Source organism: Salinibacterium xinjiangense (genome assembly GCF_014645015.1).
GTDB lineage: Bacteria > Actinomycetota > Actinomycetes > Actinomycetales > Microbacteriaceae > Rhodoglobus > Rhodoglobus xinjiangensis.
The window spans coordinates 1,388,956-1,436,298 of the sequence record NZ_BMLC01000001.1; the positions used below are offsets into that span (position 1 = coordinate 1,388,956).

The 47,343-nt window shown below is 63.7% G+C and carries 49 protein-coding genes, 1 tRNA gene and 1 pseudogene (1 of these 51 only partly in view); 26 read left to right on the plus strand and 25 right to left on the minus strand.

What is annotated here, in order from left to right; genetic code table 11:
* The 3 genes from IEW81_RS06580 to IEW81_RS06590 form a co-directional block, all read right to left on the minus strand.
* Nucleotides 1-496 carry the 5' portion of a hypothetical protein gene (locus IEW81_RS06580; protein WP_179691775.1) on the minus strand. 197 nt of this gene lie to the left of the window's left edge, so 496 of the gene's 693 nt are visible here — the first part of the coding sequence; the start codon lies at nt 494-496; its stop codon lies off the left edge, out of view.
* A 398-nt stretch (nt 497-894) separates the two neighbouring features.
* Nucleotides 895-2,184 carry an adenylosuccinate synthase gene (locus tag IEW81_RS06585; RefSeq protein WP_097059898.1) on the minus strand — a complete coding sequence of 430 codons (1,290 nt, stop codon included), beginning with the start codon at nt 2,182-2,184 and terminating at the stop codon, nt 895-897.
* A 248-nt stretch (nt 2,185-2,432) separates the two neighbouring features.
* Nucleotides 2,433-3,077, minus strand: coding sequence for a TrmH family RNA methyltransferase (locus IEW81_RS06590; RefSeq protein ID WP_097059897.1), 645 nt, complete (start codon nt 3,075-3,077; stop codon nt 2,433-2,435).
* A 405-nt stretch (nt 3,078-3,482) separates the two neighbouring features.
* On the opposite strand from IEW81_RS06590, the gene IEW81_RS06595 reads away from it, so the two are divergent.
* From IEW81_RS06595 to IEW81_RS06650, 12 genes are all read left to right on the plus strand, one after another.
* Nucleotides 3,483-4,787 (plus strand): M20/M25/M40 family metallo-hydrolase, encoded by a 1,305-nt coding sequence (locus tag IEW81_RS06595; protein WP_097059895.1) that lies wholly within the window; start codon nt 3,483-3,485, stop codon nt 4,785-4,787.
* Nucleotides 4,784-5,581 (plus strand): FadR/GntR family transcriptional regulator, encoded by a 798-nt coding sequence (locus IEW81_RS06600; protein ID WP_097059894.1) that lies wholly within the window; start codon nt 4,784-4,786, stop codon nt 5,579-5,581. Before IEW81_RS06595 ends, IEW81_RS06600 begins: the two co-directional genes overlap by 4 nt.
* Nucleotides 5,581-6,540: an ABC transporter permease gene (locus IEW81_RS06605; protein ID WP_188732692.1), complete on the plus strand. Its 960-nt coding sequence runs from the start codon at nt 5,581-5,583 to the stop codon at nt 6,538-6,540. The genes IEW81_RS06600 and IEW81_RS06605 overlap by 1 nt, the downstream gene beginning before the upstream one ends.
* Complete coding sequence (locus IEW81_RS06610) at nt 6,537-7,400, plus strand: ABC transporter permease (RefSeq protein WP_097059892.1); 864 nt, start codon at nt 6,537-6,539, stop codon at nt 7,398-7,400. The genes IEW81_RS06605 and IEW81_RS06610 overlap by 4 nt, the downstream gene beginning before the upstream one ends.
* Nucleotides 7,397-8,350: an ABC transporter ATP-binding protein gene (locus IEW81_RS06615; RefSeq protein ID WP_218839979.1), complete on the plus strand. Its 954-nt coding sequence runs from the start codon at nt 7,397-7,399 to the stop codon at nt 8,348-8,350. The genes IEW81_RS06610 and IEW81_RS06615 overlap by 4 nt, the downstream gene beginning before the upstream one ends.
* Nucleotides 8,347-9,180, plus strand: a complete 834-nt coding sequence (locus IEW81_RS06620; RefSeq protein ID WP_097059891.1) for an ATP-binding cassette domain-containing protein — start codon at nt 8,347-8,349, stop codon at nt 9,178-9,180. Before IEW81_RS06615 ends, IEW81_RS06620 begins: the two co-directional genes overlap by 4 nt.
* 10 nt (nt 9,181-9,190) lie before the next feature.
* Nucleotides 9,191-9,991: an alpha/beta fold hydrolase gene (locus tag IEW81_RS06625; protein WP_179691774.1), complete on the plus strand. Its 801-nt coding sequence runs from the start codon at nt 9,191-9,193 to the stop codon at nt 9,989-9,991.
* Nucleotides 9,992-10,039: 48 nt separating this feature from the next.
* Nucleotides 10,040-11,614: an ABC transporter substrate-binding protein gene (locus IEW81_RS06630; protein ID WP_179691773.1), complete on the plus strand. Its 1,575-nt coding sequence runs from the start codon at nt 10,040-10,042 to the stop codon at nt 11,612-11,614.
* A gap of 61 nt (nt 11,615-11,675) precedes the next feature.
* Nucleotides 11,676-12,074, plus strand: a complete 399-nt coding sequence (locus tag IEW81_RS06635) for a DUF2256 and DUF3253 domain-containing protein (RefSeq protein WP_097059888.1) — start codon at nt 11,676-11,678, stop codon at nt 12,072-12,074.
* A 100-nt stretch (nt 12,075-12,174) separates the two neighbouring features.
* Nucleotides 12,175-13,542, plus strand: a complete 1,368-nt coding sequence (locus IEW81_RS06640; RefSeq protein ID WP_179691772.1) for an HNH endonuclease signature motif containing protein — start codon at nt 12,175-12,177, stop codon at nt 13,540-13,542.
* Nucleotides 13,543-13,571: 29 nt separating this feature from the next.
* Entirely contained in the window at nt 13,572-14,432 is an 861-nt protein-coding gene (locus IEW81_RS06645) for a DNA-methyltransferase (RefSeq protein WP_097059886.1), read from the plus strand.
* Nucleotides 14,433-14,489: 57 nt separating this feature from the next.
* Nucleotides 14,490-15,290, plus strand: coding sequence for an HAD-IIA family hydrolase (locus IEW81_RS06650; RefSeq protein ID WP_097059885.1), 801 nt, complete (start codon nt 14,490-14,492; stop codon nt 15,288-15,290).
* A 47-nt stretch (nt 15,291-15,337) separates the two neighbouring features.
* Here IEW81_RS06650 and IEW81_RS06655 read toward each other — a convergent pair whose 3' ends face one another.
* The 3 genes from IEW81_RS06655 to IEW81_RS06665 all read right to left on the minus strand — a co-directional run bounded on the left by IEW81_RS06655 (nt 15,338) and on the right by IEW81_RS06665 (nt 17,383).
* Entirely contained in the window at nt 15,338-16,282 is a 945-nt protein-coding gene (locus IEW81_RS06655; RefSeq protein WP_188732694.1) for a septum formation family protein, read from the minus strand.
* A gap of 341 nt (nt 16,283-16,623) precedes the next feature.
* Nucleotides 16,624-17,175, minus strand: a complete 552-nt coding sequence (pyrE, locus tag IEW81_RS06660) for an orotate phosphoribosyltransferase (protein WP_097059883.1) — start codon at nt 17,173-17,175, stop codon at nt 16,624-16,626.
* Between the two features lie 31 nt (nt 17,176-17,206).
* A complete protein-coding gene (locus IEW81_RS06665) occupies nt 17,207-17,383 on the minus strand; it encodes a hypothetical protein (RefSeq protein ID WP_179691770.1) in 177 nt (58 codons plus the stop codon).
* Between the two features lie 117 nt (nt 17,384-17,500).
* Between IEW81_RS06665 and IEW81_RS06670 the strand changes: the two genes are divergently transcribed.
* Nucleotides 17,501-18,337, plus strand: a complete 837-nt coding sequence (locus IEW81_RS06670) for an exodeoxyribonuclease III (RefSeq protein ID WP_097059882.1) — start codon at nt 17,501-17,503, stop codon at nt 18,335-18,337.
* A gap of 77 nt (nt 18,338-18,414) precedes the next feature.
* Complete coding sequence (locus tag IEW81_RS06675; protein WP_097059881.1) at nt 18,415-19,080, plus strand: GntR family transcriptional regulator; 666 nt, start codon at nt 18,415-18,417, stop codon at nt 19,078-19,080.
* A gap of 95 nt (nt 19,081-19,175) precedes the next feature.
* Here IEW81_RS06675 and IEW81_RS06680 read toward each other — a convergent pair whose 3' ends face one another.
* Nucleotides 19,176-20,225 (minus strand): zinc-dependent alcohol dehydrogenase family protein, encoded by a 1,050-nt coding sequence (locus tag IEW81_RS06680; RefSeq protein ID WP_097059880.1) that lies wholly within the window; start codon nt 20,223-20,225, stop codon nt 19,176-19,178.
* A 124-nt stretch (nt 20,226-20,349) separates the two neighbouring features.
* Here IEW81_RS06680 and IEW81_RS06685 point away from each other — a divergent pair, with 124 nt between their 5' ends.
* Entirely contained in the window at nt 20,350-20,937 is a 588-nt protein-coding gene (locus IEW81_RS06685; protein ID WP_097059879.1) for a nitroreductase family protein, read from the plus strand.
* A 516-nt stretch (nt 20,938-21,453) separates the two neighbouring features.
* On the plus strand, nt 21,454-22,431 hold the full coding sequence (locus IEW81_RS06690; RefSeq protein WP_097060370.1) for an aldo/keto reductase: 978 nt from the start codon (nt 21,454-21,456) through the stop codon (nt 22,429-22,431).
* Between the two features lie 222 nt (nt 22,432-22,653).
* Here IEW81_RS06690 and IEW81_RS06695 read toward each other — a convergent pair whose 3' ends face one another.
* Genes IEW81_RS06695 through dnaK form a run of 7 tightly spaced genes read right to left on the minus strand, consistent with a single transcriptional unit; the run spans nt 22,654 to nt 30,691 of the window.
* Entirely contained in the window at nt 22,654-24,807 is a 2,154-nt protein-coding gene (locus tag IEW81_RS06695) for an ATP-dependent Clp protease ATP-binding subunit (protein ID WP_097059878.1), read from the minus strand.
* 19 nt (nt 24,808-24,826) lie between these two features.
* The gene (locus IEW81_RS06700; protein WP_097059877.1) at nt 24,827-25,510 is read right to left on the minus strand and encodes a hypothetical protein; all 684 of its coding nucleotides are present in this window, start codon (nt 25,508-25,510) and stop codon (nt 24,827-24,829) included.
* A gap of 56 nt (nt 25,511-25,566) precedes the next feature.
* Entirely contained in the window at nt 25,567-26,679 is a 1,113-nt protein-coding gene (locus IEW81_RS06705) for a class I SAM-dependent methyltransferase (protein ID WP_097060369.1), read from the minus strand.
* Nucleotides 26,676-27,098 (minus strand): heat shock protein transcriptional repressor HspR, encoded by a 423-nt coding sequence (locus IEW81_RS06710; RefSeq protein WP_097059876.1) that lies wholly within the window; start codon nt 27,096-27,098, stop codon nt 26,676-26,678. The genes IEW81_RS06705 and IEW81_RS06710 overlap by 4 nt, the downstream gene beginning before the upstream one ends.
* A 14-nt stretch (nt 27,099-27,112) precedes the next feature.
* Nucleotides 27,113-28,117 (minus strand): DnaJ C-terminal domain-containing protein, encoded by a 1,005-nt coding sequence (locus IEW81_RS06715; RefSeq protein WP_097059875.1) that lies wholly within the window; start codon nt 28,115-28,117, stop codon nt 27,113-27,115.
* Between the two features lie 37 nt (nt 28,118-28,154).
* On the minus strand, nt 28,155-28,802 hold the full coding sequence (locus IEW81_RS06720; RefSeq protein WP_097059874.1) for a nucleotide exchange factor GrpE: 648 nt from the start codon (nt 28,800-28,802) through the stop codon (nt 28,155-28,157).
* A 2-nt stretch (nt 28,803-28,804) separates the two neighbouring features.
* A complete protein-coding gene (dnaK, locus tag IEW81_RS06725; RefSeq protein WP_097059873.1) occupies nt 28,805-30,691 on the minus strand; it encodes a molecular chaperone DnaK in 1,887 nt (628 codons plus the stop codon).
* 188 nt (nt 30,692-30,879) lie between these two features.
* Here dnaK and IEW81_RS06730 point away from each other — a divergent pair, with 188 nt between their 5' ends.
* The 3 genes from IEW81_RS06730 to IEW81_RS06740 all read left to right on the plus strand — a co-directional run bounded on the left by IEW81_RS06730 (nt 30,880) and on the right by IEW81_RS06740 (nt 33,790).
* On the plus strand, nt 30,880-32,274 hold the full coding sequence (locus tag IEW81_RS06730; RefSeq protein ID WP_097059872.1) for an MFS transporter: 1,395 nt from the start codon (nt 30,880-30,882) through the stop codon (nt 32,272-32,274).
* 55 nt (nt 32,275-32,329) lie between these two features.
* Nucleotides 32,330-33,118 carry an isocitrate lyase/PEP mutase family protein gene (locus IEW81_RS06735; protein WP_097060368.1) on the plus strand — a complete coding sequence of 263 codons (789 nt, stop codon included), beginning with the start codon at nt 32,330-32,332 and terminating at the stop codon, nt 33,116-33,118.
* 150 nt (nt 33,119-33,268) lie between these two features.
* Nucleotides 33,269-33,790, plus strand: coding sequence for a winged helix DNA-binding protein (locus tag IEW81_RS06740; RefSeq protein WP_097059871.1), 522 nt, complete (start codon nt 33,269-33,271; stop codon nt 33,788-33,790).
* 39 nt (nt 33,791-33,829) lie between these two features.
* On the opposite strand, the gene IEW81_RS06745 is transcribed toward IEW81_RS06740, so the two are convergent.
* The 6 genes from IEW81_RS06745 to IEW81_RS06770 are packed head-to-tail and all read right to left on the minus strand — an operon-like array spanning nt 33,830 to nt 38,979.
* Nucleotides 33,830-34,687 (minus strand): prenyltransferase, encoded by an 858-nt coding sequence (locus IEW81_RS06745; protein ID WP_097059870.1) that lies wholly within the window; start codon nt 34,685-34,687, stop codon nt 33,830-33,832.
* Nucleotides 34,680-35,039 (minus strand): lycopene cyclase domain-containing protein, encoded by a 360-nt coding sequence (locus tag IEW81_RS06750; protein WP_097059869.1) that lies wholly within the window; start codon nt 35,037-35,039, stop codon nt 34,680-34,682. Before IEW81_RS06750 ends, IEW81_RS06745 begins: the two co-directional genes overlap by 8 nt.
* The gene (locus IEW81_RS06755) at nt 35,036-35,362 is read right to left on the minus strand and encodes a lycopene cyclase domain-containing protein (protein WP_097059868.1); all 327 of its coding nucleotides are present in this window, start codon (nt 35,360-35,362) and stop codon (nt 35,036-35,038) included. The genes IEW81_RS06750 and IEW81_RS06755 overlap by 4 nt, the downstream gene beginning before the upstream one ends.
* Nucleotides 35,359-36,942: a phytoene desaturase family protein gene (gene crtI, locus IEW81_RS06760; RefSeq protein ID WP_179691769.1), complete on the minus strand. Its 1,584-nt coding sequence runs from the start codon at nt 36,940-36,942 to the stop codon at nt 35,359-35,361. The genes IEW81_RS06755 and crtI overlap by 4 nt, the downstream gene beginning before the upstream one ends.
* Nucleotides 36,939-37,859, minus strand: coding sequence for a phytoene/squalene synthase family protein (locus tag IEW81_RS06765; protein WP_308421890.1), 921 nt, complete (start codon nt 37,857-37,859; stop codon nt 36,939-36,941). Before IEW81_RS06765 ends, crtI begins: the two co-directional genes overlap by 4 nt.
* A gap of 49 nt (nt 37,860-37,908) precedes the next feature.
* Nucleotides 37,909-38,979, minus strand: a complete 1,071-nt coding sequence (locus IEW81_RS06770; protein WP_097059867.1) for a polyprenyl synthetase family protein — start codon at nt 38,977-38,979, stop codon at nt 37,909-37,911.
* 17 nt (nt 38,980-38,996) lie between these two features.
* Here IEW81_RS06770 and idi point away from each other — a divergent pair, with 17 nt between their 5' ends.
* Entirely contained in the window at nt 38,997-39,524 is a 528-nt protein-coding gene (gene idi, locus IEW81_RS06775) for an isopentenyl-diphosphate Delta-isomerase (protein WP_097059866.1), read from the plus strand.
* On the opposite strand, the gene dcd is transcribed toward idi, so the two are convergent.
* Nucleotides 39,521-40,126 carry a dCTP deaminase gene (gene dcd, locus IEW81_RS06780; RefSeq protein WP_097059865.1) on the minus strand — a complete coding sequence of 202 codons (606 nt, stop codon included), beginning with the start codon at nt 40,124-40,126 and terminating at the stop codon, nt 39,521-39,523. The genes idi and dcd overlap by 4 nt on opposite strands.
* 247 nt (nt 40,127-40,373) lie before the next feature.
* On the opposite strand from dcd, the gene IEW81_RS06785 reads away from it, so the two are divergent.
* The 4 genes from IEW81_RS06785 (at nt 40,374) to IEW81_RS06795 (ending at nt 41,799) form a co-directional block, all read left to right on the plus strand.
* Nucleotides 40,374-40,447: transfer RNA gene (locus IEW81_RS06785), tRNA-Gly, on the plus strand.
* A gap of 62 nt (nt 40,448-40,509) precedes the next feature.
* Nucleotides 40,510-41,229, plus strand: coding sequence for a hypothetical protein (locus IEW81_RS06790; protein WP_097059864.1), 720 nt, complete (start codon nt 40,510-40,512; stop codon nt 41,227-41,229).
* 13 nt (nt 41,230-41,242) lie between these two features.
* Nucleotides 41,243-41,398, plus strand: a complete 156-nt coding sequence (locus IEW81_RS14500) for a hypothetical protein (RefSeq protein ID WP_179691768.1) — start codon at nt 41,243-41,245, stop codon at nt 41,396-41,398.
* 140 nt (nt 41,399-41,538) lie between these two features.
* A complete protein-coding gene (locus IEW81_RS06795) occupies nt 41,539-41,799 on the plus strand; it encodes a hypothetical protein (protein WP_143544625.1) in 261 nt (86 codons plus the stop codon).
* Nucleotides 41,800-42,156: 357 nt separating this feature from the next.
* Here the strand turns inward: IEW81_RS06795 and IEW81_RS14775 are convergent, their stop codons facing one another.
* From IEW81_RS14775 to IEW81_RS06810, 3 genes are all read right to left on the minus strand, one after another.
* Nucleotides 42,157-42,690, minus strand: coding sequence for a putative immunity protein (locus IEW81_RS14775; RefSeq protein WP_097059862.1), 534 nt, complete (start codon nt 42,688-42,690; stop codon nt 42,157-42,159).
* Between the two features lie 3 nt (nt 42,691-42,693).
* The gene (locus tag IEW81_RS06805) at nt 42,694-42,906 is read right to left on the minus strand and encodes a hypothetical protein (protein WP_218839978.1); all 213 of its coding nucleotides are present in this window, start codon (nt 42,904-42,906) and stop codon (nt 42,694-42,696) included.
* A gap of 279 nt (nt 42,907-43,185) precedes the next feature.
* On the minus strand, nt 43,186-44,115 hold the full coding sequence (locus IEW81_RS06810; RefSeq protein WP_179691767.1) for a hypothetical protein: 930 nt from the start codon (nt 44,113-44,115) through the stop codon (nt 43,186-43,188).
* A gap of 748 nt (nt 44,116-44,863) precedes the next feature.
* On the opposite strand from IEW81_RS06810, the pseudogene IEW81_RS06815 reads away from it, so the two are divergent.
* Nucleotides 44,864-45,391 (plus strand): annotated as a pseudogene (locus IEW81_RS06815) (IS21 family transposase); the annotation flags it as partial.
* Nucleotides 45,392-45,595: 204 nt separating this feature from the next.
* On the opposite strand, the gene IEW81_RS06820 reads toward IEW81_RS06815, so the two are convergent.
* Nucleotides 45,596-46,105 carry a recombinase family protein gene (locus tag IEW81_RS06820; protein ID WP_229671263.1) on the minus strand — a complete coding sequence of 170 codons (510 nt, stop codon included), beginning with the start codon at nt 46,103-46,105 and terminating at the stop codon, nt 45,596-45,598.
* A gap of 437 nt (nt 46,106-46,542) precedes the next feature.
* On the opposite strand from IEW81_RS06820, the gene IEW81_RS06825 reads away from it, so the two are divergent.
* Nucleotides 46,543-47,085, plus strand: coding sequence for a hypothetical protein (locus IEW81_RS06825; protein ID WP_097059860.1), 543 nt, complete (start codon nt 46,543-46,545; stop codon nt 47,083-47,085).
* Nucleotides 47,086-47,343: the final 258 nt, after the last annotated feature.

Sequence of the window (47,343 nt, forward strand, 5' to 3'; positions counted from 1 at the left end):
TCGCGATGCGTTCGCGCAATATCGATGCCGTGTTCCCCCTGACCGCGGAATAGCGACCCACGGTGACCTTCACGGGCCCTGCCTGTCGGCTGTTCCTGGGTCGTGACGCCTGCCGCAACGAGATCGGGGTGCCCGTCGTCTCCTCGATGGCCGGGTCGAGCGTGGTCGCGGCGGGCAGCGCATCCATCCGCACATCCAGGGGCTCGTCCATCGACGCGGCACTCACCGGCTCAGCATTTACCGGTTCAGCAGTCATCGGTTCAGCAGTCATCGGCTCAGCAGTCGTCGGCTCAGCACTCATTGCGGGGCTGCCCGCCGGCCTTGTCGAGCGACGGGGAGCCGACGGTGACGCGAAGACGGGAACCGCCGTCACCATGGTGGGCCCATTCGCAGCGATGTTCGCTGCGGTATTCGCTGTGATGCTCGCGGCGGGAGGCAGCGTATCTTCTGCGGGAGCGAATCGCGATGATCGCGTCTCGACGACTTTCCCTGACATCGGTGTGGCTTTAGGGCTCAACTCGAGGGTCGGCAATGACTCGACTATCCGTCGGGTCGTCAGCCTCCGCATGGCGAGCACCATCCGTCTCCACGGGGAGCTATGCGACGACGGGCGTATGGCGATGGGTTGCTCTGTTCACGTGATCTGGACGGCCGACGACGCCGTGGATAGTTGGCGCACGACGAAACTCATCGCGGTAAGGGCAATCACCCCTCGACTCGGGGGGGGCGAGTCGAAGGGTGATTGTTGTGTTGGGGGGGGGTGCCGACCGTCAGCGTCACAGGGGGGTTAACGCTGCCGTCGGGTTGTCGGCGGTTCTAGACTACTGTCCCCCAAAATGCGGACATGGATTTCCGCGGTCGAAACGCGGGGTCATGCGCGGGTTAAGTCGGGGGTTAACCGTTCAGCAGGTCGTGTCGGGTGATGATCGCCTCACGATCCGGGCCGACGCCGATGGCCGAGATGCGGGATCCGCTCATCGCTTCGACCGCGAGTACGTAATCCTGGGCGTTCTTCGGCAGCTCCTCGAACGTGCGGACGCCGGTGATGTCTTCGTCCCAGCCCGGGAACTCTTCGTAGATCGGCACGGCATGGTGGAAATCGGATTGCGACACCGGGACCTCATCGACCCTGACACCGTCGACGCTGTACGCGACACAGACCGGAATCGTCTTCAGCCCGGTGAGCACGTCGAGCTTGGTGATGACGAAGTCAGTGACGCCATTGATGCGGGCCGAGTAGCGCGCGATCGGAGCGTCGTACCAGCCGGTGCGGCGCGGGCGACCCGTGGTGGTGCCGAACTCGAAACCGCGGGAACGTAACCATTCGCCGGACTCATCGTTGAGCTCGGTCGGGAACGGTCCGGAACCGACGCGGGTCGTGTATGCCTTGACGATCCCGATGACGCGCTCGAGGCGGTTGGGTGCGACACCCGAGCCGGTGGCGGCCCCTCCGCTGGTGGAGCTGGATGAGGTGACGAAGGGGTAGGTGCCGTGATCGACATCCAGCATCGTCGCCTGGCCGCCCTCGAACACGACGGTCTTGCCTGCGTCGAGTGCCTGGTTCAGCAGCAGCCCGGTGTCTGCGACCATCGGCCGCAGCCGCTCGACATAGCCCAGCAGGTCTTCAACGACCTCGTCGACAGCGATGGCGCGCCGGTTGTAGATCTTGACGAGCAGGTGGTTCTTGGCATGCAGCGCACCTTCCACCTTCTGGCGCAGGATGTTCTCATCGAAGAGGTCCTGGATCCGGATGCCGACGCGGTTGATCTTGTCCGCGTAGGCCGGGCCGATGCCGCGGCCGGTGGTTCCGATCTGGCGCTTGCCGAGAAACCGCTCCGTCACCTTATCGAGGGTGCGATGATACTGGGTGATCACGTGCGCGTTGGCGCTGACCTTAAGCCTCGAGACATCCACGCCGCGCGAGGCGAGTGCATCCAGTTCGTCGAACAACACCTCGATGTCGACGACGACTCCGTTGCCGATGACGGGAATGACGCCATCGGTCAGGATGCCCGACGGCAGAAGGTGGAGGGCATACTTTTGGTTGCCGACGACCACGGTGTGACCCGCATTGTTGCCGCCGTTGAACTTGACGACATAGTCTGTGCGGTCTGCCAGGAGGTCGGTGGCTTTGCCCTTCCCCTCGTCGCCCCACTGGGCGCCGATGATGACGATTGCTGGCACGGTGAGGCCTCTCGTAGAGAACGGGATTACGCTCCATTCTACCCGCCGCAGGGGGGCAGGGCACCCGTGACTGGTTGTTGAGCTTTTCCCGACGGTCCTCCGGCTGTCTCGCACGCTGTTGCGTGAGCTGGTGACCATCGGAGCCACACGCATCTCTGGCGCTATGGCGGGGGTGGATTATCCACGGTCCACAGTCAGGCTCGCCCTCATCGCATCGCGACTGAGGCGCACGGCCCAGACCGGCAGCGTCAACGAGTCGGGAACTTGTGCTGCAAGATCCAGGAGTGCATAGTCACGGCAGCGGCCGCCGAAGCATTCATGCTGCGGGTCGATCCGAACTGGCTGATCTCGACCACCGCGTCGGCCGAGGCTATCGCCTCCGGGCTCAACCCCGGCCCCTCCTGGCCGAAGAGCAGCACACAGCGGCGCGGCAGGTCGAAGGTCTCGATGATGACGCTACCCGGCACGTTGTCGATAGCGACGATCGGGATGCCGGCCTCGTGCATCCGGTCGACGAATGATGCGACATCCGGATGATGCGACACATGCTGGTACCTGTCTGTCACCATGGCACCGCGCTTGTTCCAGCGACGTCGGCCGATGATGTGCACGGTGTCGGCCCCGAATGCGTTGGCGCTGCGCACGATCGAGCCGATGTTCATGTCGTGCTGCCAGTTCTCGATCGCGACGTGGAACTCGTGCCGGTGCTTGTCGAGGTCGGCCACGATCGTAGCCATTGTCCAGTAGCGGTACTTGTCGATCACGTTGCGCGAGTCACCGCGCTGGAGGAGCTCTGGGTCAAAACGCTCGTCGGTCGGAAGTTCGCCGCGCCACGGACCAACCCCATTGGTGCTGAGCTCGACACTCGGGTTGGGTTCGGTCGTCTCGCTCACGAGTCGAGGTTACCGGGGCGTGCATGTGTCTTCGCGCTGTGCTCCGCGCTGTGGATGCCCGTGATTCGTGGCCGCCGGTTCCCTGCTCTGCACTGGGCCTTCGCCCCCGCCCCCGCGAACGCCCACGCCCACGCCCACGCCCACGCGAAATGAAGGAAGAACACTCGTAGCTGCCGCACTCGCGGGCCCGTGACCCGTTGAATCCGCTTTATGTCCTTCATTTCGCACGGCATCCAGGTGTGCGTCGGCCCTGCGATGAACCGAGATCCGAGGGGAAGAGCAGGAAGAGCGGCCCGTCCACAGCTGCTATATCACTTTTTCTTCTTTAGGTATAAGTTCTAAACAATAAACCTTTTAGCGAGGAGCACGGTGAGCGATATCTCCCCGTCCACAAAAGCGGATTCCATGGCCGCTCTTGACCATGCCATCGTTGCCCGGTCGGCCGAGGCGCTGTCCCTTTTGGCTCGACTCGTCGAAGCGCCGAGCGTCGTGGGCAGCGAGCAGGCTGCGCTGCTCGAGTTCGAATCGGCCTGCCGGTCACTCGGCCTTCAGACTCGTCGGCTTCCATTCCCCAATGGACCAGTGGATGACAGTCGCGCCGGTGTCGCCCCAGACGCGTCGCTGGTGACGCTCGACCGGTTCCAGGTGCTTGCCACCACCGCGGGCTCGAGCGACCATATGACGCTTTTGCTCAACGGACACATGGACGTCGTACCCGCGGAAACCCCGGACATCTGGACGAGCGCCCCATTCACTGCTGAGCAGCGAGATGGTCGACTGTTCGGACGCGGTGCGGGTGACATGAAAGCGGGGTTCGCCGTCGGATACCTGGCGCTGGCTGCGGTATTGGACACCTCTCCAGATATTTTCGACGGCCGGTCGCTGGGATTTTTGGCTGTCATCGAGGAAGAGTGCACGGGTAACGGAACTCTTTCGTCGATCGTCGATCACGGGGTCATTGCCGACGAGGTGATCGTGCTCGAGCCCTCAGACGGCGGCATCCTGATCGGCGGTGTTGGCGTGCTCTGGATAGATGTGGATGTGATCGCCCGGTCGTCGCACGCGTTCTCGGCGCATGAGTCCCCCAACGCGATCGACCTGGCACTGCGGGTCGTGCGCGGCCTCGAGGAATGGGCACATCACCTTCTCGAAACCGATCCGGACCCCTCCCTCACGGAAGCCGATAGTCCCTACAACGTCAACGTAGGGCGGTTGACGGCAGGAGACTGGACGTCCACTTCGCCATCGACGGCTCGACTTTCTGTGCGTTGTGGATACCCGCGTTCGTGGTCGGCGGATCGTGCCGAGCGGGAGGTACGGGCCGTTATTACGCGCGTCACGATCGGCGACCCCGACTACCCACAGGCTCCGTTGGTGCGGCCCTCGGGGTTGCGCGCCGAAGGCTATGCACTGGGTGGCGATCACCCCCTCGTTCGCGACCTCGCCGCCGCCCACCTCGACGCGCTGGGAATCGCACCGAATACTTTCAGCCTGGGCAGCACCACTGACGCGCGCATCTACGTCAATGACTTCGCGACGCCTGCGGTCTGCTACGGCGCCACCGCCTATGACATGCACGGAATCGATGAGTCTGTCGACCTGGCGAGCATCGCCAGCGCCGCGCAGGCTCTTGCCCGATTCATCCTCATGCGGTTCACAGCCGATACACCGAGCGACTCAATCGCTGCTGACGTCAGCGCTGCGCGGTGACGGACACTGGCGAACCCGTCGACACGGAATCCCCGATGTCGAGCCCATGGGCGAAACCGATAGTCACCCAGCATGTCGCCGACCACGTCGTCGACCGCCTCGTCACGGCCGTCGCACTCGGTGTTTACGTTCCCCAGCAGCAATTGCCGACCGAGCGGGAGTTGGCCACGATGCTCGGCGTGTCGCGCACTTCTGTTCGAGACGCCCTCGGCCAACTGACAGCAACGGGGTACCTCGAAGTGCGTCGAGGTCGCAACGGAGGTTACTTCGTGCTGGCTGACTGGGGGCCCGCCTCCGCGGAACGGGTTCGGCGGCACCTCGTGCCCAATTGGGCCGAATTCGAGAAGCTTTTCGACGCCCGGACACTTCTCGAGCCACTGATCGCCCGCACGGCAGCCGAGCGCTGCAGTGACGAAGACCGCACAGCCATGGCTGTTGCGCTTCAGGCCTACCTCGACGCACCCGACCACGATGCCTCCCGGCAAGCAGACTCGCGGCTCCATCGATCGATCGCAGAAGCGACGCACAACCCGATCCTCGTCGACCTCTCGGTCGACCTCCGAACCAGGGTCAGCCTCAATCTTGGGGCCGAACCTTACACCGACGAGGTGCGGCGCACAGCGATGCTGCAGCACCGGGAACTGGTTGACGCCGTCTCCGAGGGACGAGGGGATGAAGCGGCCGATATCGCGCGCCAGCACTTCGCTCTCTCCGAGCAGCTCATCCGCGGTCTCGTCTCGCGAGCGCAGCTAGACACAGAGCACCATGACGGCCACCAGGCGGAGGGCCGATGATGAACGCTCGGTTCGCCTTCGTCGTGCGACGAGTCCTCCTCACCGTTCCCGTGCTCTTTGTGATGAGCGTGATCGTGTTCCTGATCATCCGGCTCGTACCTGGTGACCCCGTGCGCACCATGCTCGGATTTCGCGCGACCGAAGCGAACGTGATCGAGATTCGGAGCCAGCTGGGTCTCGACCAGCCGCTGGTCGTTCAATACCTCGACTTCGTCGGAGGCATCTTCCGCGGCGATCTCGGAACCGACATTGTGAGCAAGGCATCGCTCTCAGAACTGCTCGCGCAGCGGTTGCCGGTGACGTTTGAGCTGACGGGGCTCGCAATGATCCTCGCTATTGCGATCGGCGTGCCGCTCGGTGTTCGCGCAGCAAACGGAGGACGCCGCATCCGACGCCTCACCGAGGGTTTCGTGATCCTGGGCATCAGCATCCCAGACTTCTGGCTGGGGATCATGCTGGTGCTCGTGTTCGCCGCAACCCTGGGCATCTTCCCGCCGTCGGGCTACATTCCGTTCGTCGACGACCCTGTGCAGAATTTGCGGTACATGGCGTTGCCCGTGCTCACGCTGGCGGTCGGGGAAGCCGCGTATTTCCTGAGGACCACCCGGGCCGCTGTCGAGGGCGTGCTCGCTCGCCCATTCGTCGGCTTCCTCCGGGCAAAGGGCCTGAGCGAACGTCGGATCGTCGGAGGTCATGCCCTGCGTAACGCCGCGCCCACGATCATTACGGTTATCGGAATCCAGGTGGGTGTGCTGCTGGGTGGAGCGGTGATCATCGAAACTCTCTTCGCGCTGCCGGGGGTCGGCCGTCTCATCGTGACCGCGATCACCCAACGCAACTACCCGACAATCCAGATCGGAGTGCTGGCCATCGCAGCGATCTTCATCCTGGTCTCTCTCGTCACCGACCTGGTCGTCGGGATGCTCGACCCGCGCGTGGCGGACGGAGCATCGACATGACGGCAATTACTGCCGTGCCGGCAGGAACTGTGGCAAGACGTTCACGCTCGACAGCTCGTTCGTTCATGGTCGCAGGAGCGACGGTGCTCGGAATTCTGGTGATCATTGCCCTGGCCGCCCCGATCCTCGCTCCCCATGGACCTGAAACGGTGGACGCAGACCAGGTGCTCGGCGCACCGAGCCTTATCCATCCCTTCGGCTCTGATGTGCTCGGCAGGGATGTTCTCAGCCGCGTGATGTTCGGCTTACGTTCAAGCCTCCTCGTCGCCCTGTCGTCGGTTGCGCTGTCGTGCGTCGTGGCCATCCCCCTCGGCATCGTTGCCGGATATGCGGGTGGATGGGCCGATACCGCGATCTCCCGAACCCTCGACATGATTCTCGTGTTGCCCGCGTTGCTCCTGGCCATCACGTTCATCGCGATCCTCGGACCAGGAAGTACCGTCGCTGCGCTCGCGATAGCGGTGATCTACCTCCCGATTCTCGCTCGTGTCATGCGCGCGAGCACCCTCGTCGTAGTGCGCAACGAATACGTCATCGGAGCGCGGGCGCGGGGAGCCGGGCACTTCCGAACGGTAATCGGGCATGTTGCGCCCAATGCCCTGGCGCCCGTGATCGTCCAGGCCTCCGTTCTCAGCGCATTCGCTCTCCAGCTGGAGGCGGGGTTGAGTTTTCTCGGACTCGGCACGCAGCCGCCGACCCCCTCGCTCGGGGGGATGCTGTCCGACGGCAGGGATGTTCTCACCCAGGCGCCCTGGGTGGAGATATTCCCAGGATTGGCTATCGTCGTTGCCGTTCTCGCCTTCACCTTTCTCGGCGAGGGCCTGCGACGCGCGTTCGATCCCCAGGGGGTCACATCGTGAGCGGGGTGCTCGAGATCGCGGACCTTTCCGTGCAGTTCCCGGCCCAGCAGAAACCCGCGGTGGATCATGTGTCGCTCACTCTGGCAGCCGGCGAGATCTTCGGCGTCGTCGGCGAAAGCGGCTCGGGCAAGAGCACCGTGGCGAATGCGATTCTCGGCCTGCTTCCCCCGTCGGCAGGCATCACCGGGAGCGTCCGGTTGGGCGCAAACCCGACCATGTTTGCGGGTGGACCCAGCACCTCTGACCCGAGAGCGCCCCGCGAACTTCTGGGCCTTCCCGAGCGAGAACTCCGTGCGATCCGGGGAGACATCGTGTCGATGATCTTCCAGGATGCCTCGGCAAGCCTCGATCCCACCTGGCCGGTCGGCGATCAGATCGCTGAGACGATCCGTGCTCATCGTTCGGTCTCACGGGCCGCAGCGAGGATGCAGGCCATTGCGCTCATGGAAGAAGTCGGCATCCCTGACGCCTCATCGCGCTATGGAGATGCTCCACACAGACTCTCGGGAGGGCTACGGCAGCGGATCGTGATCGCGGCAGCGCTCGCCAACGACCCTCGCGTGCTCATCGCGGATGAGCCGACAACAGCCCTCGACGTGACAATCCAGGCGCAGGTATTGCAACTGATCCGCCGGCTGCGTGACAGCCACGGCACGACGGTGCTGTTCATCACCCACGACCTGGGCGTCGTTTCGGAAATCTGCGACCGCGTCGGCGTCATGTATGGCGGAAAGTTGCTCGAGGTCGCGACGACGACGGAGCTGTTCTCGAACCCGCAGCACCCATACACACGCGCCCTCATCGCGGCGTCACCCGCTGGCACTCCGCGTGGATCGCGCTTGCCGGTCATCCCCGCAACGTGGAGTGTCGAGTCCCTTACCCTCGCCGAGGCCGACTCAGGCGCTCGTCATACACAAACGCAGGATGCGGCCGAGGAGTCGAGCACATGACAACGGCGATCGGCGGCGCACCCCTACTCTCCGTCGAAGGGGTCACCAAGTCCTATTCCCACAGTCGTTGGCGCCGGCGCAGCGAACCGGCGCCCGCACTCCGGAACGTCAGCGTGTCAGTTTCGCGCGGTCGCACGCTCGGGATCGTCGGGGAATCAGGGAGTGGGAAGAGCACCCTGGGGCGCTGCATCCTTGCCCTCACCAGGCCGGACAGCGGAGCGATCATCTTCGAGGGCAGTGACGTGTTGGCTCTCAACCGACGCGGGCTGTCCGAATTCCGTCGCAGGGTCCAGCCGGTGTTCCAGGACCCATACAGCAGCCTCGACCCACGATGGCCAGTCGGGCGCAGCGTGCGTGAGTCGCTCGACAGCTTCGGAATCGGCTCCCCCAGCAGCCGTGACGCTCGAATGCTGGACCTGTTCGATCGGGTGGGACTGGATCCGTCTTTCTCCACACGACTTCCTGCCGAACTGTCGGGGGGCCAACGGCAACGGGTGGGAATCGCAGCCGCACTCGCGAGTGAGCCGCAATTGATCATTGCCGATGAACCAGTCAGCGCGCTCGACGTGAGCGTGCAGGCCCAGATCCTGAACCTCTTCATGGACCTGCAGAACGATCTCGGCGTCGGCTGCGTGTTCATCACTCACGATCTCAGTGTTGTCGAGCATGTGAGCGATGAGATCGCGGTGCTGTACCGCGGCGAGGTCGTCGAGCTCGGTCAGACCGAGCAGATTATGGGCAGCCCTGTTCACGATTACACCCGATCGTTGCTGTCTTCCGTGCCCTGTCACCCGCCCCTCGCATCACACCCGCCCTTTCCCCGCACCTAAGGAGACCCGAATGCCACTCGCACACGTCAACGGAATCGACATCAACTATCAACTCGAGGGTGTCGGTGACCAGACGATCGTCCTGATCAATGGACTTGCCGACGACCTGGAGTCATGGGACTTCCAGATGCCGGCCATTCTCGAGGCTGGGTATCGGGTGTTGCGCTTCGACAACCGGGGTATCGGCAAGAGCGATGCACCGGCCGCTCCCTATACCTCTGCCCTGCTCGCCGCGGATGCGAAAGGCCTCGTGGACCAGCTCGGTCTTCGGGACTTCCACCTGATGGGAGTCTCCATGGGCGGCATGATCGCGCAGGAGTACGCCATCGCCTACGGCAACGACCTTGCGTCGCTAACACTGGCCTGCACGTATGCGAAACCCGACCCGTTCTGCCTGGCGATGTTCGCGATGTGGGGTGACCTGGCCGAACGCCTCGGAGTCTCCTTTGTTATGCGAGACGTGTCCTTGTGGGCCTTCACCGGTCCGTTCTTTGAAGACCGCCCGGACGATGCCGCGGATTTTGCCGCCGCGATGGAGCAGCTCGATATGCCCGTCGACGCCTATCTCGCGCAGCTCAACGTGATCCAGACCCACGATGCCACCGACCGGATCAGCGCTATCAGCGTCCCGACGCTGGTGCTGGCCGGCGAGGAGGACATCCTGATCCCGGTGCGGCTCTCAAGACGACTCGCTGCATCGGTGCCGGGGTCGAGCTGGACGACCGTGCCTGGCGGACACGCCTGCCTGTGGGAGTCGCCCGATTCGTTCAACACCGCCTTCATCGACTTCGTGCGCTCTGTCAGCGCCTGAGCCCCTCCCCTTATCAACACAGCTCCCTACAGAATCAGGACACCTCCCGTGAATAACAGCACCAGGAAAATCGGATCGTCCCACAGCCTCACAGCAGCCCTGGGGGCGGGAACACTCGCCCTCGCCCTCCTGCTCGCGGGATGTTCAGGCTCGCCAAACCCTTCGAACCCGGGCGGCGGCACTGCACCTGACGGCGGTGAACTTCGGGCCGCCCTCACCGGCGAGCCCGATGTACTCGACCCCGCTACCTCATCCATCTACACCGGCGCCCAGGTCTACGAAGGCATCTTCAGCAAACTGATCGACGTCGATTCGGACGGAGGTTTCATTCCCGACCTCGCCTCGGAGTGGGTGCAGGACGATCCGACGACCTGGACGTTCACACTGGTCGATGACGCGACGTTCCACAACGGCGAGAAGTTCACGTCGGAGGATGTGAAATACACCTTCGACCGCATCCTGGATCCGACGACCGCAAGCGCCTATGCGGGCCTCTACGAGCAGATCGACTCGATCGATGCGCCGGATGCGACGACCGTCGTCTTTCACCTGAAAGCACCGTTCGGGCCATTTCTCACCAACCTCGCCACCAACGGTGAGATCGTGAACCAAAAGGCGATCGAGTCGGGTGACCCCGCGCGTACGCCCATCGGAACAGGGCCGTTCGAGTTCGTCGAATGGGTGCAGGGCGACCACATCACCATGAAGAAGAACCCCACCTACTTCAAGGAGGGCCTTCCTCACCTGGACTCCGTGACGTTCAAGTTCCTCCCCGTCGACCAAAGCCGAATCGACGCGCTGTCGGCCGGCGAAATCGACTGGGCCGATGCCATCCCGCTTCAGCAGGTGTCGGCTCTCAGCACAGATCCCCGGTTCACCTACGTCACGAGTGCGACTGCCGGCATCCCCGACTTCCTCGCCATGAACACGACACAGGCACCATTCGACGACCCGAAGGTGAGGCAGGCGATTGCCCTGGCGATCGACCGCTCGGAGATCAAGAAGGTCGCCTACCTCGGCACCGGTGAGAACGGACTCATCGAAGTCCCGACCGGATCCTCCTGGTACGACGATCAGGGCGTATTCGCTGCGAAGCCTGATATTGCCAAAGCCAAACAACTGCTTGCTGACGCGGGCTACCCCGACGGCCTCAGCATCGACTACCTCGGACTCTCTCAGTACCCCGAGCTGCTGAAGACCGGCCAGATCGTGCGCGAGCAGTTGAAAGCGATCGGAGTCGACCTCAAGATTTCGGCGGTGGATGTCTCGGTCTGGTACGACGCGTTCGTCTCGGGCAATTACCAGATCACGAGCGCCTACCAGGAGCGCACGATCGACCCTGACAACTTCTATTCGCTCGTACTAAAGTCCGGTGGACCGATCAACACGACCGGATACTCCAATCAGGAGGTTGATGCGCTGATCGCGGAGGCTGCGACAACGGACGGTGACGAGGCCCGCGCAGCGCTTTATCAGCAGATTCGGAAAATAGTCACAGCAGACGCACCCCTGGTGTTCACTCACTACGAGACTCTGAACTACCTGATGAACAAGAACGTCGTGGGGTCAGAGATCACTCCCACCCTGAGTCTGCACATGGAGAACATCTCGCTCAACGACTAGCCGGTTGGCAAGGAAGGCCCGCCGTTGCCCGCGGCGGGCCTTTTTTGTGCAGACTGGAGAGATGGCGCACAAGTCACGTTCCGCGGCATCCACCCCGCCAGCCGATAAGTCGTGCGCCTCCTGCGGCCGCCGCATCGAGTGGCGCGCGAAGTGGGCACGCGACTGGGAGTCGGTCAGGTACTGTTCAGACGCCTGCCGCCGGCACGGGGTCGATGCCACTGACCTGAGGCTCGAAGAGACCATCGTGACACTCCTCGGCCAGCGGGCGAACGATGCCACCATCTGCCCCTCAGACGCCGCGAGGGCGATCGGCGGCGAAAGTTGGCAAGAGCTCATGGAACCGGCGCGACGGGCGGCGCGACGCATGGTCGCCCGGGGAGAGCTGCAGATCACGCAGGGCGGAAGTGTGGTCGACCCCTCCACCGCCAAGGGGCCGATCCGGTTGCGCCGCCCCAGGTAACGGATCCCCCACAAAGTGCTGGTCATATGGGTTTTCCACGGGTTTTTCTGGCCTCGGAATTGACGGTCGGAATGTCGGTGGTGCGATGTCTACTTCAGTTATGACAGCAGCAGTCGCCGCAGTGAGTTTCGCGCCTCTTGACGCCGCTGCTGTCAGTGCACCCCAGGCAGGCGACTCTCTCGGTGGGGCTCTCAGCGACACGATGGCCGAGTTGATCGATGCGATCGTTGCGGCCGACCAAATGATGGCCTCCATCACTGCCTACCGCGCCCGGCTGATCGACCAGGCTCGATCGCTCAGCGAACTCAGCGCGAGAACGACCGCGCCTCAGTGTTCCGCTTCAGACCGCCCAGGTGGATGGGATGCCGCAACCGTCGCTCACCGCGAACTCGTGACCGAACTCGCGTGTGCACTCCGGCTTCCCGAACGATCCACCGAGACACTGGTCGCCCACAGTGCCCTGCTCGCCACTCGACTTCCGTCCACTCTCGATGCCCTCGAGAAGGGAGAGATCAGCTACCGGCACGCGCAGTCCATCGCCGACCATGCGGCCAGCCTTCCTGAAGAAACTGCCGGAGACTTCGAGACTGCAGTCCTTCCCGCTGCCCGCACGCTCACTGTCGCGCGGTTCGAACGCGCGGCGCGCGTGCAACGTGAGCGGATGCATCCGGAGTCCATCGAGGCTCGCCACACCGCGAGCGCTGTCGATCGGTCGGTTTCCGTCACTCCTGCGCGCGACGGAATGGCCTGGCTCAGCGCCTACCTTCCGGCGGCAGACGCCATCGCGATCCACAATCGGCTGTGGGACCTCGCAGGCAGCCTCGCGAGCAAGACCGGCAGCCCCGCGAACAAGACCGGCAGCCCCACGAGCAAGACGGAGCAGCGCACCCGTACCCAGCTCATGTCAGATGTGCTGGTGGATCTGCTCGTCGATGGCGAGATCGTCTCCCCCGACGGCCAGCACAGCATCGGCGGGGGAATCAGGGCGACAGTGATGGTCACCGTTCCGGTGCTCGCGCTTCTCGGCCTCGATTCTCCGCCGGCGACGCTCGAAGGCTTCGGCCCGATCGACGCCCGGATCGCCCGCGAGTTGGCCGCTACGGCGCCGGGATTCACGCGCATCCTGACGCACCCCGAGACCGGCGCGGTGCTTTCGGTCGGCCGCGACAGGTATTCACCTCCGGTCGACCTGCGTCGCTATCTCCGCGTGAGAGACGAAACCTGCCGCTTCCCCGGGTGCGGCCGGCTCGCCGGCAATTGCGACCTCGACCACACCGTCGACTGGCAAACCCGCGGGCCCACCGATCACGACAACCTGGCTCACCTGTGTCCGGGTCATCACCACGTGAAACACCACACGCGATGGTCTGTCGAGCAGCTCGACGGCGGGGTACTGCAATGGACGTCCCCCCTCGGACGCACCTACCTCACCAATCCCGCTCTCAGGATCGGGTCCGCCGCCGCGTGACGGAAGTCGCTACCTGTTAATCTCACACCATGGACCCCGCGCACCTCACACTCTGGAGCGCCGACGGACCCAACCGCGTCATCCACGGCAACAACCTTCCCGTGATCTCCGCGCTGCCGGACGAGAGCTTCAGACTGATCTACCTCGATCCACCCTTCAACACGGGTCGCACCCAGCAACGCCAGGCCATCACGACCAAACGCAGCAGCGATGGAGCGCGCACCGGATTCCAGGGACGCAGCTACGAGACCATCAAAGGCACCCTCACAAAATACGACGACACGTTTGCCGACTACTGGGCTTTCCTCGAGCCGCGGCTCATCGAGGCCTGGCGGCTACTGGATGACCGTGGCACCCTTTACCTCCACCTCGACTTTCGCGAATCTCACTACGCAAAAGTGATCCTCGACGCCCTGTTCGGTCGGCAGAACTTCCTCAACGAGATCATCTGGGCCTACGACTACGGGGCGAGGGCTACCAAGAAGTGGCCGTCGAAGCACGACACGATCCTCGTTTATGTGAAGAACCCCGCGACCTACTTCTTCGACAATGCCGCTGTCGACAGGGAGCCGTACATGGCGCCGGGGCTGGTCACGGCCGAGAAAGCGGCTCGCGGCAAACTTCCCACCGACGTCTGGTGGCACACGATCGTGTCGCCAACGGGGAGGGAGAAGACCGGATACGCGACGCAGAAACCCGAGGGCATCATCCGGCGCATCATCCAGGCGTCCAGCGCCCCGGGTGACTGGGTGCTCGACTTCTTCGCCGGCAGCGGCACGACCGGAGCAGTCGCCGGACAGCTCGACCGCCGTTTCCTGCTGGTCGATGAGAACCCGGAGGCGATCGCCGTCATGCGCCAACGGCTCGAAGGCCGCGCCACCTTCTCGTAAAGGCGCCTCTGCAGCCACGCCCCCTCTTCTCACTAAGCCCCCGGGTACGATGGCCGCATGAGAGATCGTAGAGACATCGAATGCTGGCTCACCGACATGGACGGCGTTCTCGTCCATGAGAATCATCCGGTGCCAGGCGCTGCAGAGTTGCTGCAGCAGTGGCGCGACGAGGGCAAGCCGTACCTCGTGCTCACGAACAACTCGATCTTCACCCCGCGCGATCTGAGTGCACGACTGAAGGCATCCGGCCTCCATGTTCCCGAGGAATATCTCTGGACTTCCGCGCTCGCCACCGCCGACTTCCTCAAATCCCAGATGCCCGGCGGCACCACTTTCGTCATCGGCGAGGCCGGCATCACGACGGCGCTGCACGAAGCCGGCTTCATCATGACCGAGAGCGACCCCGACTATGTCGTCATCGGTGAGACGCGCAACTATTCGTTCGACGCCATCACCAAGGCCATCCGGCTCATCGGAGCTGGCTCGAGATTCATTGTGACGAATCCGGATGCCACGGGGCCCAGCGCAGACGGACCGCTCCCCGCCACGGGAGCCGTCGCCGCCCTCATCACGAAGGCCACCGGCAAGGAGCCTTACGTTGTCGGCAAGCCCAACCCGATGATGTTCCGTTCCGCGATGAACAAGATCGGTGCCCACAGCGAAAACACCGGAATGATCGGGGATCGCATGGACACAGACATCATCGCCGGCATCGAGGCCGGGCTCCACACGATCCTCGTTCTCACCGGCATCAGCGACCAGGCCGAAATCGACCGGTATCCGTTCCGCCCGGATGAAATCCTGGACAGCGTCGCAGACCTGCTGTCAAGCGAGCCCGTTGAATCAGAAATGGATTAGTCAGTACTTGTTACTGGGAGCTCACGTCATCCCGGGCGCAACCGACGTCATGCTGCCGGGACAGCGAGTGACCCGGTCAGGTCTCCCCCACCCGCGCGGGTGACGAAGCAGTACGTGGTGCGTTCTCCGGCATCCCAATTTTCCGCGGTCGCGGGATAGCTCGCCTCGAGCTGGATGTCGTCGACCGCTCCGGCCGCCGCATAGTCGAGGACGGTGGTCGCCGCGCACGCGCCCGTGATGGTCGACTGCAGGACGGCTGGCGCGGGATACGGAGCGCCGGCAGCATCCGGAAGCGTGACCCTCGACAACATCTGCGCGGTGTGGACATCGGCGCAATCGACGACCGTGTGGGTGTCCTGCCACGGTGACTCGTAGGGGGTGAGGCATTCACCACCGAGAAGCTCATCCCAGGAGTGGTCGCCCGGCGCAACAGGACCGGCTGTCGCGACCGGCTCCGCTGGCACCGTTGCGCTGGGTGTTGAGGCGGGAACTGGGGCCTGCTCGGCTGCGGGCGAGCTCTGCCCGATCCGCATGCCGAGCAGGAACAGGGCAATGAGGGCGAGACAGGCGACGAGCGCGCCGGCGACCCACAGGAGAACCTTCTGCGGTCGCGGCATCGTGCGTGGGGCGGCCGAGCTCGGCGCTGGCGGGCGAGGGCCTTCGTAGAGCGCCATTGCCGATGCCGGAAGCGGCGGCTGGGCCTCGAACGGGAGCGAAGACATGGGCGGCAAAAAGCTTGGAAGCGCGGTCGGAGGCAGTGCTCCCGTTGGAGGCAATGCTCCCGTCGAAGGAAAGGCGCCCGTTGAAGACAGCGCTGTCGTTGAACTCATTGCCGTCGTGGCAGGCGGCACCAGTAAACCGGCAGCGGCCGGTCCGGCGTCGTAGTCGACGAATTTCGACTCACCGAACAGCACGTCGATGGCGGATGTCTCGGGCCCTTCATCCACGGGATCGGCGAGTCCGACAGGGTGGACGCCCAACACCTCGGTCACCCCCTCGAGAGCTGTATCGAGCGGGGGTGGGAGCGGGGGTGCAGCGAGCGGCGCCTCGAGTGCAGCGGGTGGCGGCACAAAGGGAGGGGGCAGGAGTGCGGGAGTTCCTAAGGGAGGACCAAGCGGAAAGACCGATCGCGCGATGATCGGTGACGCAGCTGTGGGCACATCCCAGTTGTCGACAGGAGCTTCAGGAGCTTCAGGAGCAGTATTTTCAGGGTCAGGCCCGGGTCGCTCATCGCCAGATGCGCCGGGAGTCAGGTTCCAGCGGAACCCGCCTGATCCTCGACCTTCCGACCCTTGGCCATCTGATCCCCGATCATCCGAGCCCCGGCCATCTGTCACGGGGCGAGACCCAGATCCGCCAATCCGATGGCGGCGAGGTAGGGATATCCCGCAGCTTCGATGCGCTCTCGAGCGCCGGTGTCACGGTCGACGACCACAGCGACCGCCGCGATCTCGGCACCCACCCTGAGCAACGCCTCTATCGCGGCCAGCGGCGAACCGCCAGTCGTCGACGTGTCTTCGAGCACGATCACCCGCTGGCCCGCGAGATCCGGCCCCTCCACCTGCTTGCCGCGACCGTGGTCTTTCGGCTCCTTGCGCACGACAAAGGCATCGTAGGAAAGCCCCCGCGCTGCACCCTGGTGCATGATCGCGGATGCGACGGGGTCGGCTCCCATAGTCATCCCGCCCACGGCGCGCACGCCGGCGACATCGGCGATGAGGTCGAGCATCACCTGGCCGATGAGGGGTGCGACCCTATGGTCGAGACTCACCCTGCGCAGGTCGACGTAGTAGGTCGCCTTCTTGCCGCTGGTGAGGATGAAGTCACCATGGAACACGGCGTCGGCCGAGATGTAGTCGATGAGTTTCTGCCGCGCGTCTGTCACAAACCCACACTACCGACTGATCATCCGCCGTTCACCCGGCTCCGTCTGCGAAGACGAACAACAAACTCGAGACGACGATCGCGAGAAGCGCGACGACGGTGATGATCACGGCCCGCCTGGTCTCCACGGGGGTGGCGGTTGTCGCATCATCCTCCTGGGAATCGTCCTCCTGCGCATCATCGTCCTGGAGATCGTCGAGCTTTGGCACCTGCCCACAGTATTGGCGAGCGCATAGAGCTGTCGCGGCCCAGTTAGGGGGAGACACGGGCGTGGTTCGCACCCTGGTCGCGCGTCTCTCGTCAGCGCATCGGGCTACCGTTGGTGCATGCGAGTTGCCACCTGGAATGTGAATTCGATCAGAAGCCGAGTCGGCAGGGTCGTCGATTGGATGCTGCGTGAAGACGTAGACGTTCTTGGGATGCAGGAGATCAAGTGCAAGGAATCCCAGTTCCCCTTCGAGCAGTTCACCGAAGCCGGCTACGAGGTCGAGCTTCACGGGCTGAGCCAGTGGAACGGTGTCGCCTTCGCCAGCAGGCTTCCCATGGAGGACGTGACGGTCGGGTTTCCCAGCGCACCGGGTTTCGGCAAGCCCGACGATGACGGCTCGATCCCGCAGGAGGCCCGGGCGCTCGGCGTGACGGTCAACGGCGTGCGCCTGTGGAGCCTTTACGTGCCCAATGGCCGGGAGCTCGATAATCCGCACTACCCCTACAAACTCGAATGGCTCGCAAACCTCGCCACCGAGACCCGCGGCTGGCTGGCCGCCAACACGAACCAGCCGCTGGCGCTTATGGGCGATTTCAACATCGCTCCGCTCGACATCGACGTGTGGGACATCGCCGCATTCGAAGGGCGCACCCACATCAGCCAGCCTGAGCGCGATGCCTTCACCGCATTCGAAGACGCCGGCCTGACCGATGCGCTCCGCAGCCGTGGCATCGAGGGCTATACCTATTGGGACTACCAGCAGCTCAGGTTTCCGCGCAACGAAGGTATGCGCATCGACTTCATCCTCGGGTCTGCCGCATTCGATGCTCTTGTCTCTGAGCCGAAAATCCACCGCGAGGAACGGAAGGGTGACGGACCGAGCGATCACGTGCCGGTCAGCGTCGACCTGGCCGTCGATGTGAAAGACGACGACGATCGGCCGATGTTCCTATAGGGTCCGTACTCCACGTGACGAACACCTCTTGAGGAAAAGTCATTGGAGAAGCGGGCCCCAGAGTTTATGATCATGGGATGAGCGCGGATCGCCGCCCCATGATGGGGCAGGATGCATCGGTCATCACCAACAGCAAAGTGGTCACGACCGTGTTCGATCGTGTGCTCACCGCGATCCAGGACGGAACGCTGCTTCCCGGCCAGCACATCAGCGATAGCAACATCGCCGAGCAGTTCGGTGTGTCACGTACCCCGGTGAGGGAGGCGATCCAGCGCCTGCGCGAGATCGGGTTGATCGAAGCCTCGTCCGGCAGGTTCACACGCATCGTGGATGTCACCCCAGAGCAGACTCAGCACGCCTACATCGTGTGGCGAGCCCTGTATTCGGTTCTCGTCACCGAGGTGGTACCTCGCGCCCCTGAGCGCACCTACAACGTGATGCTCCGCGACAACGCGCAGTTTCTGGCAGCACTGCCCGCGCGGGAAGCCCGACCGATCGCGAAAGCAAACCTGAATTTCTTCTCGAGGCTTCCCCCCGAATCAGAGAATGCCGCACTCCAAAGGGCCATCACCTCTGTGGTGCACCTGCTCAGCCTGGGCAGCATGCACCTGCCCAGTTTCATCGACCTGGAGTCGCTCAGCGACGCACAGCGACTGCTTCTCGGTGCCGTTCACGACCAGGATCTCGCCGCAGCGCGCGAAGCTATGGTGCTGCTGGGCGAGATCGAGATACCGGTCTTGTGATCGGCCGCTCTTGTGCCGCGTTGGTCTTGTGCCGCGTTGGTCTTGTGCCGCGTTGGTCTTGTGCCGCGTTAGTCTTCTGCCGCGTTAGTGGAGGGTCAGGGGCGCAGCAGCACCTTGATCGCGCGACGCTCATCCATGGCGGCATAGGCCTCGGCCACCTCGGCGAGTGGCAACTCGAGGTCAAAGACGCGTCCGGGGTTGATCGCTCCCGAGAGCACCTCAGGCAGCAGCTCCTCGATGTAGTTACGCACGGGGGCGACTCCACCGTTTGCTCCGACGTTGTTGCTGAACATGAAACCGATCGGCAACTCGGCACCACCATTGGGAACGCCGACATATCCGACCATGCCGCCCGGGCGAACCGAACGCAGGGCCTGATCCATGGATTCCGTTGTACCAACGCACTCGAGCACGCAGTCGGGGCCGATGCCGTCAAAGAGCTCCTTGATGCGCGCAATTCCCTCTGCGCCCCGCTCCTCGACGATGTCGGTCGCCCCGAATTCGAGAGCCAGTGCCTGGCGGTCCGCGTGACGCGACATGGCAACGATGCGCGTAGCCCCGAGCCGCTTCGCCGCGAGCACTCCGCAGAGCCCTACCGCTCCATCGCCGACCACGACGACGGTGCTGCCAGCCGTGACGCCGGCCGAGACCGCGGCATGGTGACCCGTTCCCATCACGTCGGCGAGCGTGAGCAGGCTCGGCACGAGCTCAGCCTCGGGCTGTCCCGGTGTCGCCACGAGCGAGCCGTCGGCGTGCGGAACACGCACGCGCTCGCCCTGGGCGCCATCTGCAAAACCGCCGAGGCGGTCATCCGACCCCCACCAGCCACCGTGCAGGCACGAGGTGCTGACGCCATTGAGACAGTTGGCGCACGTCATGTCGCAGTCGTAGAAGGGGGCGATGACGAAATCCCCTGGCTTGACCGTGCTGACGTCCGGTCCCACAGATTCGACGATGCCGACGAATTCGTGACCGATTCGCTTGGGAGAGTCTGTGGGGGTGATGCCCCGGTACGGCCACAGGTCGGAGCCGCAGACGCAGGCCGCGACGACCTTGACGATCGCATCGCCACCACTGGACAGCACCGGATTCGGTACTTCTTCGAGTCGGATGTCTTTCTCACCGTGAATTATCGTTGCAAGCATATTTCGAGCCTAGGCTTTTTGACCGCGGCTCTCAAACCTGGGCGGGAATGTGCAAGCCGGATCGAGTGTTGGCTTATGCGGGTCAATGGAGCCCCGACATGTCTCTACTCGGAAGGATCCATTGATGACTATTTCCACGTCAGATCGTCGTGCCATCACGAGCCATCCCATCGCGGATGTGCTCGCCGAACGCTGGAGCCCCCGGTCGTTCGACCCGACAGCGGAGATCGCCGATGCACAGTTCACAACGCTCCTCGAGGCGGCTCGCTGGGCACCATCGGCCTCGAACCTGCAGCCCGTGAGGTTCATCGCAGCTCGACGCGGCACCGCAGAATTCGACGCCATCGTCGACACGCTTGTCGGATTCAACCAGGTCTGGGCGGTTCGTGCATCTGCCCTCGTGGTCGGTATCGCCGTGACCGCTGGCCCGGACGGAACCCCTTACCGCTGGGCCGAGTACGACCTTGGCCAGACGATCGCGCACCTCTCGGTGCAGGCGCACTCAGATGGCCTGCACGTACACCAGATCGGTGGATTCGAACCGCAGGCGCTGGCCCGCCACTTCGGACTTGCCGACACCCTGGTTGCGGTGAGCGTCACCGCGATCGGCACACGGGGGGATGCTGCAGCCCTGGTTGAGCCCTACCTCTCCCGCGAGGTCGCTGACCGCCAGCGTCTGCCGCTCGACGACCTGGTGCTGGTGTTCGCCTAGAACCGCATCGCTGTGAGCCTGTCTCCACCAGCAGGCGCATGCCCCGGTCGAGCCGCGGAGCGTGATGACGAACATCCTCCATCTGGGCGGTGCATGCTGTTCCGGGAATTCTTCGTCCGCGGCCGCCAAGGGTCGGACAGAATTCCTCGTGCGCACCGAAGAATTGGACGGGCAGCGCGAGCCCAGTGTGGCCGAGGCGGTTGCCCTCGACCGGTCGCGGATCGCCCGCGAATTCCACAATCCTGCAATTCCACCGTGTCGTCGCCCACTACAAATCAGTGATGGACGTCCAGGTGGGAGTGGCAGGCATCCGTCAGAATCCACGTCCTCCGTGTTTGCATGCACCGGGTGTGCGTGAAACTGGGTCTGCGCGATCGCATCTGCGCGGTGGTCTTGTCGCACGAGAATGGACTCACGGTTGCCGGGCAGGCACCAACTGATTAGACACATCCTGACCAGACATATCCTGACCAGACACATCCTGACCAGACCTTGAAGCACCACGAAAGGACCATGATGGAATACGTTCGACTGGGCAACACCGGGCTCGAGATCTCGGCCATCACGCTCGGCTGCATGAGCTTCGGCGAATCGGAGCGCGGCTCGCACGCCTGGACTCTGTCGGAAGACGACAGCCGGCCACTCATCAGGCAGGCGCTCGAGGCTGGCATCACCGCATTCGATACCGCGAACGTGTATTCCGATGGCAGCGGCGAAGAGATTCTCGGTCGCGCGCTGCGCGATTTCAGCAGCCGGGACGACTACGTGCTCGCCACCAAGGTGCATGGCCGGATGAGGCCGGGGGCCAATGGCGGCGGGCTGTCTCGTCGCGCCATCCTCGCCGAGATCGATCACAGCCTCGCCAGGCTCGGCACCGACCACGTCGACCTGTACCAGATCCACCGCTGGGATCCGCTGACACCGATCGCCGAGACCATGGAGGCGCTCCACGATGTGGTGAAGGCGGGCAAGGCGCGCTACCTCGGTGCCTCGTCCATGTTCGCCTGGCAGTTCGCGACCGCACAGCACACGGCCGACCTCGGCGGTTTCACCCGGTTCGTCTCCATGCAGGACCAGTACAACCTGCTCAACCGCGAGGAGGAGCGCGAGATGCTGCCGTATTGCCTCGACCAGGGGGTGGGCGTGCTGCCCTGGAGCCCGCTGGCGCGCGGCAGGCTTACTCGCGACTGGGATGACTCGACAGCCCGATCCGAAACCGACCTGTTCGGCCAGGTCCTCTACAGGCAACAGGAGGCCGGTGACCGCAGGATCGTGGATGCCGTCGCCGAGGTGGCCGAGGATCGTGGCGTTTCCCGTGCCCAAATTGCCCTCGCCTGGGTGCGCCAGCAGCCCGCCGTGACCTCGCCGATCGTGGGCGCCACGAAACCGAACCACCTCAGCGACGCCGTCGCGTCGGTCGAGCTCGAGCTCACCAGTGAAGAGCTGGCAAAACTGGCCGCCCCGTACCTTCCGCGCCAGCCCGAAGGCTTCTAACGCGGGCTCGCGCTCCTCCCGGCGCTCCCTCCCCCGGGAGGATGAGCCCAGGAGGATGAGCCCAGGAACCGTACTTCCTCGTCATCCTGTTTTTCGATAACCCGGTCGTGCTCGGCGTCATGTCGTACGTGTCGTGCTCGGCGTCATGTCGTACGTGCCGTACTCGGCGCCTGTGGGCTTGCCGATGCGCGTCTTCCTCGGGACCGCAGAAGGGCTGGGCCGCTAGGTGGGGAGCTTTCCCACCGTGAGCCCTTCGCCCTCGGAGTCGACCTCCACGAGCACCGTATCGCCGTCGCGAATGCCACCGGAGAGCAGTGACTTCGCGAGGGAGTCGTCGATTCGGCGCTGCATGAGCCTGCGCAGCGGCCGGGCGCCGTATATGGGATCGTATCCGCGTTCCGCAAGCCAGCTGCGGGCATCCGGTGTCACGGCCAGTTCGAGTCGACGACCGGTCAGCCGCTTCGCGAGACGGTCGATGTAGAGTTCGACGATCTGGCCGAGGTCGCCCGTCGTGAGCGGTGAGAACACGACGATGTCGTCGAGCCGGTTGATGAACTCGGGCTTGAACGTCTGGCGCACGAGCTCATTGACCGCCGCCTTGCGCTGCTCCCACGGAAGGTTCTGGTCGGTGATGTACTGGCTGCCCAGGTTGCTGGTCAGGATCAGGATGACGTTGCGGAAGTCGACCGTGCGACCCTGCCCATCGGTCAGCCGCCCGTCGTCGAGCACCTGCAGCAGCACGTCGAACACCTCGGGATGCGCCTTCTCGACCTCGTCCAGCAGGATCACGGAGTAGGGTCGCCGCCGCACGGCCTCCGTCAGCTGCCCGCCCTGCTCGTAACCGATGTAGCCAGGAGGCGATCCAACGAGCCTCGAGACCGTGTGCTTCTCGCCGTACTCGCTCATGTCGATGCGCACGAGGGCTTTCTCATCGTCGAAGAGGTATTCGGCGAGCGCCTTCGCGAGTTCGGTCTTGCCGACGCCGGTGGGGCCCAGGAATAGGAAAGAGCCCGTCGGCCGATCCGGGTCTGAGATGCCGGCACGCGTGCGCCTGACCGCCTCGGCGACCGATTGCACGGCCTCCTTCTGCCCGATCAGCCGCTTGCCGAGTTCTGTTTCGAGGTGCAGGAGCTTCTCGGTCTCGCCCTGCGTCAGCCTGTCGACCGGGATTCCGGTCCACGCGGCGACCACGCTCGCGATATCGTCTTCGGTCACCTGGTCATTAACCATGCGGTCACCGATCGGTTCCGCCGATTCCGCCTCGACGACGGCAGCTTCGATGCCGGGGATGGTCTCGTAGTTCAGCTTCGATGCGGCCTGGTAGTCACCCTCGCGCATCGCACGGTCGAGCCGGATGCGGGCCTCATTCAGCTGGGCCTTCAGGTTGCCGACCCCGGTGAGCGAAGCCTTCTCCGCCTTCCACCGCTTCTCGAGCTCCGCGAGCTGTGCGCCACTGGTCGCGAGGTCTGTCCGCAGCTTCTCGAGCCTGGCGCGTGAGGCGTCGTCCTTCTCCTTCTTGAGAGCGACCTCCTCGATGCGCAGCCGATCGACGGCACGCTTCAGCTGGTCGATCTCGACGGGGCTCGAGTCGATCTCCATCTTGAGCCTGGATGCCGCCTCGTCGATGAGGTCGATCGCTTTATCCGGCAGCTTGCGGCCGGTGATGTACCGATGGCTGAGGATCGCCGCGGCCACGAGAGCCGAGTCGGCGATGGCGACCTTGTGGTGGGCTTCGTAACGTTCCTTGAGCCCGCGGAGAATGGCCACCGTGTCTTCGACCGAGGGCTCGCCGACGAACACCTGCTGGAACCGGCGCTCGAGCGCCGCATCCTTCTCGATGTACTGGCGGTACTCGTCGAGGGTGGTGGCGCCGATGAGACGCAGTTCACCGCGCGCCAGCATCGGCTTGAGCATGTTGGATGCCGCGACAGATCCCTCTCCACCGCCCGCTCCCATGAGGGAATGCAGCTCGTCGATGAACGTGATGACCTGGCCATCCGAGTCTTTGATCTCCTTGAGCACGGCCTTCAGCCGCTCCTCGAACTCGCCGCGGTACTTCGCACCTGCCACGAGCGCCGCGAGGTCGAGGGAGACCAGCTGCTTGTCTTTGAGCGAGTCGGCAACGTCACCTGCCACGATCCGCTGGGCGAGACCTTCGACGACCGCGGTCTTACCGACACCGGGCTCACCGATGAGCACAGGGTTGTTCTTGGTGCGACGGGTCAGAACCTGGCTGATTCGGCGGATCTCCGCGTCCCGGCCGATGACGGGATCGAGCTTGCCGCTCCTGGCGATGTCGGTGAGATTGACGCCGTAGGTCTCGAGAGCAGATTTTCGTTCCTGGTCGCTGGCGGGAGCGCCCTGCATGTTGGCCATGGTGCTGTGTTTCTTTCTTCTAATCGTGATTGCGGGTAGGTGCTTCTGCCGGGTTTGCCGTGTTTGCACTGTCTGCCGCCCGCAGCAGGTGCGCCGCGAGCCACCACGACAACCAACCGACGGCAGCGGTCGCCACGATGCTCACCAGGAAACCCAGGAGTCCGATGCCGATGCTGATGGGAAGCGACTGTGCACTGTTGTCGTCGACCCCACCACCGACGACCTGCAGCGGAACGCTGAGCGTCGCCGACACGATCCAGCTCGCCACGATCGCGATACCTGTCGCAGCCCACGTGACAGGCCACGGCTTCGCCACATCATGAGACCTGAGGATGCGCACGCTGGTGAACAGCGCCACGACCATGAGAACGAGCCCGACCCCGGCGATGATCCCCAGCGGGACGATCCACACCTCCAGCTCGAGCTGATCGATGATCGCCTTCCCCTGCCGGTACCAGTCGAGGTTTCCGAAGGTGCTACCGGCGGCGCTAAACATCGCACCGATGAGCCCCACAACAGCCAGGATCGTCAGCGGCACGCCGAGCATCCAAAATCCGACGCTCAGGGCCAGGAAGCTGATGATGCCGGCCAGTCGCGCACCCGCCCGCTGGCGCGGAAGAAGCGCGGGCCTCGGCTGGACGTTCTTCGGCGGCACGGGCTGGTAGAGATTCGTCGCCGGAGTGGTGTTGATGGGGTCGGTCACGATGAAACCCTTCTCTCGATCATCACGGTACTCCCTGGGTGCTGTCGACCACCGTGCTACCGCTTGCGCGACATCGTCACAGTGAACTTGGGGGTGCGCTCGATCTGGCGGGTTCCGCCGACGATGCGTTCGAGGGTTGGCCGGTAGTCGAGGTGCGAGTTGAAGACCGTCCAGAGCTCGCCGCCCGGCCTGAGCATGCGCGATGCGGCCTCGAACAGTTTCGCCGAGACCCCTGAGTGCACTGCCGCACCGGTGTGGAACGGAGGATTGAGTACGACCAGGTCGACGCTGCGGCCGGTAATCGTCGAGGCTGCATCATCCCTGGTCACCGTCACGTCGAGACTGTTCGCCTGCATGGTCAGGGCGGCGGATGCCACGGCAGCAGCCGACTCGTCGGTGGCGAGCACTCGGGCCGCCGGGTTGAGCCGCGCGAGGGACGCCGCCAGGATTCCCGTGCCGCAGCCAAGGTCGACGGCCGACTCGAACGGCGCCACGCGGTCGAGCCTGTCGCCCATCGCGGCCACCAGCGCTCGCGTTCCGATGTCGACGGATGTCCCGGCGAACACTCCACCGGTCGCCACCACCCACAGCCCGAGGTCGGTGTCGAACTTGCGGCGAGGCTCGACGACAGTTTCTGCCAGCGGCTGGCGCGCGATCAGGGCGCGGGATTTTTGGGCGGCGTGCGTGACATCCACTCTCCCGAAGTGCCGACGCAGCACCTCATTCATCGTGACGGTCATGTGCTTGATCCGGCCGCCGGCGATCACGACGACAGCGGGGGCGGCATGCCGGGCGATGAGGGCCGCGATCTCGTCGAGCGCATCAAGCGACCGCGGGAGCCTGAGAAGCACGAGGGTCGCGCCGTCGAGCAGCGCCGCATCCAGCGGGAGCGACACGAACGTACCGGCACTGTTGGCTCCAACACCGTTGGAGGCGAGTGCCAGTTCGCCCGAGAGCCGATCCTGGTGCACGCGCACGCTGGCGGCCCCGCGGTCGAGCGCACCCAGCGTGAGGGCGCCGTACTCGTCACCGATCACCGTGATCTCGGCACCGGGCAGCAGGGCACCTGCTTCGTTGAGCATCAACGTGTCAGCGGTATCCCAGGCCCGCAGTTCGGGCGCTTCCAGGTCAGGCCAGCGGCGCAATTCGTCGAGGCTGAAGGCACTCATTCCGAACGCTGCCCGAGCTGGCGCCACACCACGACGGCGTTTGACCGCTTCGATCGCTCACCCGCACGCAGCGACACGACATCGCCCTCAGACCCGGCCGCAAACACTCGCCGGCCCGGCCTCGCCAGCATCTCGTTTGACAGGGCATGCTCCAGTTCACGTACTCGCACGGTCAGCTCGGACACATGGTTCTCCAGGTCGAGGATGCGCCTGATGCCCTCGAGATTGAGTCCCTCCGCGCTCATGGCCCCGATCTCGCGCAACTGCACCACGTCGCGCATCGAGTATCGGCGCGACTGGCCGGCGGTGCGGGTCGGTTTCACCAGCCCGATGCGGTCATACTGCCGAAGGGTCTGCGGATGCATGCCAGCAAGCTCCGCGGCGACCGCGATCGCGAACAGCGGCGAGAACTCGTCCATTAGTCCCGCAGCCATCAGGCCGATGCGGCCTTCTCCAGCAGCTCCTCGCGAGGGTTGTCTCGCGGCATGGCCGCAGCGAACGCCTCGAGGTGCTTGAGGGCATCCTCGGTCAGTCTTGCGGGAACCGCGACCTGGATCTCAGCCAGCAGGTCGCCGACACCCTTGGGGGATGTCACGCCGCGCTCCTTGACGCGCAGGATCCTGCCGCTCGGGGTGCCGGGCGCCACCCGTAGTTTCACGGATTCACCGCCCAGTGTCGGCACCTCGATTGTCGCGCCGAGTGTCGCCTCGACGAAGGTCACGGGAATCACGATTCGCAGGTTCTGGCCGTCGCGCTCGAACACCGGATGCTTGCGCACGGTGATCGACAGCACGAGGTCACCCGCGAGCCCGCCGTCGGGGCTCGGCTCGCCCTTGCCTTTGAGCCTGATCTTCTGGCCGTCGCTGACCCCGGCGGGGATCTTTACGTTGATCGCCTTCGCACCGGACGGTTGCAGCTTGATCGTCTCTCCGCGAATCGCAGTGATGAAGTCGAGAGTGGTGCTGGCGCTGAGGTCGCGTCCCTTGGACGGTCCGCCAGCCCCACGGAATCCCCCGCTGGTCGAACCGAAACTGCCCCTGCCGGCCCCACCACCGAACATGCCACCGAGGAGGTCTTCGAAAGAGGCGCCCGATTGGCCGCCGCCGTACTGGGGGCCTCCGCGCTGCTGCTGCCCGAACATCCCGCCGAACACGTCTTCGAAGCCACCCCCCTGCTGGCCACCCGCCGTGAACCGGGCGCCGGAGCCCATGGCGCGCACCTGGTCGTACTCTTTGCGAAGTTCGGGGTCAGACAGCACGGAATGTGCCTCGCTGATCTCTTTGAACTTCGCCTCGGCCTTCGGATCACCCGGGTTCGAATCCGGGTGAAACTGCCGAGCGAGCTTGCGATAGGTCTTCTTCAGGTCGGCCTCGCTGATCGTCTTGGAGACGCCGAGTACCGCGTAGAAGTCCTTATCGAACCAGTCTTGGCTCGCCATGGTTGTGCCCCCGCCTGTTTCCTGTTGTGCCTGGGGCCTAGTCTGCCGGAACGAACACAGCGACCTTGGCCGGTCGAACCAGCCTGTCGCCGAGCACGTAGCCCGCGGCGATCACGTCAGCGATCGTGTTGACCTTGACATCCGGGTTCGGCAACTGCACGACGGCCTCGTGGAACGCGGGGTCGAAGGGCTCACCCTTGACGCCGACCTGCTTGAGTCCGTATTTCTCGAAGGATGCGCGAAGCTTCTGGGCCACGATCGTCATGGGCGCACCATCGACGAGGTCGCCATGCGCCTCAGCGAGAGCGAGGTCGTCCAGCGCGGGAAGCAGTGATCGGATGACCTCGGCGATGACAGCCTCGCGGTTGGCAGCACGGTCGCGCTCCACCCTGGTGCGAAAGTTGACGAGCTCGGCTTGCGCACGGAGCATGTCCGAGCGCATCTCGGCGACGAGGTCGGCTGCCGCCTGGTCGAGCAGTGCCTGGTCGTCATCCGAGAGCGAAGCATCCGCTGCTGCGGTGTCGGCCGTGCCCGCCGCCGGGGCGGATGCCGAAGCATCCACCCCGTCAGCTGGCTCACGAATATCGCCGGTCTCGGGGTCTACCCTCCGCTTGTCGCGGATGATGGGCTCCTCGGGCCGTTGTGGGTCATCTGGGCCCTTGTTGTTGTTCTTTTTGTTGGCCATGACTACTTCTGGTCCGACGAAGGCTTCGATTCGGAACCCGCGGAAGGCTCCTCGTCGTCGACGACCTCGGCATCGACGATGTCTTCGTCGCTGCCCTTGTCTTCGGTGGGAGCCCCTGCGTCGGGGGCTGCCTGCTCCTGCGATGCGCTGTAGATGGCCTGTCCGAGCTTCTGCTGGCTTTCGCTCAGAGTGTCGAATGCGGTCTTCACGGCCGCCTCGTCGTCGCCAGCAAGCGCCGTCTTGAGAGCATCCACATCCGCCTGCACGTCGCTCTTCACATCGGCGGGGAGCTTGTCCTCGTTGTCTTTAATGAGCTTGTCGGTCGAGTATGCAAGCTGCTCGGCAGTGTTGCGAACCTCTGCGGTCTCGCGACGGGCCTTGTCTTCTGCGGCGTGCTCTTCACCCTCGCGAACCATGCGCTCGATGTCATCCTTCGACAGCGATGAGCCGCCGGTGATGGTCATCGACTGCTCCTTGCCGGTGCCCTTGTCTTTGGCAGACACGTGCACGATGCCGTTCGCGTCGATATCGAACGTGACCTCGACCTGCGGGATGCCGCGGGGTGCCGGTGCGATGCCCTGCAGCTCGAACGTGCCCAGGTTCTTGTTGTCGCGCGTGAACTCACGCTCGCCCTGGAAGACCTGGATCGCCACGGACGGCTGGTTGTCGTCTGCCGTGGTGAACGTCTCGCTGCGCTTGGTCGGGATGGCGGTGTTGCGCTCGATGAGCTTGGTCATGATGCCGCCCTTGGTCTCGATACCGAGGCTCAGGGGGGTGACATCGATGAGCAGCACGTCCTTGCGCTCGCCCTTCAGTACGCCTGCCTGGAGTGCGGCGCCGACAGCGACCACCTCGTCAGGGTTGACGCCCTTATTGGGCTCCTTGCCGCCGGTCAGCTTCTTGACGAGCTCGACGACAGCAGGCATGCGGGTGGATCCACCGACCAGCACGACGTGGGCAACGTCAGCCAGCTTGACGCCGGCCTCCTTGATCACGTCGTTGAACGGCTTGCGGGTGCGCTCGAGCAGGTCGGCGGTCAACTCTTCGAACTTGGCGCGGGTGAGCGACTCGTCGAGGTTGGCCGGGCCGTTCTCCGTGAGGGAGAGGTACGGGAGCTGGATCGTGGTGCTGGTCTGGCTCGACAGTTCCTTCTTGGCCTGCTCTGCAGCCTCCTTGAGGCGCTGCTTTGCGATCTTGTCCTTTGAGACATCGACACCGGTCGAGTCCTTGAAGCGCTGGATCAGGTAGTCGACGACGCGCTGGTCCCAGTCGTCTCCACCGAGACGGTTGTCTCCGGAGGTCGACTTGACCTGGATGGTCGAGAAGTCGTCATCCTTGCCCACTTCGAGCAGCGATACGTCGAATGTTCCACCACCGAGGTCGAAGACGAGGATGAGCTCGTCTTCCTTGCCCCTGTCGAGACCGTATGCGAGTGCGGCGGCGGTCGGCTCGTTGATGATGCGCAGCACGTTGAGCCCCGCGATCTCCCCGGCCTCCTTGGTGGCCTGGCGCTCGGCGTCATTGAAATATGCGGGGACAGTGATGACCGCGTCGGTGACGGGCTCGCCCAGGTACTGCTCGGCGTCGCGCTTGAGCTTGGCGAGGGTCCGTGCCGAGATCTCCTGCGGGGTGTACTTCTTTGTGTCGATCTCTACCTTCCAGTCGGTGCCCATGTGGCGCTTGACTGAGGCGATCGTGCGGTCGACGTTGGTGACGGCCTGGCGCTTGGCGGTTTCACCGACCAGCACCTCGCCGTCTTTGGTGAAGGCCACAACCGATGGGGTCGTGCGGAAGCCTTCTGCGTTGGCGATGACGGTGGGTTCTCCACCTTCGAGGACGGCCACTACGGAGTTCGTGGTTCCGAGGTCGATTCCTACTGCTCGAGCCATGTGCTCTTTCTCCTTCGATTCAAATGATTCTGAAAGCTGGATGCGACAACTTGAGTCACGCCGTGTCAAGTTTCCACCCGCACGGCTGCAGAGTCAAGTCGTGAAGCTGAAACTTGAGTGTGAGTGACTCAAGTTTCAGGCGGCAACCCATTCACCCGTCGGATACCCCCAGCCGCTAGCGTGTCACCATGACTGAGAAGACGGTTCCTGCCGCAGCCAATACCGGGGCCATCGCTGCCGTCGGGCTCGACCTGCAGGAGGGAAAACTCATTCCTCGCCGGCAGGTTCTCTCGTGGGCGCTATGGGACTGGGCGACGCAGCCCTTCAACTCGGTCATCCTCACCTTCGTCTTCACGGCCCTGTATCTCACCACGTATACATTCCTGCCCCCGGAGATCGCAGCCCTCGGGGCAGGCAACACGATCTACGACCGTGCGCTGTCGCAATTGTCGAGCCAGTACGGCATCGCCATCTTCGTCGCGGGAGCCCTCATCGCGATCATCGCCCCGGTCCAGGGCCAGCGAGCCGATGCATCCGGCCGACGAAAGCTCTGGCTCGGCATCAGCACTGGGGTACTGGTGCTGTGCATGGCCGCCCTGTTCTTCGTGCAGGCGTCACCCCCGTTCTTCATCCTCGGCATCGCACTCATCGCGATCGGAAGTGTTTTCAGCGAGATTGCAGGTGTCAACTACAACGCGATGCTCGTGCAGGTGTCGACGCGCAAGACGATCGGCAAAATCAGTGGGCTCGGCTGGGGCTTCGGCTACCTCGGCGGAATCGTCGCACTGATCATCGTCGTCGTCTTCACCCAGCTCGAGTGGTTCGGCATGTCGACCGACAACGGGATGGCGTTTCGCGTCATCGCGCTCGGTTGCGCCCTGTGGACCGTGCTCTTCAGCATCCCGATCTTCCTGAATGTGCCAGCCGCCGAGCCCGCCACCGGTCGCCCCCACGTCGGGTTCTTCGCCAGTTACGGCGTGCTCGTGAAAGACGTTGCCCGCCTGTACCGCGAGACCCGACCCACCTTCTGGTTCCTTCTCGCGAGCGCCGTGTACCGCGACGGCCTGGCCGGAGTGTTCGCCTTCGGCGCGATCATCGCGGCGGTCACGTTCCAGTTCACCAGCAACGAGGTGTTGCTGTTCGGTGTCGTCGCCAACCTCGTCGCCGGCATCAGCACGATTCTCGCAGGCCGTTTCGACGACATCTTCGGCCCGCGAGCCGTGATCGTCTTCTCCCTCTCGGGCCTGATCATCGCGGGTACCGTCACCTTTGTGCTTCACGACTCCGGCAAATTGGTGTTCTGGGTCGCGGGGCTACTGCTGACAGTGTTCGTCGGGCCCGCCCAGGCCGCAAGCCGGTCGCTGCTCGCGCGCGTGACACCCGCGGGCCGGGAGGGTGAGATCTTCGGCCTCTACGCCACCACCGGTCGGGCAGCGAGCTTCCTCTCGCCCGGGCTCTGGGCTTTGTTCATCGCCATCTTCGGGTTCCAGTACTGGGGCATCCTCGGCATCGTCCTCGTCCTGGTGGTCGGCCTCATCCTCATGCTCCTGGTGAAACTTCCGAAACACGTTCGCGAGAATTGACGGTGACGCCCGAATGCCGGTGGCGGTTGCCAGCGGACTCGGACAGGCTGGGGTCATGACCGACACAGCAGCCAAGGCCGAACTCCTCCGCTCACTCCATATTCCGGGAATCCCGCTCATCGTCACGAACGTCTGGGATGCCGTCACCGCGAAGATCGTGGCCGATGCTCCGGGAGTCCGGGCGCTTGCGACAGCAAGCCATGCCGTCAGCTTCGCCCACGGTGTCGCCGACGGTGAGGGCCTCACCCTCGCGCAGGCGCTCACCACCGCCAGGCTCGTCGCGGCGGCCGTCGAGATCCCGGTCAGCGTCGACTTCGAGAAGGGCTACGCACCGGATGCCACGGGCGTGCAGCGCAACGTCGAGGCCCTCATCGAGGCGGGCGCCGCCGGCTTGAACCTCGAAGACTCGATCGGCCAGCCGAAAGCGCCGTTGTTCGACCTTGACACCGCTGTGTCGAGAGTGGCTGCGGCCCGCGCGGCCGGTGAGGCGACAGGCGTCCCCATCACCATCAACGCGCGGGTCGACACGCTCGCCGGAGGAGGCGAGTGGGATGACGCGATCACCCGCGCGAATGCCTACCTCGCTGCCGGTGCGGATTGCATCTTCATGCTCGGCCTCGGTGACGAAGCGAAGGTCGCTCGAGCGGTGGCCGAGGTCGCCGGGAAGGTATCGGTATTCTCCGGCCCCGGCTCAGTTCCCCTGAAGAAGCTCGCCGAGCTCGGTGTCTCCCGAGTGAGCTTCGGCCCCGGCGCACTGGGTTTGACCCTCGCCCACCTAAGGGCCGCCGCGACCCAGCTGACAGCACTCGGCGACTACCCGGCCGAACTCGGCTTCAGTTACTAGCCGTAGCGCCCAGGCGGACCACCCACCGGGCAGGACCGCACGATGGCCACCCGGCCAAGCCGTTCCGCGCCATGCCGTTCAACTCGCGATGAGCACGGCGAACCTGCTTTGGGCGTTCCCACCGGGTCGCCCGCGGCATAGTGTCGAACCATGCAAACACCTCGACCGATCGGATTCTGGCTGAAGCTCGTCGACCGAATGATTGATGAGCAGTTCGCCTCGACACTCGAGGAGCACGGCGTCACGCGGCGCCAGTGGCAACTGCTGAACATCCTGGCTCGAGAGAACGCGACGGTGCAGCAACTGGATACCGCGGTGGCGCCATTTCTGTCTGCACCGCTACCGTTCGAAACCGCCCCATCCGACACCGCCCCATCCGACACCGCCCCATCCGACACTCTCGACGCTGCGTCCGGCGACTCTGAGACCTCCGCTGACGACCCAGCCGAGACCTCCGCCTCACACCTCGCCGAGCTCGTCGAGAGCGACTGGGTGAGAATCACCGGCAGCGTATACGAGCTGACCGAACGCGGTCGCATCGCCCTCGAGCGTCTTTCAGGCGTGGTGGATGCCCAGCGCACGCTCGCGACCGAAGGGGTCACCCCCGATCAGTACGAGCAGACCGTCGCGGTGCTCGAGCGGGTTGCACGCAATCTCGGCTGGAACGACTGACCAACCCCCCACGACCGCGCTAGAACCCGCAGGACCGCACTAGAAGGCCAGCCGCCACCAGATCATCAGCATGGTGACGAAGAATCCGGTGATGAAGTTGAGCAGCAGGAACCTGCGCCAGCCACGGTTGGCGGTGTCTGCCGCGGCATCCGTCACGTTCCAGAATGGCGCGCACACCGCCGCATACGGAAGCACCAGGATCGACGCGAGCGGCCCCGGCCAGTCTGTGAAGAGCAGCAGCACTCCCCCCAGCATGTAGGCGATCACCGCGAGCCGTACCGTCGCTTTCGCGCCGATCACCGTGGCGACCGACGCGATGCCGCCCTCGCGGTCCGCGATGACATCCTGGACCGCCCCGAACGCGTGTGACGCGATCCCCCACAGGAAGAACGCGAGCAGCAGCGCCCACAGTTGCGGGCTGAACACGGCACCGGCGAGCACGAGCCCGTAGACGGCAGGTGACACGAAGTGGGTGCTGGAGGTCAGGGAATCGAGGAATGGCTTCTCCTTGAAGCGCAGCCCCTTCACGGAGTAGGCGACGACCGCGAATACGCTGATCGCGAGCACGAGCCACGAAAGTGGACTGCCCACGATGACCAGATACACGAGGAACGGGACGTTCGTCACGATCGCTGCGATGACCGTCGGGCGATGCATCCGGCGATCGAGCAGAGCGCCTTCCACGCCGCCCTTGCGTGGGTTTCGCAGGTCGGACTCGTAGTCGAAGACGTCGTTGATGCCGTACATGGCGAGGTTGTACGGCACCAGGAAGTAGAGGGTTCCGAGCACGAGAGTCAGATCGATGCGCTGGGTCGTCAGGAAGTACGCCGCGGCGAAAGGGAACGCGGTATTGATCCAGCTCAGCGGCCTGGACGACACGAACAGCGCCCTAAGCATGGCCGGGCTCCTTCTTGCCGTCCCGGTCACGACCCGGCTTGCGACCCCGACCCAGTAATACCCACAGGGACGGCAGCCCGAAGACGGCGGCCACCGCATAGGCAAAGTCTTCGAGCGGGGCGATCCCGATGAACGCACCGCTGATGAGCGATTCGTTGTAGGCCACAAGACCGATGCCGATCATCACGTTGTCGAAGACGGCGGTCATGAGCAGCAACACGGCGAGCGTGATCCCGAGGGCCGGCCAGCTCAGCCGACGACCACCAGCCCGACGACGGCCGAGAATGGATGCCGCGGCAAGAACCACCACGACGACGGCCAGGAATATCGCATTAAGAGCCCAATAGGTCACTGCGCAGACCCCGATCGCATGAGGCGGCCGGATACGGCGCCGTAGACGTTCATCGTGAGGTAGCAGAGCAGCGTGAGGAAGAAGATCTCCTCAAGAGGGATCTCGGGTGCCACCTGCAGTCCGGTCATGAACGACGTCTCCCCGCGGAAGAAGATCCCGTTACCTACCCCGGCAACATCCCACACGAAGAAGAACAGCACCCCGACAACCAGCACAGCGGCGGCCCTGAGGGCATCCCGCCAGAAGAACAGGGCGAAGCGCCGGTCGAGCACGACCATACCGAACAGCGCCACGAGCAGCGCTGCCAGGTACAGCAGGGTCATGACTTTCTGAGTGCGGCGACGCTCGACACGAGGGGTTCGGCGAGCGGCCCCGCCGTGGTGTCCCCGCGCAGGCGCTTCACGATGAGCTCGGCGCTGATGAGGCACATGGGAAGGCCGATACCGGGGATCGTGGAGCCGCCGACGTAGTAGAGCCCCTTCACCTTCTTCGAGATGTTCCCGGCCCTGAAGAACGCACTCTGTTTGAGGGTGTGGGCAGGCCCCAGGGCCGTACCCTTCCACGCGTTCAGGTCATGCTCGAAATCGCCGGGGGCGAGAGTTCGCCGTACGGTGATCCGCGATGCGAGGTCTGGGATCTTGGTCCAGTCCGCGATCTGCTCGATGACTCGATCGGCGAGCGCCTCGACCCTCGGGTCGCTCGCCCCATTCGTACCCTCGATGGCTCCGCGACCGATGGTCGGGTCTGCGGGGATCGGGACGAGCACAAAGAGATTCTCGAACCCCTCCGGCGCGACATCCGGATCGACACCACTGGGCTTGCAGACGTACAGCGATGCTGGATCGGGAACCGTCGGCTTGTCGCCGAAGATCGCATTGAAGCCCTTCTCCCACTCGCGCGTGAAAAGCAGGGTGTGATGCTCCAGCTCGGGCAGCGCACCTTTCACGCCCAGGTAGAGCAGCAGGGCACTCGGGCCCGCGAGTTTGGTGTCCCAGTAGCGCTGGGGATAGGTCTGCTGCGCGGGCTCGAGCAACTGGGTCTCGGTGTGGTGCAGGTCGGCGGCCGAGACCACGATGTCGGCGGGGACGACCACCGTCGTGCCATCCACCTCGTATCGCACTCCGGTCGTCGCGCCATTCTCGACCAGGATCTTCGTGGCACGCGCCCCGCGGATGATCGTGACGCCCTGTGCCTCGGCCAGATCCTCGATGCTGCTGATGACACGGGTGAACCCACCCATCGGATACAGCACACCGTCGCTCAGGTCGAGATGGCTCATGAGGTGGTACATGCTGGGCGTCAGGTACGGAGACGACCCGAGGAAGACGGCCGGGTAACCGAGCACCTGCCGCAGGCGGAGATCTTTGAACCGGCTCCCGACGAAGCTCGACAGCGGCTGCAACAGCAGCCGGATGAACTTGCCCGCCCGGGCCAGCACCTCGCGATTGAACAGCGGGCGGAAGTCGGCGAAGGTCGTGTAGAGGAAGTATTTCTTGGCGAGCGTATAGGTCTCTTCAGCCGAATCGAGATAGCCGTCGAGCTTCTTCCCCGCGCCTTTCTCGACGGACTCGAAGAGGGCGATGTTCTCGGCCCGGTCGGAATGGATGTCGATCGGCTGGGACTCGTTCTCGAAGAACACCCGGTAACCGGGATCGAGGGTTACCAGGCTCAACTGCGCGTTTGCCGTCGTGCCGAGCAGCTTGTAGAAGTGATCGAAGACCTCGGGCATGAGGTACCACGACGGGCCCGTGTCGAAGCGGAAACCATCCTTCTCCCACGATCCAGCGCGACCACCCACGGCTGGGCGGGCCTCGAGCAGGGTCACTTCATGACCGTCCCGCGCGAGCAGGGCAGACGTGGATAGCCCTGCGATTCCTCCACCGATGACAACGACGCGACTCACGACTGTGCTCCTTCTAGAGATTTTCTTGCTCCTGTTGACGGCTTTGCACCCATCGCTGCGGCGATCGCCAGGCGTGCCTTCACCGGGTTCGGCACGCGGACCCTGGTGTGGATGAGCTCGGTCGCCGGTGTGGCCCGCAATCGCATCGCGAGCTCGGCGAACAGCGACTGTGCCAGCGCGACGGCGCGGCGCGAACTGCGGGGAAGGTCGGGGACGACAGCCGCCGAGACCGCCAGGTCAGCGTCGATATCGTCGAGAAGCCTCGACTTGGTCGCCTCGTCGAAAGAATCGACAGCGACATCCGGAAAATAACTCCTGCCGAGCGTCTCGAAATCGGCCGAGAGGTCGCGCAGAAAATTCACCTTCTGGAACGCCGCCCCGAGGGCCCGCGCTCCCGTCTCGAACCGCGCGTGGTCTGTGACGTTCTCACCGAGCAGAAACGCCTGAAGACACATCAGCCCCACGACCTCCGCTGAACCGTAGACGTAGCGCTCGAAGCTTGCCTGGTCGTGCACCTTCGCGCTGAGGTCTGCGCGCATCGACTCGAAGAACGGCGCCGTCAGCTCGGTGCCGAACGACACCTGCCTCGCCGTGAGCGCAAAAGCATGCACGACGAGATTGCTGCTGAACCCGTGCTCCATCGCGCGTTCTGTCTCGGCCTCGAGTTCGTTGAGCACGCGGCCCGCACCCACCACGTCGAGTCCGGCGTCTTCTGCCGCCCCATCCACGATCTCATCAGCGACGCGAACCAGCGCGTAGATGTTCTCGACATTCTGGCGAACGCCCGGTCCGAGCAGCCTGGACGCGAGCCCGAACGACGTCGAATACCGACGGATGACCACGCTCGAGGTCTGCTCGGCCACACGGTCATACAGCGAAAGCCTGCCGGTGCTCATAACGCCCTGCTCACGTGACACGTGCTCACTTGATTCGCGCCCGCGTGCCACGGGCTCACTTGACGCGGCCTCACTTGACGCGGCCGAGCACGGAGTCTGCAACCGGATGAAGCTCCGCACGCAGCGCGGGCGGGATATGCGGCTCGGCCAACCGTGCCAGAGCGCGGTTCGCGTAGTATCTCGCGAGACCCTCGGCGAATGACCTTGCACCACATTCGATCAGCACGTCGCGCAGTACGCCCGCTTGCTCATCGGTGAGGTCAGGGTCGCCGAACAGGTGGGCTGCGTCCGCCCACTCCCGAGTGCTCGTGGCGTACGCGATGAGCACCGTCCGTTTGCCCTCGCGCAGGTCACCCGTGGTCGTCTTGCCGGTCTCCTCCTCGAGCCCGAAGACCCCGAGCAGGTCATCCACGATCTGGTAGGCGATCCCGATCTCCCTGCCGAAGTCACTGAGAGTGGAGACGACCTGCTCCGAAGCGCCCGCGAGGATCGCCCCTGCCTGCAGGGGGCACTCGAACGAATACACCGCGGTCTTGTAGCGCTCCATGGTGAGGATGTCGTCGACGCGGGGAACCTCGGCCGCGATCTGGAAGTCGACGTCGATCAACTCGCCGGCCGCCGAAGCGAAGAGTGCGTCATCCATCACCTCAAGCAGGCGCGTTCTCATCTGGTCTGAGACGCCGCTGCGGTCGATCAGCCGGTACGAGTTGAAGAGTGCGAGGTCTCCCGCGATGACGGCAGCCGAGATCCCGCTGTGGTTGGCGACCCTCGTGGATGCCCCAGTCGCGATCGCACGATCACGATACGTCCCGGCGATGTTCGGCGAGCCCCGGCGGGTGAAGTCATGGTCGATCACGTCATCGTGCACGATTAGCGCGGTATGCAGCAGCTCGAAGGCCGCGCCGACATTGGCCGCAGCCTCGAGATCGTCACCACCGAGCGACTGGTAGGCGCACATCACCATCTTGGGCCGGAATCGCTTGCCGCCGACCGTGTTGTTCTCGAGCGTCTCCCACAGGGTGACGTACTGCGAGCCGAAGGCGGCCGCACGGTTCTTGGCTAGGCTGAAGAAGCGCGCCAGCACGGCGTCGACCTGCACCTGCCTCTCGTGTGAGAGGTCGAGCAGCCCCGATCCATCCATATAGGCAGACTACCGCGATGAGCCCCCAACATCCTGAGCAGGTCGTCCTGCTCGACAACGACGCGAACCCCATCGGGGTGGCCGGCAAGGTCGAGGTTCACACCACCGACACTGCGCTTCATCTCGCGTTCTCCTGCCACGTCTACAACGCCCTCGGGCAGGTGCTCGTCACGAGGCGGGCCCTGTCGAAGCTCACATGGCCCGGCGTCTGGACGAATTCGTTCTGCGGGCATCCTGCACCTGACGAGGCGATGGATGACGCGATCCGCCGCCGCGCAGAATTCGAGCTGGGCATCACCATCGACTCGCTCGAGATCGTGCTGCCGGATTTCCGCTACCGCGCCGTGGACGCGACCGGCATCGTCGAGAACGAGGTGTGTCCGGTGTTCCGGGCCGTCACCTCCGATGTGGTCACTCCCAACCCCGCCGAGGTCGCGGAATTCGCATGGGTCGCCCCCGAGGCGCTGCACGATGCCGCCGCCGCCGCCCCGTACGCGTTCAGCCCATGGCTCGGATGGCAGCTTTCACAGCTCGCGGCAATTTAGGCCCCCGCGGCTCCCGCGTCTGTCGAACGCACGTCGGTGCGGTAGAAGCCTTTGAAACTGCGCGAGGCGGTCGGCCCGCGCTGGCCCTGGTAGCGCGACCCGGATGGACCTGAACCGTAGGGGTTGTCGACAGGGGAACTGGTGCGGATGAAGCACAGCTGCCCGATCTTCATTCCCGGCCAGAGCTTGATCGGCAGCGTCGCGACGTTCGACAGTTCCAGCGTGACGTGGCCTGAGAAACCCGGATCGACGAAACCCGCCGTGGAGTGGGTGAGCAACCCGAGCCGCCCCAGGGAACTCTTGCCCTCTAGCCGGGCCGCGACGTCATCCGGAAGCGTCACCAGCTCGAAGGTGGAGCCGAGCACGAACTCGCCGGGGTGCAGGATGAACGGCTGGTTGGCATCCACCTCGACGAGGCGCGTGAGGTCGGGCTGGTCTTCTGCCGGATCGATGAACGGGTACTTGTGGTTGTCGAACAAGCGGAAGAACCTGTCGAGACGCACGTCGATGCTCGACGGCTGAACCATGTCGAGATCGAGAGGGTCGAGACCGATGCGGCCGGAGGCGAGTTCGGCCCTGATATCGCGATCGCTGAGAAGCATGCGCCCATGTTACTCAGGCGGGCCCGCTCGCCGGTTCCCCGTCGGCGTGCGCGCGCGGTCGGCGCCGATCCCGACGCGCCTCAACTACGCCCCCTCCTGATCCTTCCGAAATGACGGAGATCCGGGCACCCTCTCCTCGTGCTTCCGCGCACTTCCGCGGGGGGATCAGCTGAAGGATGCGAGATCTCCGTCATTTCGGAAGAATCCAGCAGTCACCTACACTGAACGGAGCCGGAACGTCGGCCACGCGAATGTAGTTCAATGGCAGAACTTCTGCTTCCCAAGCAGATAGTGCGGGTTCGATTCCCGTCATTCGCTCCATTTGTAGGCCCTTCTGTGGGGGGCAAAGCCTCGCCTACCTTGCCGGAAACATCTCCAGCGGAGTGGTCGCCATCGGTGACATCCGTGATGCCCTCGCCGCTGTAGTCAGACTCGACTTTGTCTCCGCCGCGTTCAGCTTGGCCTCCCTCATCCCCATCGGCGGTGACATCGCAGCCGGAATCAAAAAGACAGAGCAATTCATTCGGGCCGCGGACGAGATCCCGTCGGGAGCCGCGCTCCGCTCCGCCATGAAAGACTTCGGCAAATCCACCGCAGACAAGATGGATCTGCAACTAAAAGTCTCGCCGACTGCGGTGACCAAGCTGACCGCCGCGGGACTTCCAGACACAGACATCGTGCGCCTCGCCTCGAGGATGATCAGCGCAAAACACTTCGACGACATGGTCAACTCCGCCAGCGACATCAGGAGGGCCCCGCAGACCTACCGACTGGAGAAGGACGCCGAGAACTTCTTGCGCAGCCCGACACCGGACGCGCTTTCAGGGCAGATAATGACTAAAGCGAACGAGCGTGCAACCAAGCGCCTGTATGACGTGTTGGATCGGGGAGCTGGATTCGCCGACGAGATCAGGCACGGGCGTGGCCGCGGGGTAGGGCGAGCAGCGGACCAGGTCGAGAAGGATTTAAAGATTTTGGCAGATCCGGACTCGACCATTCGAAAAGTCACCTGGCACTTCTTCACTAACACAAACAACACAGTTGGGCCGGACCAAAGGCTTCTGGATCTGTTGAATCAGCGCGGCTTGCCCTTCGTGATATGAATAGCCTGAACCCATGCTGAACATGATGAACGCGTCGAAAGCGGAGATCGCGGCGGCGGATGTGGCATACCGAAATGGCGTTGTCGACGGGCAAGCTCGACTCCGCGCTCATCTTCGCGACACTGGGGGCCCGAAGTCGATGGAAGGCTCGCAAGCCTGGGCGCTTTAGGTACATGGTTCTTACAGCACATCGAAGCTGAGCCCGACAGCGCAGTGCAGGAGTGGATCCCAGCGTGGTGGGATCCTAATCGGCCGTTCGCCGATTCGGGGAGCGAACGGGCAGGCCCGTTCACGGGCCAACAACTCCGCTTGATCGACGAGGTACATGCGTATGTCGCCGAAGTATTGCTCAACGAAATACCTGGCGCAGAATGGACGATCTATAAAGGGGGCAAAAGGGAGGTGAGGAATGGGGAGACCGTTCTCAAGCTGAAGGGTCGCCTGCAGGCCTACCCGCAGACGATTGTCTATAGCGCGGCGATCGACGTGGTTCTCCTCGGGAAAGCGGTCACCGATCGTTGGTTGTTCGACTACGTTTCAGACAAGATAGCCAAGGCCAAAGTCGCATGATGCGGCAGGGGTGCGGCTGATCGCATCCGCAATCTCATGGATGCGTCCAGAGATGAGATCGCGAAAGCGAACATGGCATATTGAGCCGGAATTGTGGCGGGTCAGGCACGAATTCGTCAGCATCTGCAGGTGACGGTTGGCCCGGAGGCTGATGGGACCAGCGAGAACCTCGCCTATCCCAAAAGAGGCCCATTTCTTGTGCGACCTCGAGCACTGGAGCTAACCGTCCGGCCCGCATCATCTCGACCCGGGTGAGGTTCCCATCTGACACAGCGTCGGCACGCTCGGTTCTCAGGCGCATTGAAACCAGATTTGTCGTACTGGCCGTCCGGCTACCGGGCGCCCTCCTCTGGCGAGCTACTGCCTTAGAGCGGACTGAAGTCTCCGAATGGTCGAGCCGAGGATGCCCGACGCGAGAAGTCCTGGACCGAGTGGGCCCGCGGAGTCCGCACCAAGTGGTGGCAACTGCCGAAGCGCCGCCCTGACGTGGGCATTCATGTGCTCGAGTTGCCAGGAGATCTCATCGGAGACTGCCGCGGCCTGATCCGTGGCGGCAAGCCCAGCGGCTTTCGCGGCGTAAGCGGCTGCGCCGAGGGCGTGCGCGCCCATGTGGGCGACGCCGGCAGATTGTGCAGCAGCCCGAGCGGCGGCCACTGCCGAGGGCGAGTTCACGGCTTGCGCGGCCCGACCAGCGACGAAGCGCCTACGAATTTCGCCGGCGGTGTCGAGTTCACCCTTGGCAAATGCCCGAGTACGAGCGATGGCATCACGTGGTCGGCCGTCTGTTGGAGCCTCCGTCTCAAAGAAGACCAAGACTCGCTCGGCACAGTCCGCGGCCCACGCTGCGACGAGGCGTCGGTCAGCTTCGCTGAGTGACTGCGGGGACGGCATGTCTCACTGGCTCGTGCGCCCGCGCCGTCGTAGGCCGAGCACAATCAGGATGATGCCGACGATCGCGAGGATGAGTCCGATAGAAAGCCACATCCGGTTGCCCGTCATGAAACTTCCCGGGATCAGATTCAGGCCCTGCCCGGCCCAGACTCCACCAAGGATTAGAGCGATCACGCCGACGGTGATCAGGGCGATGCGTCCGCTACGGCTAGTCACGTCCACCAACCTACCCTTACCGACTCACCCGTCGCCCGCCCACCGTTCCTCATGCGGGACACCGGTGATCGTCGACGTCGGCATGGAAGAGCTGTGCAGACAAGTGCGCAGATTTGTGCAGTCGAGTGTGGAAGATGACAGTGAGGCCAGAGCCCGGACCCCGCTTATGGGGGCTTCACTGCCTTCTTTTGGGTTATCGGCCGCAGGCATCGATCAGGGCGCATCCTCGACGATTGTCGGCGTCAGAAAATAATGATCATCTGGGTACGAATGCCGTGACTAGAAATCCGTCTTTCCCATCCCCGCAATCAGTTGATTGATGCGCTCCCTGCTTGGTAAAGCTTCCTTAACCTTGACGCGCTCGATTTCTTCGTTGACGCGTGCGGTGTCTAGGCCGCCCATCAATAGGTAGCTGCGGTACCAGTCGAGAGCGCCGAAGTCGTAGGTCTCGTCCGCCAGCTCGGCCAAGATCTCATCGGAGGCGTCCGTCGGCCAGACACCCCACCCCCCGATCACGTCAAAGACTTTGCGTGGTCGGGGAAGTGGCCAGCCTCCGCCGAGGGCACCGATGAGGTCGAGTCGGAGGTCGTCGTCGAGTTCGCGGAATGGAAGCTGGTCGGCGATGGCGAGGATGGCGTCTTTCCATCCTCGATCGTCGGAGGTCGTTCGCGTGAAAACGTAGAAGATGCAGTTAGCCCGGTCGACAAGCGGGATCGACGAGTCGAGAAGAGGAGCGATGAGTCGGTCCGTGACTTCTCGCCCCTTATTGACCGCGGTGATTGTGTCAGCCCAGTCGGGCTCAGTTTTCTCCGGAGGTGCAGGCAGAGGCGGGCCGTACTGGATCAGCTTCAGCCCGCTGCCGATCCCGTCGTACTTCTCCGGGTCCGTCGTGTACAGCGGAGATGAGTAGTGGATGGCGGTCGCCGCGCACAGAACATCCGTGCGAGTCAGTCTGCCAGTCCCCAACTCGGGAGCGTCGTGACAGATCAGGCTCGCCAACTCGATTATTGCGGCGTCCAGGGGTACCGGGATGCTGTGTTTCCAGGGTCTAAAACTCATCGACTTTATGGGGCGCCGATCAGACCCCAGCTTCGCGATGAAGTACACGGCTAGGTCTGCGGCCATGGCCGCACTGACGAAGATGAGATCCTTCTTTCCGAAGTCCTCGGCAAACATTCCACGCAAACAAACGGAGAGATCGATCGTCACGGGACGGCCCATCGGGCGGACGTCACTCTCCCCATAACGAGGCCACCGCAGTTCAACGACCGACGGTTCAACAATTTCCAGAAAACCGTCCGAGCGATAGACCGACTCTGGGGTGGAGACCATTTCGTCATGCAGGGTAGCGCTGAAGGGACGCACCAAGTAGGTCCGTTGCGATGCAATTTGCAACTTTACTTGACGCTCACCATCACCGTCTTCCTCGGCAACCTCCGCCTCAGCAAACTGCGCAGGGATCCCCAGGCGCAATCCAGCATGACGAAGCGTCTTCACTGAATCCGTCATTACCCCGTCCTTTCATGGTGCAGACCTGCCTCGGCAGATCGTTAGATTCACGTAATCATCCACTATCCGAGGCGGACCCGCGAGAAAGCTACCCCAACTCCTGCTTGCTCGCTTCATGGCAGCGATCATTGCTGTGTGTTTGTGCGCGGCGGGCTTGGCTGTGACGGCGCCAGGGGTGGAAGCTGCCCGAATTTCTCCGGCAGTAGGTGCTCCTGGCGGGCAGGCCGAATGCTCGCCCGCTGATTCAAACTGGACCAATGAGGCTCAGGGATACTGCGTAAATGGTTCTTCGATCAACTCGAGGTGTCTGTGACAGGTTGAAATGGTCCCGTTCTGGCGGTTTGTTTTGGCCCCACTTGCGACTTGCCGGGGTGGTTGTGGCGGTTTGATTTGGCCCCACCTGAGGGTGGTGCTCGTCTGAGTTGTTATCGGCGAGAAGGGGCCGGAAATGATGTCAAAAGTGGATTTGTTTGCAAGCATCCGACACGATGCCCGGGTTGAAGGGCTATCTGTTCGAGAGCTTGCCCGACGACATAACGTTCCCCGTCGTACCGTGCGAGCCGCGCTGGAATCAGCCGTGCCACCGCCACGGAAGGTCCCTGTTCGATCGGCAATCCGGTTGGATCCGTTCAAGCCCTATATAAAGGGAATGCTTCTAGAAGATTTAGAAGCTCCGCGTAAACAACGCCACACCGCCCGTCGGATCCTCGCCCGTCTCGTGGACGAGCATGCGGCGACTGAGCTGTCGTATTCCACGGTCCGCGATTACGTTCGAGTGCGCCGAGCTGAGGTCGAAATCGCAGCAGGCCGACGGGTAGAAGCATTCATCCCTCAAGAACACGCCCCCGGATGGGAGGCGGAGGTCGACTTCGGGGAAGTCTGGGTTGTTCTTGCCGGGGTGAAAACCAAATGTCACCTGTTCGCCTTCCGCCTGTGTTTCTCGGGCAAAGCGGTGCACCGGATTTATCCGACCCAAGCCTAGGAAGCCTTCCGCTTACGGGCGGTCGAATCGGTCGAAAAATACCCTTGTGGCGGCTTTCGCGAGGGCACGAAATCGCGTCCGTTGATCGTCCCCTTGTGACATGGCTTGATCATCGGAATGACTGCTGCCAGTCCCTCGGTTCGGCTGTCCCGTTGCTGAGCTGCGTGGCTCGGCAACGGGTGCCAGCGAGTGTGTGCTTCAGCGGTCGACTGATTGTCTTTGGACGGTGCGGTACACGGTGGAGCGGGCGACGTTGAACAGCTCGGCAAGTTCGGCGGTGGAATGCGTCCCTGCCCGATGAACTTCCATCAGGTGACGTTGCTGGGCCGTCGACAGTTTCGGTTGCTTGCCGCGTAGGTGACCTTTCGCTTTAGCCACTTGCATTCCCTCGCGCGTTCTGGCGCGAATGAGGTCGGATTCGAACTCTGCCACCATCGCGAGAACGTTGAACAACAGTCGCCCGACCGGGTCGGTCGGATCGTGGACGGATCCGCCGATGCTGAGTTTGACGCCCTTGACGGTGAGCTCGTCCATGATGTCTTTCGCATCCCGCAGAGAGCGAGCCAGTCGGTCGAGTTTGGTAACCACGAGGGTGTCGCCGTTCCGGCAGGCGGCTAAGGCTTCTCGGAGTCCTGGACGGGCTCGGTTGGTACCGGTGAGTCCGTGGTCGGTGTAGATCAGGTTCGATCGAACGCCGAGGTTTTCCAAGGCGTTTCATTGGGCGGTGAGATCTTGCTTGTTGGTGGATACGCGTGCGTATCCGATCAGGAATTCATTCATAGCGGAACGCTGCCTGTCGGCTGATCCAGAGGTCAAGGATGAGACGGTAAGCGGCCCCATCCCGGGCACCCGTCTGGAGCTGCGAACCCAGCCAATTAGCCTCCCACCAAAGACCCGATTCGGCGCCCGGTGTGCGTCCGGCTTGCAAGCCGCCGGTGCAGGGTGTTGCGGCTGGTCTCTTTGACGGTTTCTCCGGACGTGGGGATGTTGAGGGCTCAGTGTGAACCGCTGGTTGTGCTGGATGCCCCATGAAGACCGCATTTTTCTCGACTCCGATGTGGCCAGGCTCCCGCCTCATGACGTCGCTTAGCTTAAGCGGCTTAAGCGTCTCGGTATCCCTTTCAGCCTGTGGGTAGCCTGAGTCCATGTGGGACACCATGAATGCCAGTCGCGAAAAGCGTGGGGAGCTGCATGAGGCGTATGTGCGGGAGTTGGAGCCGGCGCTGGCGCGTCTTCGGCTTCGGTTGAGCGGGCCCGGTGATCCGCAACTCGATGGCAGTGTCGAAAGTCTGGACGCAGTCAATGAATGGTTTCTGACATTCATCAAGGAACGGCAAGAGACGGAAACGGTGGATCTGCCGTCCTGGTGGAACCCGGCAAGACCCACAGCCGAGAGCGGAGTTCCGGGCAGTGGTCCGTTCACGTCGAGTCAGCTTGTACTGATCGATGAGGTGCAGGCGTATCTCGGTGAAGTGTTGACGAAGGCCCGTCCCGATGCGACATGGGTGATTTACAAAGGCCACAAGCTCGATTCATGGAACGGTCAGACGATGCTGCAGACAGGGAAAGGGATGCCGTTTGCCGTGCGAGGCATTGTGTACAACGAAGCCTTGGGCGCTTTCCTCTATCGGCGTGAGGTTCCGGTCAAGCAACTCTCCGAACTCGTCCGGACGGCTTTAGCTGGCTGAGGGAACTTAGCTGCGCGAGCAAGTAGCGGCTGTGCTCCGAAACCGCGATGGCTCAGGCATACCTCCGGTCTCGGGCTCTACGCCCCTGATACATGCCGGGTTGGCTCAACCAAGATCCCTCGGCCGGGAACAAGCTCTCAGGAATTACTGCCCGGTCAAGGTTCCTTGCGTTCTTGCGGTGATTGCACCAATTGTTGGATGGGTGTTGTCATGGCGAAGTATTCGATCTTCATTCGACCGGATCTGACTCAGGTATTT

Excerpts from the sequence above, each read along its gene's own strand:
- IEW81_RS06690 (WP_097060370.1), top strand. The coding sequence starts at position 21,454 with ATGGAATACGTTCGACTGGGCAACACCGGGCTCGAGATCTCGGCCATC.
- IEW81_RS06715 (WP_097059875.1), bottom strand. The coding sequence starts at position 28,117 with ATGGCGAGCCAAGACTGGTTCGATAAGGACTTCTACGCGGTACTCGGC.
- IEW81_RS06645 (WP_097059886.1), top strand. The coding sequence starts at position 13,572 with ATGGACCCCGCGCACCTCACACTCTGGAGCGCCGACGGACCCAACCGC.
- IEW81_RS06640 (WP_179691772.1), top strand. The coding sequence starts at position 12,175 with ATGACAGCAGCAGTCGCCGCAGTGAGTTTCGCGCCTCTTGACGCCGCT.
- IEW81_RS06605 (WP_188732692.1), top strand. The coding sequence starts at position 5,581 with ATGAACGCTCGGTTCGCCTTCGTCGTGCGACGAGTCCTCCTCACCGTT.
- IEW81_RS06620 (WP_097059891.1), top strand. The coding sequence starts at position 8,347 with ATGACAACGGCGATCGGCGGCGCACCCCTACTCTCCGTCGAAGGGGTC.
- IEW81_RS06680 (WP_097059880.1), bottom strand. The coding sequence starts at position 20,225 with ATGCTTGCAACGATAATTCACGGTGAGAAAGACATCCGACTCGAAGAA.
- IEW81_RS06745 (WP_097059870.1), bottom strand. The coding sequence starts at position 34,687 with ATGCTTAGGGCGCTGTTCGTGTCGTCCAGGCCGCTGAGCTGGATCAAT.
- IEW81_RS06755 (WP_097059868.1), bottom strand. The coding sequence starts at position 35,362 with ATGACCCTGCTGTACCTGGCAGCGCTGCTCGTGGCGCTGTTCGGTATG.
- IEW81_RS14500 (WP_179691768.1), top strand. The coding sequence starts at position 41,243 with ATGCTGAACATGATGAACGCGTCGAAAGCGGAGATCGCGGCGGCGGAT.
- IEW81_RS14775 (WP_097059862.1), bottom strand. The coding sequence starts at position 42,690 with ATGCCGTCCCCGCAGTCACTCAGCGAAGCTGACCGACGCCTCGTCGCA.
- IEW81_RS06610 (WP_097059892.1), top strand. The coding sequence starts at position 6,537 with ATGACGGCAATTACTGCCGTGCCGGCAGGAACTGTGGCAAGACGTTCA.
- IEW81_RS06675 (WP_097059881.1), top strand. The coding sequence starts at position 18,415 with ATGAGCGCGGATCGCCGCCCCATGATGGGGCAGGATGCATCGGTCATC.
- IEW81_RS06825 (WP_097059860.1), top strand. The coding sequence starts at position 46,543 with ATGTGGGACACCATGAATGCCAGTCGCGAAAAGCGTGGGGAGCTGCAT.
- IEW81_RS06720 (WP_097059874.1), bottom strand. The coding sequence starts at position 28,802 with ATGGCCAACAAAAAGAACAACAACAAGGGCCCAGATGACCCACAACGG.
- IEW81_RS06670 (WP_097059882.1), top strand. The coding sequence starts at position 17,501 with ATGCGAGTTGCCACCTGGAATGTGAATTCGATCAGAAGCCGAGTCGGC.
- IEW81_RS06730 (WP_097059872.1), top strand. The coding sequence starts at position 30,880 with ATGACTGAGAAGACGGTTCCTGCCGCAGCCAATACCGGGGCCATCGCT.
- IEW81_RS06710 (WP_097059876.1), bottom strand. The coding sequence starts at position 27,098 with ATGGACGAGTTCTCGCCGCTGTTCGCGATCGCGGTCGCCGCGGAGCTT.
- IEW81_RS06695 (WP_097059878.1), bottom strand. The coding sequence starts at position 24,807 with ATGGCCAACATGCAGGGCGCTCCCGCCAGCGACCAGGAACGAAAATCT.
- IEW81_RS06635 (WP_097059888.1), top strand. The coding sequence starts at position 11,676 with ATGGCGCACAAGTCACGTTCCGCGGCATCCACCCCGCCAGCCGATAAG.
- dnaK (WP_097059873.1), bottom strand. The coding sequence starts at position 30,691 with ATGGCTCGAGCAGTAGGAATCGACCTCGGAACCACGAACTCCGTAGTG.
- IEW81_RS06685 (WP_097059879.1), top strand. The coding sequence starts at position 20,350 with ATGACTATTTCCACGTCAGATCGTCGTGCCATCACGAGCCATCCCATC.
- IEW81_RS06595 (WP_097059895.1), top strand. The coding sequence starts at position 3,483 with ATGGCCGCTCTTGACCATGCCATCGTTGCCCGGTCGGCCGAGGCGCTG.
- IEW81_RS06735 (WP_097060368.1), top strand. The coding sequence starts at position 32,330 with ATGACCGACACAGCAGCCAAGGCCGAACTCCTCCGCTCACTCCATATT.
- idi (WP_097059866.1), top strand. The coding sequence starts at position 38,997 with ATGAGCCCCCAACATCCTGAGCAGGTCGTCCTGCTCGACAACGACGCG.
- IEW81_RS06770 (WP_097059867.1), bottom strand. The coding sequence starts at position 38,979 with ATGGATGGATCGGGGCTGCTCGACCTCTCACACGAGAGGCAGGTGCAG.
- IEW81_RS06705 (WP_097060369.1), bottom strand. The coding sequence starts at position 26,679 with ATGAGTGCCTTCAGCCTCGACGAATTGCGCCGCTGGCCTGACCTGGAA.
- IEW81_RS06740 (WP_097059871.1), top strand. The coding sequence starts at position 33,269 with ATGCAAACACCTCGACCGATCGGATTCTGGCTGAAGCTCGTCGACCGA.
- dcd (WP_097059865.1), bottom strand. The coding sequence starts at position 40,126 with ATGCTTCTCAGCGATCGCGATATCAGGGCCGAACTCGCCTCCGGCCGC.
- IEW81_RS06650 (WP_097059885.1), top strand. The coding sequence starts at position 14,490 with ATGAGAGATCGTAGAGACATCGAATGCTGGCTCACCGACATGGACGGC.
- IEW81_RS06625 (WP_179691774.1), top strand. The coding sequence starts at position 9,191 with ATGCCACTCGCACACGTCAACGGAATCGACATCAACTATCAACTCGAG.